At 46.6% G+C, this 44,676-nt stretch carries 35 protein-coding genes and 3 pseudogenes; 14 read left to right on the forward strand and 24 right to left on the reverse strand.

What is annotated here, in order from left to right:
* From LPW36_RS11770 to emrB, 4 genes are all read left to right on the forward strand, one after another.
* A partial coding sequence (locus LPW36_RS11770) for an IS1 family transposase (protein WP_230608631.1) occupies positions 1–108 on the forward strand: 108 nt, incomplete at its 5' end.
* A gap of 103 nt (positions 109–211) precedes the next feature.
* On the forward strand, positions 212–718 hold the full coding sequence (gene mprA, locus LPW36_RS11775; RefSeq protein ID WP_230609838.1) for a transcriptional repressor MprA: 507 nt from the start codon (positions 212–214) through the stop codon (positions 716–718).
* A gap of 171 nt (positions 719–889) precedes the next feature.
* Positions 890–2,056 carry a multidrug efflux MFS transporter periplasmic adaptor subunit EmrA gene (gene emrA / locus LPW36_RS11780; protein WP_230609839.1) on the forward strand — a complete coding sequence of 389 codons (1,167 nt, stop codon included), beginning with the start codon at positions 890–892 and terminating at the stop codon, positions 2,054–2,056.
* Between the two features lie 8 nt (positions 2,057–2,064).
* Positions 2,065–3,618 (forward strand): multidrug efflux MFS transporter permease subunit EmrB, encoded by a 1,554-nt coding sequence (gene emrB, locus LPW36_RS11785; protein ID WP_230609840.1) that lies wholly within the window; start codon positions 2,065–2,067, stop codon positions 3,616–3,618.
* Between the two features lie 295 nt (positions 3,619–3,913).
* On the opposite strand, the pseudogene LPW36_RS11790 reads toward emrB, so the two are convergent.
* Positions 3,914–4,103: pseudogene (locus tag LPW36_RS11790) on the reverse strand (glycerate kinase); the annotation flags it as partial.
* A gap of 339 nt (positions 4,104–4,442) precedes the next feature.
* Positions 4,443–5,942 carry a dGTPase gene (dgt, locus tag LPW36_RS11795; RefSeq protein WP_230609887.1) on the reverse strand — a complete coding sequence of 500 codons (1,500 nt, stop codon included), beginning with the start codon at positions 5,940–5,942 and terminating at the stop codon, positions 4,443–4,445.
* A 259-nt stretch (positions 5,943–6,201) separates the two neighbouring features.
* On the opposite strand from dgt, the gene mtnN reads away from it, so the two are divergent.
* From mtnN to LPW36_RS11810, 3 genes are all read left to right on the forward strand, one after another.
* Positions 6,202–6,903, forward strand: a complete 702-nt coding sequence (gene mtnN / locus LPW36_RS11800; protein WP_230609841.1) for a 5'-methylthioadenosine/S-adenosylhomocysteine nucleosidase — start codon at positions 6,202–6,204, stop codon at positions 6,901–6,903.
* A complete protein-coding gene (gene btuF, locus LPW36_RS11805) occupies positions 6,903–7,757 on the forward strand; it encodes a vitamin B12 ABC transporter substrate-binding protein BtuF (RefSeq protein ID WP_230609842.1) in 855 nt (284 codons plus the stop codon). Before mtnN ends, btuF begins: the two co-directional genes overlap by 1 nt.
* A 100-nt stretch (positions 7,758–7,857) precedes the next feature.
* Positions 7,858–8,472, forward strand: coding sequence for a TRIC cation channel family protein (locus LPW36_RS11810; protein WP_230609843.1), 615 nt, complete (start codon positions 7,858–7,860; stop codon positions 8,470–8,472).
* A 384-nt stretch (positions 8,473–8,856) separates the two neighbouring features.
* Here the strand turns inward: LPW36_RS11810 and erpA are convergent, their stop codons facing one another.
* Positions 8,857–9,201 carry an iron-sulfur cluster insertion protein ErpA gene (erpA, locus tag LPW36_RS11815; RefSeq protein ID WP_230609844.1) on the reverse strand — a complete coding sequence of 115 codons (345 nt, stop codon included), beginning with the start codon at positions 9,199–9,201 and terminating at the stop codon, positions 8,857–8,859.
* Between the two features lie 389 nt (positions 9,202–9,590).
* On the opposite strand from erpA, the gene hemL reads away from it, so the two are divergent.
* Complete coding sequence (gene hemL / locus LPW36_RS11820) at positions 9,591–10,877, forward strand: glutamate-1-semialdehyde 2,1-aminomutase (RefSeq protein ID WP_230609845.1); 1,287 nt, start codon at positions 9,591–9,593, stop codon at positions 10,875–10,877.
* A 29-nt stretch (positions 10,878–10,906) separates the two neighbouring features.
* On the opposite strand, the gene LPW36_RS11825 is transcribed toward hemL, so the two are convergent.
* From LPW36_RS11825 to LPW36_RS11850, 6 genes are all read right to left on the reverse strand, one after another.
* Positions 10,907–11,908 carry a YdhT family protein gene (locus LPW36_RS11825; protein WP_230609846.1) on the reverse strand — a complete coding sequence of 334 codons (1,002 nt, stop codon included), beginning with the start codon at positions 11,906–11,908 and terminating at the stop codon, positions 10,907–10,909.
* Positions 11,908–12,693, reverse strand: coding sequence for a thiosulfate reductase cytochrome B subunit (gene phsC / locus LPW36_RS11830; protein WP_230609847.1), 786 nt, complete (start codon positions 12,691–12,693; stop codon positions 11,908–11,910). Before phsC ends, LPW36_RS11825 begins: the two co-directional genes overlap by 1 nt.
* Positions 12,690–13,358 (reverse strand): 4Fe-4S dicluster domain-containing protein, encoded by a 669-nt coding sequence (locus LPW36_RS11835; RefSeq protein ID WP_230609848.1) that lies wholly within the window; start codon positions 13,356–13,358, stop codon positions 12,690–12,692. Before LPW36_RS11835 ends, phsC begins: the two co-directional genes overlap by 4 nt.
* A 217-nt stretch (positions 13,359–13,575) precedes the next feature.
* The gene (locus tag LPW36_RS11840; RefSeq protein ID WP_230609849.1) at positions 13,576–14,280 is read right to left on the reverse strand and encodes a YdhW family putative oxidoreductase system protein; all 705 of its coding nucleotides are present in this window, start codon (positions 14,278–14,280) and stop codon (positions 13,576–13,578) included.
* A gap of 17 nt (positions 14,281–14,297) precedes the next feature.
* Entirely contained in the window at positions 14,298–16,397 is a 2,100-nt protein-coding gene (locus tag LPW36_RS11845) for an aldehyde ferredoxin oxidoreductase (protein ID WP_230609850.1), read from the reverse strand.
* Positions 16,398–16,451: 54 nt separating this feature from the next.
* Positions 16,452–17,081, reverse strand: a complete 630-nt coding sequence (locus LPW36_RS11850; protein WP_230609851.1) for a ferredoxin-like protein — start codon at positions 17,079–17,081, stop codon at positions 16,452–16,454.
* A gap of 629 nt (positions 17,082–17,710) precedes the next feature.
* Here LPW36_RS11850 and yddG point away from each other — a divergent pair.
* Positions 17,711–18,601 (forward strand): aromatic amino acid DMT transporter YddG, encoded by an 891-nt coding sequence (gene yddG, locus LPW36_RS11855; protein WP_230609852.1) that lies wholly within the window; start codon positions 17,711–17,713, stop codon positions 18,599–18,601.
* Here the strand turns inward: yddG and LPW36_RS11860 are convergent.
* From LPW36_RS11860 to LPW36_RS11885, 6 genes and pseudogenes are all read right to left on the reverse strand, one after another.
* A complete protein-coding gene (locus LPW36_RS11860) occupies positions 18,598–18,960 on the reverse strand; it encodes a YacL family protein (protein WP_230609853.1) in 363 nt (120 codons plus the stop codon). The two genes, yddG and LPW36_RS11860, sit on opposite strands and share 4 nt — an antisense overlap.
* 263 nt (positions 18,961–19,223) lie before the next feature.
* A complete protein-coding gene (locus LPW36_RS11865) occupies positions 19,224–20,336 on the reverse strand; it encodes an anaerobic sulfatase maturase (RefSeq protein ID WP_338085985.1) in 1,113 nt (370 codons plus the stop codon).
* Positions 20,337–20,350: 14 nt separating this feature from the next.
* Positions 20,351–20,716, reverse strand: coding sequence for a DUF202 domain-containing protein (locus LPW36_RS11870; RefSeq protein ID WP_230609855.1), 366 nt, complete (start codon positions 20,714–20,716; stop codon positions 20,351–20,353).
* Positions 20,706–21,053, reverse strand: coding sequence for a YidH family protein (locus LPW36_RS11875; RefSeq protein WP_230609856.1), 348 nt, complete (start codon positions 21,051–21,053; stop codon positions 20,706–20,708). The genes LPW36_RS11870 and LPW36_RS11875 overlap by 11 nt, the downstream gene beginning before the upstream one ends.
* A gap of 15 nt (positions 21,054–21,068) precedes the next feature.
* On the reverse strand, positions 21,069–22,568 hold the full coding sequence (locus LPW36_RS11880; protein ID WP_230609858.1) for a sulfatase-like hydrolase/transferase: 1,500 nt from the start codon (positions 22,566–22,568) through the stop codon (positions 21,069–21,071).
* Positions 22,568–24,280, reverse strand: a pseudogene (locus tag LPW36_RS11885) (solute:sodium symporter family transporter). Before LPW36_RS11885 ends, LPW36_RS11880 begins: the two are co-directional and overlap by 1 nt.
* A 178-nt stretch (positions 24,281–24,458) precedes the next feature.
* Here LPW36_RS11885 and LPW36_RS11890 point away from each other — a divergent pair.
* Complete coding sequence (locus LPW36_RS11890; RefSeq protein WP_230609860.1) at positions 24,459–25,340, forward strand: helix-turn-helix transcriptional regulator; 882 nt, start codon at positions 24,459–24,461, stop codon at positions 25,338–25,340.
* Between the two features lie 186 nt (positions 25,341–25,526).
* Here LPW36_RS11890 and acnB read toward each other — a convergent pair whose 3' ends face one another.
* The gene (gene acnB, locus LPW36_RS11895) at positions 25,527–28,127 is read right to left on the reverse strand and encodes a bifunctional aconitate hydratase 2/2-methylisocitrate dehydratase (RefSeq protein WP_230609862.1); all 2,601 of its coding nucleotides are present in this window, start codon (positions 28,125–28,127) and stop codon (positions 25,527–25,529) included.
* Between the two features lie 351 nt (positions 28,128–28,478).
* On the opposite strand from acnB, the gene LPW36_RS11900 reads away from it, so the two are divergent.
* On the forward strand, positions 28,479–28,763 hold the full coding sequence (locus LPW36_RS11900; protein ID WP_230609864.1) for a hypothetical protein: 285 nt from the start codon (positions 28,479–28,481) through the stop codon (positions 28,761–28,763).
* Positions 28,764–28,975: 212 nt separating this feature from the next.
* On the opposite strand, the gene LPW36_RS11905 is transcribed toward LPW36_RS11900, so the two are convergent.
* The 7 genes from LPW36_RS11905 to pdhR all read right to left on the reverse strand — a co-directional run bounded on the left by LPW36_RS11905 (position 28,976) and on the right by pdhR (position 41,017).
* Positions 28,976–31,654 carry a beta-N-acetylhexosaminidase gene (locus LPW36_RS11905; RefSeq protein WP_230609866.1) on the reverse strand — a complete coding sequence of 893 codons (2,679 nt, stop codon included), beginning with the start codon at positions 31,652–31,654 and terminating at the stop codon, positions 28,976–28,978.
* 49 nt (positions 31,655–31,703) lie between these two features.
* On the reverse strand, positions 31,704–32,006 hold the full coding sequence (chiQ, locus tag LPW36_RS11910; RefSeq protein WP_230609871.1) for a ChiQ/YbfN family lipoprotein: 303 nt from the start codon (positions 32,004–32,006) through the stop codon (positions 31,704–31,706).
* A 55-nt stretch (positions 32,007–32,061) separates the two neighbouring features.
* On the reverse strand, positions 32,062–33,456 hold the full coding sequence (gene chiP, locus LPW36_RS11915; RefSeq protein WP_230609873.1) for a chitoporin ChiP: 1,395 nt from the start codon (positions 33,454–33,456) through the stop codon (positions 32,062–32,064).
* 510 nt (positions 33,457–33,966) lie between these two features.
* Positions 33,967–35,394, reverse strand: coding sequence for a dihydrolipoyl dehydrogenase (gene lpdA / locus LPW36_RS11920; RefSeq protein ID WP_230609875.1), 1,428 nt, complete (start codon positions 35,392–35,394; stop codon positions 33,967–33,969).
* 182 nt (positions 35,395–35,576) lie between these two features.
* Positions 35,577–37,451 carry a pyruvate dehydrogenase complex dihydrolipoyllysine-residue acetyltransferase gene (gene aceF, locus LPW36_RS11925; protein ID WP_230609877.1) on the reverse strand — a complete coding sequence of 625 codons (1,875 nt, stop codon included), beginning with the start codon at positions 37,449–37,451 and terminating at the stop codon, positions 35,577–35,579.
* Between the two features lie 14 nt (positions 37,452–37,465).
* Positions 37,466–40,132: a pyruvate dehydrogenase (acetyl-transferring), homodimeric type gene (aceE, locus tag LPW36_RS11930; protein ID WP_230609879.1), complete on the reverse strand. Its 2,667-nt coding sequence runs from the start codon at positions 40,130–40,132 to the stop codon at positions 37,466–37,468.
* A 120-nt stretch (positions 40,133–40,252) separates the two neighbouring features.
* Positions 40,253–41,017, reverse strand: a complete 765-nt coding sequence (gene pdhR / locus LPW36_RS11935; protein WP_230609881.1) for a pyruvate dehydrogenase complex transcriptional repressor PdhR — start codon at positions 41,015–41,017, stop codon at positions 40,253–40,255.
* 862 nt (positions 41,018–41,879) lie between these two features.
* On the opposite strand from pdhR, the gene LPW36_RS11940 reads away from it, so the two are divergent.
* On the forward strand, positions 41,880–43,220 hold the full coding sequence (locus LPW36_RS11940) for an amino acid permease (RefSeq protein WP_230609883.1): 1,341 nt from the start codon (positions 41,880–41,882) through the stop codon (positions 43,218–43,220).
* A 319-nt stretch (positions 43,221–43,539) separates the two neighbouring features.
* Here the strand turns inward: LPW36_RS11940 and ampD are convergent, their stop codons facing one another.
* Positions 43,540–44,088 (reverse strand): 1,6-anhydro-N-acetylmuramyl-L-alanine amidase AmpD, encoded by a 549-nt coding sequence (gene ampD / locus LPW36_RS11945; protein WP_230609885.1) that lies wholly within the window; start codon positions 44,086–44,088, stop codon positions 43,540–43,542.
* A gap of 247 nt (positions 44,089–44,335) precedes the next feature.
* Here ampD and LPW36_RS11950 point away from each other — a divergent pair.
* Both LPW36_RS11950 and LPW36_RS11955 read left to right on the forward strand, forming a co-directional pair.
* Positions 44,336–44,560 (forward strand): annotated as a pseudogene (locus tag LPW36_RS11950) (prepilin-type N-terminal cleavage/methylation domain-containing protein); the annotation flags it as partial.
* A 41-nt stretch (positions 44,561–44,601) separates the two neighbouring features.
* The coding region (locus LPW36_RS11955) for an IS1 family transposase (RefSeq protein WP_338085967.1) at positions 44,602–44,676 on the forward strand (75 nt) is incomplete at its 3' end.

The raw sequence follows: 44,676 nt of genomic DNA on the forward strand, positions 1-44,676 counted from the left end.
CGAACCCATCTTAAACGGTTGACCCGCAAGACTATCTGCTTCTCAAAGTCAGAAGAAATGCACGATAAGATCATCGGATGGTATCTGACGATCAATCATTACCACTAAATCTGCGTCACGACCTAAACACCACGTTACAATATTTAAAATATTTACTTATGGGTATTACCAACGTTATTATTATGCAACGCTAATGAGGAGAATGTAGCACATGGAAAGTTCATTTTCGCCTACTGAAAGTATTTTAAGCCTGTACGCAACAACACTTGAAGAATTTCCACGCCAGGAAATTCAGTTAACCCGTCTTAGCATGCATACCCACTCAAAGTTACTTGAATATCGTAATAAAAATTTCAAGGCGCAGGGAATAAATGAAACGCTGTTTATGGCGTTAGTTATATTAAATGCACAAAAAGACAAGTCAATTCAACCATCAGAGTTAAGCCTGGCCCTCGGTTCGTCCAGAACCAATGCGACACGCATTGCTGACGATCTGGAGAAAAAGGGATGGATCGTTCGTAAAGAAAGTGGCAAGGATCGTCGCTGCCTGCATCTGTTCCTGACCCCGGCAGGACAGGATTTCATTAATGGTATGTTCCCACAGCAGCATGCAAATTTAATCAAGATTTGGGATGTCTTCTCAGAGGAAGAACGTACTCAACTTGAACAGTTAAATCGCAAACTGCTTACCCGCCTGGAAACTATCGACCACACCTGATTGTTAATGCTGTAATTTAGCCAAATATGCGATCCCGTCGTATACTGCTAAATTACAGCAGTTTATCGCTGCCTTATTGCACAAAATACCCATAAACTATAGCGCTGGATTTCAGGGTAACTGAATGCCTTTCTGTGTCATTCAGAGCAAACTTATTTGAGGTAGAACCGAATGTCCGCGGAAACGCTCTCCCCGCAACCAAGAAGTAATAAACAAACGCGCAAGCTGGCCATGATAATAGCATCCGTGCTGTTCATCCTTATTGGCGCGGGCTATGCCATCTACTGGTTTGTTGCGTTACGTCATCATCAGGCAACCGATGATGCTTATGTGGCCGGTAATCAGATTCAGGTTATGGCTCAAATAGCCGGTAACGTGACCACTATCCATGTGGATAATACTGACCGGGTAAAACAGGGAGATGTTCTGTTAACGCTGGATCCAACGGATGCACAACAAGCCTTTGAGCGTGCTCAAACCGCACTGGCAAACAGCGTGCGCCAAACTCATCAATTAATTATCAATAACCGCCAGTTGCAGGCCAATATTGAGCTGAAAAAAACGGCTCTAAACCAGGCAACGGCAGATCTGGTTCGCAGAGAAACGTTGGGTAAAGCTGCTGCAATCGGTAAAGAAGAGCTACAACACGCCAGAGACGCAGCCGTTAGCGCTCGTGCTGAACTGGAAGTGGCATTACAACAATATCAGGCCAACAATGCGCTGGTGCTTAATACTCCACTTGAACTGCACCCTTCCGTGCAGCATGCATCATCCCAACTTCGTGATGCCTGGTTAACGTTACAGCGCACTAAAGTTGTGTCGCCTATCGATGGCTATGTTTCACGCCGTAGCGTTCAGGTTGGTGCGCAAGTCGCCGTGGGTAATCCACTCATGGTGATAGTTCCCGCCGATCAGGTTTGGGTTGATGCTAACTTTAAAGAGACGCAACTGGCCAATATGCGCATTGGTCAACCGGTCCGTATCACCAGTGATTTCTATGGTGACGATGTGGAATATACCGGCACCGTCGCCGGGCTGGACATGGGGACTGGTAGTGCCTTCTCGCTACTGCCGGCACAAAATGCGACCGGTAACTGGATTAAAGTCGTTCAGCGCCTGCCAGTACGTATTGAACTTGACCCACAGCAGGTTGCACAGCATCCGTTGCGTATCGGCCTGTCAATGGAAGTTACGGTAGATACGGCCGTTCAAAATGGACTGGTGCTGGCCGAAAAACCACGTCAGGGAGTCGCCTATGAGACCAATGCGCTCACATATGACCTGACACCGGTAAATATGCTGATTACTGATATCATCCATGCCAACGCCGGCAACTGATGCCAAAAATGAATAAAGCACCGCTCAAGCCCCTTCAAGGGGCTCAATTAGGTTGGATCACGCTGGCTCTGGCACTGGCTACATTTATGCAGGTGCTGGATTCCACTATTGCCAACGTGGCAATCCCAACCATTTCCGGCGATCTGGGCTCATCCCTCTCTCAGGGAACATGGGTTATCACTTCGTTTGGTGTCGCTAACGCTATCTCCATCCCGTTAACCGGCTGGTTTGCCAAACGCGTTGGTGAAGTGCGTCTGTTTATGGCTTCCATTACGCTATTCGTGGTGGCTTCATGGCTGTGTGGGATGTCACACAGCCTGGAGATGCTTATCTTTTCCCGGGTTATTCAGGGGTTGGTAGCCGGGCCAATTATGCCGCTATCCCAAAGCCTGCTGTTGAATAACTATCCTCCGCTGAAGCGCAGTATGGCTTTAGCTTTATGGTCAATGACGGTAACGGTGGCGCCCATTTTTGGGCCAATACTGGGCGGCTGGATCAGCGATAACTACCACTGGGGATGGATTTTTTATATTAACGTTCCGGTCGGTATTGCTGTGGTTATTATTACCTGGGGCATCTTAAAAGATCGGGAAACACCCACTGAAATCCGCCCTATTGATACCGTTGGGCTGGTGTTGCTGGTGGTGGGGATTGGCTGCTTCCAGATGCTGCTTGACCGGGGCAAAGAGCTGGACTGGTTCCATTCAACTGAAATTATCGTTTTATCGGTAATTGCCGTAGTCGCGATCACCTTCCTGATTATTTGGGAGTTAACGGACGATCACCCGATTGTGGATTTATCACTATTTAAGTCGAGAAACTTCACTATAGGGTGTCTGTGTATCAGCCTGGCATTTATGCTGTATATCGGCTCAATTGTGTTACAGCCACAGTTATTGCAGGTGGTGTATGGTTATACCGCTACCTGGGCAGGACTGGCCGCTGCGCCAATAGGGCTAATTCCATTACTATTAGCGCCGATTATCGGTAAATATGGTCCTAAAATCGATTTACGTCGATTAGTTACCTTTAGCTTTATTGTGTATGCCGGTTGTTTCTACTGGCGGGCCTATACTTTTGAACCGGCAATGGATTTTGCCGCCGTTGCCTGGCCTCAGTTTGTGCAGGGTTTTGCCATTGCCTGTTTCTTTATGCCGCTGACGACAATTACGCTTTCCGATGTAGAGTCATCAAAAATTGCAGCAGCATCCAGCTTGTCTAACTTTTTACGAACATTGGCAGGCTCCGTAGGCACATCTATTACCACTACCTCCTGGACTCAAAGGGAGGCATTGCACCATACCCGATTAACCGAAGCCATTAACCCTTATAATCCGCTGTCGCAGCATACTTATGAATCTATGGGTAAAATGGGGATGTCGCCGGGGCAGATTAGCGCCTATCTCAACAATCAGATAACCAATCAGGGGCTGATTATTTCTGCCAATGAGATTTTCTGGCTGTTTGGCGGGATCTTCCTGTTGCTGTTAGTATTTGTCTGGTTTGCTAAACCACCGTTTATTATTGGTGGCGGAGCGGCACATCGAAGTGCGGAACACTAAATAAAAACAAACCTGTTGTTTATAACTATATTATCTGAATAGAAAAACAACCTGATGTCGTTCGCTACACAGGTTGTTATTTATTAGACGTGTTATTGGTTAGATTTAATATTGCGTAAATTTTGTCCACTAATAATGTAGTGTAAAAATTAGTAATTATGCAAGTGGCCGAGCAGGGGGCGTTAAGGGCGAACGCCCCCTGCACCCTTACGCCTTCGCACCCGAATCCAGACCGTGTTGATAAACAATATCCATATTGCTACTCAGGCTACCGGCACATCATTCACATCCAACCCAAGACGCGCTGAATAATCTTTGCATAATGCAGCAGATTCGCGCCCAGCTGTTCGATCATCGCGGGCGTTGCCCCTTTTTGTGGGCCAAATATCGCTGATGCCCCCTGAGGGCCGGTTAATAGATTGTTTAGCACCCAATGCCTGAACCATCCCTGCTCCACCGTCATTAGTTGCACTGCGGCCATACCCACCAGTTGACCATGTTGGCGTAAAACGTCACCCCGTCAGGCCAATCACCCCGACGATATCCTGAGCGAGTTTGGCATCAAGGTGATCAAAAGACATGGCGGTATCCCTGAAGTAGTTCCGACCCTCAAGACTAATTGTTGTTTTTATTCAGGGCATTGTGCAAATGTGCAGATGTGTATTCTATTTATTCAAATTGCGGAAACAGTCACAATTATGAGAAGGGAAAATAGCGATTTGTATAGGAAAAATATCAATTTGATAACAATAACGGTATATCTCCCTGAAACAGGGAGAAGATAAAGGGAGATCTTGTAGGGAGCAGCATATTCGACAACGGAGCTACTCTGCCGCCATTAATTTACGATATTCATCATAAGCATAGAGATCGGTCATGCCGCTGATATAATCCTGAATCAATCGGGCACGATAATAGAATTCGCGAATCTCTAACTGAGATTCAGGCAAATGCCCTAATTTAGCCATCGCTTCTTTATAGGCCATACAGTGTTTGGTGGAAAGTTTATGGAACAGTCGGGTTTCTATCAGATAGCCCCGGTGACCGTTCTCTTTAACCAAACGAGTAAAATCAGCCATGGGCATATCCAGCAACGGGCTGTAAATATCCAACAGACCATTAATCACCCGATAGCCCTGTAGCTCCAACTGCTCAACTTCTTCGTGACTGAAAACATATTTCAGCGCTACATTTTTATAAGCGCTCAATAACTTAAAGGCCTCGTCACCGTCTTCCAGTAGCGCCTGATTAAAGCGGCCGGCAAATATCGCTGGTAAATTCTGAATAAAGCGCTGGGCCGCTTTAGGTACCAGTTGACCCACGGTATATACCCGCAGGTACATAAAAAATTGATCTTCACGATGACGATAGCCGCTTCCCCGTTCCATTTTGCAGATGGCGCTACCGACGGTTTTATCAAATAAATCGCCCTCGGCTACCGTTCCCCAGGCACATTTCAGATGGTCATATAGCTGCTCAATAGTCAGAATGCTCTTCTCCACTGCATCTTCAAGATCGGCAATGCAGTAAGAAATATCGTCTGCCGCTTCCATAATATAAGTCAGCGGGTAGCGGCTGAACTCTTCCATGCCCAGCTTATAACGTAGCTCGGTAACAAACGCTTCTTCCGCCAGATAGTAGCCGGGTTTTTTCATCAAATAGCTGAACTCAGCGGGAACGCTGTCTGACCAGTAGGCAGGTTTGGTGTATTTCAGTATGCAGGCAACCTGAGAATAGGTCAGATTCAGTTTCAGCAGCGTATGCACCAGGCGAATCGCCTGCGCATTTCCTTCAAAGTTACTTAAGTCCTGACAGATGCGCAGTCGGAGTTGATTCAATTCTGGCTGATTGTCTTCCAGCCGCAGGCAATTATAGTGGCATAGCTTACCGGCCCCGGCGTTAAGACGTTTACCAAACCAGTTATTAATTGCGGCTTCACCAAAATGGCCAAAAGGAGGATTACCCACATCATGCATCAGGCAGGCCATTTCAACGATGCTTTCAAAAGCCTCCAGGGTTTTATCCAGCCCTAATTGCTCAATACGTCCCTCTTTTTTCAACTGGTAAAAGATATCTTTGGCAATATGGCGACCGACCTGTTGTACCTCCATGGAATGAGTTAAACGGCTGCGCACCGCTGCGTTGCGCTCCAGTGGAAATACCTGTGTCTTTTGTTGTAACCGGCGAATAGCCGCAGAATTGATAATACGCCCGCGATCGCTTTCAAACTGGCGGGTAATTTCGTATTCCCCTAAGGGGACTGGCGATGATGAACTAAAAGGACGCTGAACTGTTATTCTCTTGCCAAAATCAATCCCGGACATAGCCTCTTCCCATTCTGCTGGTGGCAGCGCTGCGTTCTTCCCCCGAAGCCCTGCCTTTTCGATTCTATCCTGATGAAAACCAAAGTGGTTCTGTTTCATCGCGATATGACATTTTCAGCCATAATCATACATTATCCGCTCACGGATTAAAGATTAATCAAAAGCCGCTAAAAATCTCTGCATCTGAAGCGACTCATTTCCCTCATTAGCATGATAGACTACGCGCCAATTTATGCATCGAACTTAGCAGGAGATCGCGATGAAAATAGGTATTATTGGCGCCATGGAGCAGGAAGTTGCTCTGCTGCGTTCGCAAATCGAACAGTGTGAAACCATTAAACGCGCCGGTTGTGAAATTTACATCGGTCGTTTACATGGCGTAGAAGTGGCTTTATTAAAATCCGGTATCGGTAAAGTTGCCGCCGCACTGGGTACGACCCTGCTGTTAGAAACCTGTCAACCCGATGTGATAATTAATACCGGTTCTGCTGGTGGTCTGGCTTCAACCCTTAAAGTGGGCGATATCGTGGTGTCCGACGAAGTTCGCTATCACGATGCCGATGTTACCGCATTTGGTTATGAACCCGGCCAAATGGCGGGCTGCCCGGCCGCTTTCCCGGCAGACTCCAGACTGATTGCGCTGGCCGAACGCTGTATTCAACAGTGTGACCTGCATGCGGTTCGTGGCCTGATTTGCAGCGGCGATGCCTTTATTAACGGTGCCGAACCGCTGGCGCGTATTCGTGCCACCTTTCCTGCGGCCATTGCCGTTGAGATGGAGGCCGCAGCCATTGGCCACGTATGCTATCAGTTTGACACACCGTTTGTGGTGGTTCGCGCGATCTCTGACGTTGCCGATCAAAAATCTCATCTGAGCTTTGATGAATTTCTGGTAGTAGCTGCCCAACAGTCCTCTCTGATGGTTGGCGCTATGCTTAAGGCTCTGGCAGAACAACAATAATGGCAGTTCAGTCTTTCGTGCAAAAATACCTGACAACGCCGCTGTTAGTTCTGCTAACGGCGGTTGGCTTGTCTGTGGGTTCTCATCAGGTATATGCGGCTCCACAGCGGGTTATCAGTCTGGCACCTCATACTACCGAGCTGGCCTATGCCGCCGGGATGGGCGAAACCTTGATCGCAGCCAGCGATTATTCAGATTATCCTCCCGAGGCAAATAAACTGGAAAAAGTGGCTTCCTGGCAGGGTATAAATCTGGAACGCGTACTGGCACTAAAGCCCGACCTGATACTGGCCTGGCGCGGCGGTAACCCACAGAAGGTTTTGGATCAACTCTCCGGATTTGGTATTTCGCTATTCTATTCTGACCCGCAAACAATTCAGGAAATTGCAGATAATCTGAACCAACTGGCCGCCTATAGCTCTAAGCCTGAAATAGCCCATCAGGCCGCGGCTAAATTGCTGGCCGACAGGCTGGCGCTTGAAAAACGCTACCAGAGAAAAGGCGAACCGGTCAGAGTATTTCTACAATTTAGTAACCAACCGTTGTTTACTGCCTCAGGCAAAACCTTACAGAGCGAGGTTATTTCTCTGTGCGGTGGAAAAAATATATTTGCCGACAGCCCGGTTCCCTGGCCTCAGGTTAGTCGTGAGCAGGTACTTACCCGTAAACCACAGTTAATTGTTATTGCGGGTGAACAGGAAAAAATTAAAAACGTTCAAACATTCTGGCGCGGTCAGTTAGATATTCCTGTCGTTACCGTTCCGGAAGACTGGTTTAACCGCAGCGGACCAAGGATAATTCAGGCCGCTGAAGTCATATGCCAAAAGATGTCTGAAATATCATCTGTTCCCTGAATAATGCGGGTTGCATCAAGACGGTAAGTGAGTGGACAAGCCGGTAAAGAAGCAACTCAAAATATAAGGGAATACACCATAGGATTGGAGTACCTGTTACATGTTGGTTTATTGGCTGGATATTCTTGGAACCGCAGTTTTTGCTATTTCTGGCGTGCTATTAGCGGGAAAGTTACGCATGGACCCCTTTGGGGTTTTAGTGCTCGGAGTGGTAACCGCGGTAGGTGGCGGAACGATCCGCGATATGGCATTAGCCAATGGCCCGGTATTCTGGGTTAAAGATCCTACCGATTTAGTGGTCGCTTTGGTGACCTGTGTGTTTACTATTCTGCTGGTTCGTCATCCCCGTAGCCTGCCAAAGTGGATCTTACCGGTGCTGGATGCCATCGGCCTTGCGGTATTCGTTGGTATTGGCGTTAACAAAGCTTTCATTGCCGGAACCGGCCCGCTGGTGGCTACCTGCATGGGTGTATTAACCGGCGTTGGCGGCGGCATTATCCGTGATGTACTGGCCCGTGAAATCCCAATGATCCTACGTACCGAAGTCTACGCCACCGCCTGCATTATCGGCGGTTGTGTACACGCCACCGCCCACTACTACTTCAATCTGGGTCTGGAAGAGTCCGGTATGATAGGCATGGTCATCACCCTCACCATCCGCTTGGCCGCCATTCGCTGGGGCCTGAAACTCCCAACGTTTAGTTTGGAAAAGTAAGAAATATAATTATCAGGCAGGACAGAAATTGGCTTAGATTGACCCCCAAGCAGGCAGACAAGAATTATTTCAGATTGATAACAACGTATTGCGATTCAAATTTGTTTCTTAAAGTAGTCAATCGTTGGGAGGGACGGGCGTTGGGGTCGTAGCAGCTTTAGCTGCCGGACAAACAGGCAAAGCCTGTTTGAACAGCGCTTGCGCTGGCCCGCAGGGTGAAATACCAAAAGGTATTTCATAACTGCCCCTAGCCCGGCCAGGCCCAACGCACTCCGTTCTCAAGTACAGATGGTCTTCCGGCCGCGCTCAATATAAATATAAGCACATAGTCATTACGGCCGGAATATACTCTGAAGCTAACCTAAAATATCAAACAACTAATACTCAAACACTAAACGACGATCCACACCCACAGGTGCTCTTCGCATTAGGATTCTGAATAATAAAGCGAGAACCTTCCAAACCTTCAGTATAGTCAACCGCACCACCGATTAAATACTGCAGGCTCATGGGATCAACAACCAGAGAAACACCCTGCTTCTCAATAATCATATCGCCATCGTTGACCTTTTCATCAAAGGTGAAGCCATACTGGAAACCGCTGCAACCACCACCGGTAATATAAACACGCAGTTTTAATTCAGGATTGCTTTCATCAGCAATCAGCGCCTTTACTTTATTCGCTGCCGCATCGGTAAATTCGAGGGGCAAAGCAGTTGAATCACTCATCAATTGTCTCCGGCTTATCTGGTTCAGACCCGCTACAAGGGCAGGTTTAATAATCTTATAATTATCTTATAATTATCTAATAGTTGACTAAAACGTTCAAGTATTATACGCAGTCGTGCCTCATTCCACAATCAGTCAGCGAGAGGCATAACAAACACATAGCCCGTAAGCTACGCCTGATTACGCTATTTTACCACCACCGCCGATAACAAAATGTGTCAAATGACGCTTTATTTTTTTCCTGTGTTTACGGTTATTGTTCCCTGTTATGGCCGAACTATCGAAACGCTCTGACAAGACTGGTAAAGATTCTAAAGCTGATATTTATCCTCACTTCTTTTAGAATAAGCTGATATAACCTATTCCGATAACAAGGCAGGAGCCTCTTCATGAATAAATCAGAAAGTCTATATCTACAGGCCCAGCAGGTCATTCCCGGCGGAGTTAACTCACCAGTACGCGCATTTACCGGTGTGGGCGGTGTACCACTGTTTGTTGAACGTGCAGATGGTGCTTACCTGTATGATGCAGACGGTAAAGCCTATATCGACTATGTCGGTTCATGGGGTCCAATGATTCTTGGCCATAATAATGATGTGATTCGTGATGCTGTGATTGAGGCGGTACAACGTGGTTTAAGTTTTGGTGCGCCAACCGAAATGGAAGTAGAAATGGCAACGCTGGTGACGGAACTGGTTCCCTCCATGGATATGGTGCGAATGGTTAACTCCGGTACGGAAGCGACAATGAGCGCCATTCGTCTGGCCAGAGGTTTTACCGGCCGCGATAAAATCATCAAATTTGAAGGTTGCTACCACGGTCACGCCGACTGCCTGTTAGTAAAAGCGGGTTCAGGCGCACTAACTTTAGGTCAGCCAAATTCGCCGGGTGTACCGGCTGACTTTGCCAGACATACCCTGACCTGTACTTATAACGACCTCAATACAGTACGTGAGGCATTTGAACAACATCCTGACGCTATTGCCTGTATTATTGTTGAGCCGGTTGCCGGCAATATGAACTGTATTCCTCCGGCTGCCGACTTTCTGCCGGGTTTACGCCAACTGTGTGATCAGTACGGTGCACTGCTGATTATTGATGAAGTGATGACCGGTTTCCGCGTCGCTCTGGGTGGTGCTCAGGCTTACTATAATGTTACGCCAGATCTGACCTGCTTAGGTAAAATCATCGGGGGCGGTATGCCTGTGGGTGCATTTGGTGGTCGGCGCGATGTGATGGCAGCGCTGGCACCCACTGGCCCGGTTTATCAGGCGGGAACCCTGTCCGGCAACCCTATTGCTATGGCCGCAGGTTATGCTTGCCTGAGCCAGTTAACCGATGTGGGTGTTTACTCACAGCTGGCGGAAAGAACCGGGCAGCTCGCCAATGGTTTACTGAAAGCAGCGAAAAAACAAGGCATCCCACTGGTGATGAACTACGTTGGCGGTATGTTTGGTATTTTCTTCACCGATGCTGATAGCGTAACCTGCTATCAGGACGTGGTGAAATGTGATGTTGAACGCTTTAAGCGCTTCTTCCATTTGATGCTGCACGAAGGTGTCTATCTGGCTCCATCGGCATTTGAAGCGGGCTTTATGTCACTGGCTCACTCAGAAAAAGATATTCAACGTACAATTGATGCTGCTGAACGCTGCTTTGCGAAACTGGCTGCGTAAGTGGTTACTATCCGGTGATATCGCTGATATCACCGGGTTTCATTGCCCCATTCGACAAATTGATGCTGGTGATTCAGACAATATCTCACTCCGGCCTTAATGTTTCCTTCTCCTTCATAAGCCACAGCAAAACGAATGCGTTTTCCGTCAAAATAGGGAATGGAAGCGCAGCCCCCTTTTCCCAATACAACATAATCAACCGAACCCGCACAGGCTATCAGGGCATCTGGCCCCATTGCCACAATACGAACATCGTTCCCGGCGCTAACCACTCTGGCTTCTGCGCCAAAGCTGGAAATATGCGAGAGATCGCCAGCGCTGGCAACTTTAGAGCCATCCCCCACGCTGCTAATGCGGGCTCGCATTCCCGCGCTGCCTATTTTTACCCCTCGTCCGGAACTGCTGACTTTGGCAGAATTTCCCGCAGTGGCAATGCGTGCTCTTTCCCCTGAGCTACCAATCCGCACATCATGCCCGACACAGCCGACCCTTGCGCCGTATCCACAGCTGGCAACCTGAGAGGAATAACCGGCACTGCTAATCCAGCCATACTCACCGCAACTCCCAATCTGGCTGTTTACCCCGGCGCTGGCAATTCTTACGCTGCTACCAGTGCTGCCAATTCGGGCCTCATCGCCGCTATTGCTAATCTGGCTACTGTTATCGATATTCATTATGCTGAAATAGTCTGCACCACTCGCCTGTCGGCCAGCATATTGATTTGTGGAGACGGTTTTGAATTCGTGTGGTGCTGAAGATTGCTGTATGGCCATCGTCATCGGCCGGTGGCTTAACACATCGGCCAGCAGATCGGTGGCATCGGTTTCCTGTAGGGCAAAGTTCTCTTTTTCCAACCACAGAGAATAAGCATACTCCACCAGACTGGTGGCCCAGTCGACATAACCGTGCCGAATCAGAGCATTGTGAACATCAGCATAACGCCCGCCCTCAGGGAAGTTTCTGAGAAACCAGCGATAAATATTAGGGCCTGTGTGCCAGGCCCTGAGTTCTTTGCGGGTTATCAACATCATCAGTGACGGTGATAACCATCAATCATACACTTAAAGGTTTCCGTTGGTGTACGCCCGGTAGTGCACAGATACAGATGACCACAAATAAAGAAGAGACTAAACACTGCCAGTAAAAAATGCGCCTGAAGGATCCAGTATCGAATACCAAGCTGCTGTAGACCTAAAACCTCCGGATAGAAGGATATTAACCCGGAAATCAGCAGCAGAGGCACCAGCCCATACATAACCCCCACATAGGCAACCTGCTGTAGCGGATTAAACTTTGAGCTTTGAGTCGCCGGGAAAGGATGTTCCTCCCCCTTCATAATGCCAAACAGATAGAAATTTACCTGTCTCATCGCGCGCCCTAACCAGCCCTGAGGCTTGATCAGATAGTGATGACCATTGCCCCCCAGCGCATTAATCAGCACAAAGCCAATCCAACAGGCTAACAGTAAGAATCCACAAACTTCGTGTACAGCAACCAGGCTTTTAACCGCGGCTGGAGCAACCAGATTAAAATGATTAATCATACCGCTGCACAATAACAGGATGAATAACAGTGCGTTAGACCAATGCCAAAAGCGTACCGCTTTCGAGTAGAGATAAACTTTCTCGCCGTGGTCCTGCATTTGCCGGTTAGCCTGCCTGAAACGTAAAAAAGCATGCAGAGCCAACACCAGCAGCATACCTACCAGCGCTATTCCGGCAATCACCAGCCATACCGGCCAGAACTCCGGTGTAAACACAGGAATATAGAGACTTAGCTGGGACTGGAATTGTTCAGCATTTGGCATCGCGTTCATACATTATCCTTTTTAATCAGATGTTGACCGAAGCGGCGATAAAGGTGAGGGGCACCGGCACCTTTTAACTGGTACTCGTAATATTTATTATTTTTTAGCCAGTTCTGTACGACTTCGCTGTCTTCCCGACCAAAAATCAACGCATTCTGTGGACAAACGTTAACGCAAATAGGAGCAAAACCTTTTGCCAGCCGGGACTCGGCACAAAAATCGCACTTGTCCGCCACTTTCGTTACCGGATTGAGGTAACGAACCTGATAAGGACATGCGCCAATACAGTAGCTACAGCCAATACAGCGCGGCTTATCTACCCGCACAATTCCCCGGTCGTCACGCCAGGAAGCTCCCGTTGGGCAAACCTCAATACAGGGTGCATCTTCACAATGCTGGCAGGAGTGACGGAAAAAGTGATATTGGGTTTCGTTTTCATTATCCGAAACCGGAATATGGGCAATGGATAAGCGGCTTCCCTGGTCGGGAACATGATTCACTTTACGACATGCTCTGGCACACAGATTACAGCCGTTGCACAGGGTTTCATCATGAATCATGGCGTAACGGACCTGATTGGTTTTGTTTGATGCCGCAAGTAAACTTTGGCCCGGGCCGGAGAAAAATATAACCGTGCCCATACCGATGACAAATTTACGCCGAGTGTAGGTCATCTGCTAATCCCCTGATTCTGTTGACTGCAGTATTCCGGCATTATCCATAACGTTAACAATGCATTGCTCATCTCTCTTTCTCCGCCATTCTCTATTTCTAATGTGATGAAATAGCAAGGTACTGCCTGTGAATAATGACCTGAATCTTCTGTTTTTTAATTGTCATTACACCCTGTAATCCATATGCCGCAATGCGCCATTTAGCTCTTTTTATGCGTTATGGATTTTGAAACTGTTCAACTTCTAACCATTCACAGAGTCCATAAGCTTTTCCATAACTCATAAACCGTTCACTAAACAGGTATGCCTGCCCGTCAGATGAGGCTACCGGCCTGATATCGGCATAATCAGGATGGGTATCAATCGCCTTCAACGCCGCTTCAATCTGTTCTAATTCAAAGCAGTAAGGAGCCAGCATCAGCATTGCAACCTTATAAGGACGCGGATAGGTTTCGCACTCAAACCTCACCGCTTGTACAATGGTTTTACAGATATCCTTCTCAATCACCAATACGCACATATTGGCGTAATTCACCGAAATACTTTGAGTCGAATAGTAGTAATCATCCTGAGCGCCGGCACTGAGCATAATGTCGGCAAAAGCCTCGGTATGCTCAATTTCTTCCAGTACTTGCGTCAGGTCCTGCTCTGACATCGAGTAAGGTGGTGCCAGTAACATACTACGGGTCACCAGTGAGCCAACCATTGAACTCTGTCGGATGAAATCTGCCACCACCTCAGCAGGAGAATCTTGCTGTTCAGCCAATTGTTGCTGTACTGATTCAATATCCTGCTGAAGTGCGCCAGCTTCACCCTCCATCGCTGCTATCCAGCGCCTTTTGCTCCTGTCTACCGCCTCTACTGTCGTGCCATCAACGGCACTTTCATTAACAGAGGTGAAGTCTTCCGTTGATTCCCGCATATTTCCACCGTTCTGGTTTAAGGTAACAGGTTCAGTGAAGCCAAATCAGTGGCCACATCTTCCATCCCTAAACGATGCAACGTCTCTTTAGTCGGGCAGCCCAGTTTAGGATCCCAACCCATTTCGGTGTAGAACATGGTGAAGGCTTTATGCATATCTTCCCGATCCATTTTGTCGGTACCTTCGGTAAATACCGGAATTTGTGGATCCTTATCAAACACCCATGAACAGATTTGGTCGTGTTCATTACGCATATCCATGGTTTGCATCAGTTTGACGGTATAGGCCCGGTGCAGAGTAAAAATTCGCTCGGCGGCCAAATCCAGACTTTCCTGAGTAGTTTCATCACCGGTAATAGCCTGGAAAAACTTAGCTTCCAGCGCTAAATCACCCCGATAATTACGGCTCTTCAACGGAGAAACCGTCATTGGCCATACCCAGTTACATAAAGTCACTGCATTATGTAAACAGACTTTCAACAGGGTCCATTTGGCATACTTAATTTTGGCCTGATTTATTGGGGTATAGTTTTTGGTTTCGTCATAGGCATCTTCAGAGCCAAACAACTCTGCGGCCACTTCCCGTTGTAATTTGAACGGCAAACCAGAACCAATAAAGTTGATATGCGTGTGGGTCATGCAATCACGGTTAAACATACAGTTAGTGATAGCTCCCACCTGCGCTGAAGCTTCGTTCGCATGATGAACCGGAAAACCAAATGGAGACCAAAGCTTGTTTTTGGCGTAGGCCCAGTACTCTTCACCCAGATTCCAGCGCTCTGCAATGGCATAGGAACCATCCGCCAGATGGCTTAGCTCTCCGGTGCGGTGCGCAAGACGATGATAGAAGTCTTTAATGAAATTAGGGTCGCCATCTTCCAGTTGATCCCAACGAATTTCTGCATACTCTTCTGCCGGTAAAACGCGTTTGAAAACCCCTTTGGTATAGCAATAGGTGAAATCACGATGCAGCTGACCATAGTTACACCAGATACCATAGTCATCAAACAGATTAAGCCCTACCAGATTGCCAATAACGCTACCATCGCCTTTCTCCTCAAAGTCTTTAGGACCTTTTGGGAAAATGGTGGTATGAACAAAGTTAGCCACGCAGGTGTTACCACCGGTAGTTGGTACACCGAAATCTTTCACCCGAGGGATATTCAGTTGGGACATACAGCGAATCGGGCAAGAATGGCAGCCGCTCATTTTTACCGTGTATTTTTCTGCTGCCGGACCTAAATCGAACACTGACTTATAGGTACGAAAACCAACGGTGTTTTGGTTACCCGGCGGTATTTCACCGGTTTCAATTGGCCCACCTTCTGCGGCTCCCCAAAACAGCCCCTTACGTGCCGTCCAACGGGAGCTGGGAGATGAATATTCAGCCCATGCCTGAGGCGTACTTGGCACCACATGGTTATTATTAGCGCCAATCAGCTCGGTCATCATGTAATCATTAAGGCGCTTCATCTCCTGACGGTCAGCGACCCTGACGCCTTTGGTGCCTTCAACCGCAATGGCCTTCAAATTTTTGGAGCCCATAATTGCGCCAGTACCTGCACCGCCGCTGTGGTTACGGCTGTTAAGCATACAAGAGAGTGGAACCAGATTTTCCCCAGCCTGACCGATTGTCGCCACACAGGTTTCAGAACCGGTTATTCGACAGATCTCTTCGGTCGTTGCCCGGGTACCTTTACCCCACAGGAAATCAGCCTTTTCAATGGTGACCTTATCGTCTTTAATATTGATCCACACCGGAGACTTAGCTTTACCTTCAATAATAATTCCGTCATAGCCGGCAAACTTCATCTGTGCGGCAAAAAAACCGCCCATATGTGCATCAACCACCAAATTGCCTTTGGTAAAAGTAGAAAGGGAGGTGATATTAACCCTTGAGCTGCATGGAGCTCCGGATCCGGTAAGTGGACCAACGGCAAACACCAGTTTGTTCGCTTCATCAAAGGGCTTGGTTCCGGCCGGAACCTCGTCATACATGATTTTGTAACCAATCCCCATGCCACCAACAAATTTCTTATATTTGCTGGTGTCTTCCACGCTAATCTCTCCTGTAGAGAGGTTGATTCTTAAGATGTTACCCATCCAACCATTAGCCATGATGTTTTCCTTAGAACACATAAATCAAAAGGAGCTGTTTTCGGATGCTGCCGATTAAACAGTGATATCTTTCCACTCAATGATCTTTAATGCCCCGGTAGGACAGGCATTAGCGCATTCGCCACACAAAATACATTTTGATGATTTCTTGGTTTCTGTATTTACGGTGGCCATCATCCATGGACAGGCTGTGGTGCAGGCACTGCATCCAATACAACGTTTATGATCGACGGCAATACAGCCCTCTTTTTCGTTATAGGAGATAGCGCCAATAGGACAGACGTTCAGGCATTGAGGGTCTTTACACTGTCTGCAGGTATCCGCTGTGTAATTTAAATCACCAAACAGGCCGCCGCCGGAGCCGACGCCGTTATCACCAAAGAAGTAGTGGCGGTGTATTTTAATGCGGGAGAAAAAGGTACCAACGGAGCCGTCATTGAAGGTTGTGCAGGAAGTTTCGCAACGATGACAACCGGTACATCGTGCCCTTTGTGTTACCAGCACCCCTTTTGGCGTTGTTATTAAGCCAACCGTACCGTTATCAACATCCTCTTGTTTACAACCAAAAAGGGATAACAGAGAAGGAGCTATTGCCAATCCGGTAAGACCTTTACCTGAGATACGTAAAAACTCGAGTCGTGTTAAACCCATTGCTAACAATGGGCGTTCAGCATTATTAGGCATTTAATTCACATCCTCTTCCGTACTCGCTTAAATAACAACACTATTAAAATTATTTTTATAAAATAAGTAAATTTCATGATACCTCTAAGGGGGTACCTGTTTTTAATAATCACCTTCTTTGCAGCAATAATCCGTGATCGTTATCAATTAAAAAACAATAACCATAATAAAAATAAGGTTATTGATTTTCATTATCATCTGAATAAATCAAAAAAGAATGAGGAAAGATAGTTAATATACTTTTTAAATATATAAAAACGTTTCAGATCAGGAAAAATAAAAATAATACAATGATAAATAATGACATTTCTTAAACAACCAACAAACAACACAAGTAAGGCAAACGGGTGTTTATCAAACATGAGATTAGAGCAGCAATAATCAGAATTAATATATTCATCAGACATCAATGATGTGAAAATCATTTATTTATCTCAATCAATCGATATGAAGTTATATATAACGATCAATGAAAATTAATTCCTACAGAAAGAACCTCAAATAAACCGACTGGTTTAGTTAAAATAAATATAAAATTATCTGCTCCTCCTTAAATGTCAGACCTACTAAACAGATAAGATAATGGTAAACTCCATGCCCATTGCCTCTTTTTCACTATATCTAACCTTATGAACAAACTTGCCACTCTGTGTGGAATGATTGCGATCTTACTGTGGAGTATGAGCGTAGCCTTAACCCGTAGCATCGCTGAAGCCTTAGGCCCTTTTGGTGCCGGAGCGGCAATATATAGCGTGAGTGGGTTGCTGGTGTTGTGCGTCATTGGCCTGCCAAAAATCAGAGAGCAGCGCCCGGCCTATCTTTGGGGCTGTGGTGCCTTGTTTGTTATTTATATGGTTTGCTTTGCCCTGGCGATTGGTATGGCTGCTAATCGTGCCCAAGCCTTAGAAATTGGGTTAATCAATTACCTTTGGCCAAGCCTGACTCTGGCTTTTGCCCTTCCCTTATTAAAAGTAAAAGCCCGCTGGTGGTTATGGCCGGGAATATTATTGGCATTTTTCGGTGTGGTTTGGGTGGTGAGCGGCGGTACCCTTAGTTTTCAGCAGTTTATTACCCATGCCGGGCAAAATCCCGTTGCTTATCTACTGGCGGCAGTTGCAGCGTTGTCCTGGGCGCTCTACTCTAATCTGGTAAGAATCTACTGTCAGGGGAAAGGCGTTTTGCCCCTGTTTTTACTGGCTACATCGGTCTGCCTGTGGGGGATGACGTTTATTTTTTCCGGGCTTCCAACAGAGATGCCTTCTGCAACGACATTATTGGAATTACTACTGATGGGTGGAACCACTGCCGTGGCTTATCTTTGCTGGGATAAGGCCATGCGTCAGGGAAATATGACCTTAGTCGCAGCACTCTCCTACTTTACGCCGCTGTTCTCAATTCTGATTGCCAGTCTGTGGCTTAATACCTGGCCGGGTAATGGTTTTTGGTCCGGGCTGGTGATGGTTATTTTAGGTTCTCTGCTTTGCTGGTCTGCCAGCAGGAATAAAACCAGCAGCAATTAGCGCCCTGCAATAAAATCACGATAGCCTTTAAGTGCTTCAAGAAAATCTTCTACGCCGCAGCAGGAGAGGCTTTCCTCATCGTAATAAAACATCCCCTCTTCCATTTCATCACCTTCCAGCTCGATTTGGTTAGCGCGTACAATCACCTCTTCTCCGTCCAGCCACAATATGTATTCATGACCAATTTTTTGCCATTGACGTTCACTGCCTCGTACCTGTTGTATCGCCAGCTCGACTTCATCCAACAGGGCTAAGTTACCTTTCACCTCTTCATTTAACCAGTGGCCTATCGCTTCATGCCCCATAGAAAAAGTAGCAAAGACCTGACCAGTCACGTCGAGCCTGAGTTCATAGTCCATAATGTGCTCCTGTCGTGGTGTTCTTACCGTTAGTGTTATCGCGGGATAATCCCGCGGTTGATATCTCTATAATAGTCATGGAATGGATTAGTAAACCATGATCTTTTTTGATTTTAAGCAATCAGGCTGAAAGGTTAAAATGCAACAAAGTCAGAAATAGTGGCTGAAAAATTGATATGAATATCGTCTGGTTGCTAAGATGCGGTTATATGTATTGAAAAAGCACAATACACATCAGATCCGCAAGTAAAGGAGTGTATGACTTAATGAGTATCATTACCTAAGTTAAGCATCCTTGCCAATTCTGCCGGTGAGCGTTGTTGACGCAATAAATCCCGCATTATTTTCATATAAGGCGCAGATTTGCTAAAAAAACGCTGATATCCTGAACACAGCACACTTTCTTTCCCCATGGGGCGATGTTTTGGACAATCGCCATAACACAGAGGTAAAACAGAACAGTGCTGACAAGCAGTCGGTAAGCTATCTCGTTTATATTCTGCAAATACTTGCACCGTCTCAAAACTATTCATCTTAGAGAGCGTCACCTGATGCAGGTTCCCCACTAAATACTCAGGATAAACGTAGTGATCGCACTGATAAATATCACCATTCGCCTCTAATGCAAAGGCGTGGCCACAGGTTTCGCTGAATACACACATTTGTGCCGGATACCCACTCCATACACCAAGCAAGGAATCAAAAATTTGCACAAAAACTTTACCAATGTCCTCTCGCATCCAGCGTTCAAATACGCGGCAAAGAAACGCTCCCCATGCCTCTCCGGTTACCGAATCAATGCGTAATTGATTATGCTCATCCCATTCTACGAGGGGTATAAATTGAATAAATGGTGTGCCCAGCCGTTTTAAATAATCATAAAGTGCTTCCGGTTGCTGACAATTGTAAGCATTCACCACAACCAATAGATTGAATTCAATATGTCGCGCCTTTAATCGCTCGATCGTTTCAATCACCCGATAATGGGTCGGTTTACCAGATCGCGTCACGCGGTAATGGTCATGCACGATTGCCGGGCCATCCAGCGAGATCCCCACCAACCAGCCGTGCTGCTGCAAAAAATCACACCACTCATCATCAAGCAGTACACCATTCGTTTGCAGTGTATTTTGAATTCGTTTCCCTCTCGCATAACGTTGCTGAAATGCCTGTACACGATGGAAAAATCTCAACCCCGCCAGCGTGGGCTCTCCTCCTTGCCAGGCAAATTCGATCACCTCTTGCGATTGAGCAGCAATATGCTGACGCACGAACGCCTCCAAAGTGGCATCATCCATAAGCGGTTGACGTGGCTTCTCCAGATAGAAGCAGTAACGACACGCCAAATTACAGCGGGAACTGGCTGGTTTCGCCATCACATGACAGCCGCTCATGATGAAAAAACACCGGTAAGTTGCAATAACCGATAAAGATGCGACATAGCAAGCAGAACCGCCAGCGCACAGACCGCCAACGCTATCAGCATTTTCGCCATCATCGCTCGCGGTAAAGCAAAATCACTAATAGTAATATCCATCAAATTGCGCCGCCGTACATATCCCTGTATGACCAATGCAATCAGGCAAACAACCGCCAGCACTGGCAAAAGTAACTCACTGGCGCGATCCCATGTATAGCGTGCAACAAACGCTAAAAGTGCCCCATACCCCAGCAAGGTACGCAGCCAGGCTAACGATGTTCGTTCCGGTTGTAGCCCGGGATCGGCTATGCGGCGGGCTCGGCGACTATCCGGCATACAAAACCATAACGATAACCACCACCGCAACCAGTGCCATCATCAAACTAATTAACAACAACCCACGGGTGTAGGGTAAATCCTCCTTCAGACGCATCGCCCTCTCATTACTCAGCCAGCGTAAATAGCCACCGACCGCCAATGACCCGGCAAACAAACACAGCAGCACCGCCAGCGCTTCACGTACTACAGGGGTTGCCAGATTCGGCGCCAGTTGATCCAACCCAACCCCTGCCGCCAGAAATACCAGCGAGGTACGTATCCAGGCCAGAAAAGTTCGCTCATTCGCCAGTGAAAAACGGTAATCCGGCGCTTCGCCCACCCGGGATATTTTCATACTTTCCTCTATGCGTTAAAACTTCTGTTTTTTCTCTTCAACTTTGACGCCGCCAGTTGGCATCCCCGTATCATAGTCGCGTACTACCGGTGAATAATCATCTTTGGGGCGCGGACGGAACGAGCCCATCCAACGCGGTTGAGCCTGCGGTCGCCATGCCCGACATGACCACTGATAGGTCCGAAAAGGATCGCGTATAAGATCCATGTAATCCAGCAGTGCATCATGCATTGCATTGCGTTCTACCACATAACGCGGATCGTCAATCAGATTGTGCATTTCATTCACATCCTGATGGCGATCGTAAAGCTCATCACTGGTAAACAGATTAATCACCAGCTTGAATCGATCCGTTACCCAGCAACGCACCAGAATAAAACCACCAAAGCTATCATGTTCTATTTCGTAGCGATTGAACTCAACCATCACACCTCGACCATCAGATGCCTGGAGAATGTCTCCACCGGGTAAGATATCCGGCTGATGAATTCCAGCCAGTTTCATCATGGTCGGCAATACGTCAATATGACTCACCGGTATATCTACCTGAGCAGGCTGCGTCTGGCCGAGCGGTGGGCGGAAAATCAGCGGAATACGAGTGATATCGTCATACATCGCAGCCCCTTTACTGATCAATCGGTGTGCCCCCATCATTTCGCCGTGATCGGAGGTATAGATAACCCAGGTATTGCTGCGTTGCTCCGGAGTCAACGCCGCTACTACTCGGCCTATTTGATCGTCAACAAAGTCGTTACAGGCAAAATAAAGTGGATGATGATAATGACCATCTTCACCTACCGGTGAAGGCATTGCTTCCGCCCACAGACGATGATGTACCGGTTTGTCACTCAAATCATCCTGCGCCTTTTCCCCCAGGTCATAATAAAAATCCTGATACTTTTCCAGATATTCAGCAGGACAAGTAAAAGGATGATGCGGCTCATCATAGGATAAGACCATCAGGAAGGACTCCTGTGACCGTTCAGGGCGATGCAAAAAATCTATCGCCCGGTTGCTGATACGGTGTGCCCAGGTAAAAGTTTCATCAATATGATTTTCATACAGATCCTCTACGCTATTGAGCCCGTTACGCCACAAACCAATCTCTCGCTCGCTCAATTCAGCCAGATAGTTAGCGCCATCGTACCAAAACTCTGGGTCCCACTCCTCAGGGCAAACGCCGGTACCAAAGTAGTCGTGCCCATCAAGGTGCCATTTGCCTATATAACAGGTATGGTAACCCGCGTCATGGAAATAACGTCCCATGGTCGAGACATTCTTACCCGGTGCTACATTATTCGTCCAGGGACCAGACTGGTTAGAATATATACCGGTAAACAATCCTGCTCGTGCTGGCGTACAAACCGGCGCACAAGTATAGGCGGAATTAAAACGTACCCCCTCTACCGCCAATTGGTCTATATGTTGGGTGTTCAACGGCTTCCCGCTGTAACACCCCACCATATTGGTTGCCTGAGTATCGGTCATAATTAGCAAAAAATTCGGGCGTGTCATTATCTCTCCTCAACATCGGCAGCAAAAGTAGCGAATGCAGCCCGGCGCTCACGCCAACTGCTATAAATCAGATAAACAACAACGGCGGCGACAATCAGATAACACACGGCTGTCAGCAATCCGGTGGAATAACCACCAAACTGTGCTAATCCTGCATAAACACCGATCATCGCGAACAACACACCAAGGGCAGCAATTTTTGCATTACGCCAGGGTTTCATATCCACAGCAAAAGCATCATGAAAGCGGAACGGGGTCTCACGCGGTTTCAGAAAACCAATAGTCAGCATCAACATCACGTTAATGCAAAAGGTAAAAAACAGTACGTATAAGAAGTGAAAATCAAAATCCACCAGATAATTAATAACGATATAGCTGCAAATACCAAACAGCAGAGCGGCTTTGGCCGCCAGTGCTGGAATCCGTGGGAAGAAGAACCCCATAATGACGATAGTCACCAGCGGCACGTTATAAATTCCGTTCAGTTGCTTCATCTAGGAATAAAGCCCTTGCGGAGCATTAGCTATCCACGGTGCGACCAGTACCGAAATCAATGCCAGTATCAACCCAAACCGACGCCCTACTTTTACCAGTTTTTGTGAATCTGCCTTTGAATTAATCAAGCGGTGATAAATCCCAAGACTGAACAATGTACTGGTACTGTTAAGAAACCCGTTGAAAGTACTGATAATGGCACCAAACAGCACCGCACCGAAAAAGCCGACTAACGATGTCGGCAGCACGGAGTTCACCAATGTCGGGTATGCCATATCAGCCTTTGGCAGATCCTGGAACAGATGGAAAGCAATCAGGCCCGGCAACACCAGAATCAACGGATCCAACATTTTCAATACTGCGGTCAGCAACGCCCCCTTTTGCCCTTCCGCCAGGCTTTTTGATGCCAACGTACGCTGTACAATCCCTTGATTGGTACACCAATAAAACGTATTCACCAAAATCAATCCGGTTAACGCTGCCCCGATGGGCACCGGATCGCTGCTGGCACCGATAGAATTAAGCTTTTCTGCATGTACAGTCGTCAGTTGTTCAACACCTCGCAAAAAGCTGCCATCCCCCATCGCCATCAGGCCAAACACCGGCACCATCAAGCCCCCAATCACCAAACCGATACCATTAATAACATCGGCGATGGCAATCGCCTTTAGCCCACCCAGTACGGCATACATCATGCCGGAGAAGCCCAACAGGATAACCATCAGCCAAATAGCGTTATTCTGCGAAATACCCAATGCTTCACCGACGTGAAACAGACTGTTAAGCGCCAGCGCGCCAGAATAGAGCACAATCGGTAAAAAACAGATCCCTGTCGCGATCAGGAAACAGCAATCCACTACGATACGCGTGGTTTTGTCGTAGCGTTCTTCAATAAAATCAGGGATGGTGGCGATCCCGCGCTGCAGATATTTTGGCAAAAATATCAACGCCAGAAAGATCAGTGGAATTGCCGAAATGACTTCCCAGGCCATAACCGACATACCACTACGATACGCCTGACCACTCAACCCCACTAATTGCTCAGTGGAGAGATTGGTTAACATCAATGATGCAGCGATCACGGGGGCTTTTAACGAACGCCCTGCCAAAAAGTAACTTTGCTGCGATTGAGTATCCGCTTTACGCAACTTCCACCAGGTAATTAGCGCAACCAACAGCGTGAAAGCGAAAAAACTCACTATTTGTTGAATATTCATCTCATTGCCCTCTTTTATCATTATGCTCCGCAGCAATAGGGACACAGCGATCGTTAATCTGAGCGGAGTCAGGCGGTTTGAAATCTCAAAGTATGTGCGTTGCTTTCCCAGAGAGATAAAATTCTGTTACCGTTTCCTTTTCTGGGGTAGCTGCATCATTCTCCGCCGGAGAGAGTAAATGAATGGAAAAAGCATCATTTCACATGTAAAAAACGAAACTACTTACAATATTCCGCTAGTTCTTGATGAAAATGTGATCTCAAGCGGTATTACACTGATATCGCTGTGGCACACATTGGCGGATGAAAGCTACCGCGTTTTTTGGCCAAGAGATAAAAAGAAACCACTGATCGCCAGCTCATGGGTAGCGGTATATACGCTTCAGGGTTGTGGGAAAATGATCTTGAAAGACAATTCTGAAATAACGCTGAACGGCAATTGCGTCATATTTCTGAAGCCAACTGATATCGTTTCTTATCATTGTGAAGGGCTGGTGTGGGAGCAATACTGGATGGAATTCATTCCCACCGGCACGATGGAAATTCCTTTATTTCAGGCGGTGATTATTCATAACGGTGAGCTGTTTAATCAAGAATTAACCGATGTTGAAAGGCTTATCTCCAGTAAAGAATCGCTGGAAAATAATCTTGCGGTGGCCTTTCTCACCAAGATGATTTATCAGTGGATTTGTTTGATTGGGCAAAACGGCACCAAGCCACGGCAACTGCTTCAAATCGAAAAACTGCTCTCTATCTTGCACGCTAATTTGCAACAACGCTGGACTGTGGCGGACATGGCATTACATATGCAGTGTAGTGAACAATATTTACGGCGCCTGTTTCTACGGTACACGGGGAAATCACCGAAAGAGTATTATCTGGACGCTCGCCTGAATCTGGCGCAATCACTACTACAACAGGAACAATACAGCGTAAGTCAGGTTGCCGATATGCTGAATTTTTTCGACACATTCCATTTCAGCAAAGCGTTTAAACACAAATTTGGTTATGTTCCTTCGGCGCTAATCAGAAAATTACGGGCAAACGATACGAAAGCATAACAGAGGGTTTACCGACCGCTTTCGGTGCAGATATAAGCACAGTGTTTTTATGAACGGAATACTCGCAGGAGCTGATTTATTCGATTTGCCAACAATCTCTGTTACCTGTCAGCCAGATAGCCAATGGCGATCGCCGAAACGATCGCCATTAGTCGAGTAGCAGTGATAAAGAATGAATTACAATTCTTAAACCGCCGTTTGGAAAATTACGCCTTCGGCTTTTTTGGTGTACTCATTTAACTGGTCGAAGTTCAGATAGCGGTAAGTATCGTCCGCTGTTTTATCGACTTCAGCCATATAGCCCAGATACTCTTCCACCGTTGGCAGACGACCAAGTAGTGCAGCAACGGCTGCCAGTTCGGCGGAGGCCAGATAGACATTAGCGCCATTACCTAAGCGGTTCGGGAAGTTACGTGTGGATGTAGATACCACGGAAGCACCTTCATTTACCCGCGCCTGATTACCCATACACAGTGAACAGCCCGGCATTTCAATACGTGCACCGCTTTGTCCAAAGATGCTGTAATACCCCTCTTCGCTTAACTGAGTGGCATCCATCTTGGTTGGTGGTGTAACCCACAGGCGAGTTGGCAGTTTACCTTTCACTTTCTCCAGTAACTTACCGGCTGCGCGGAAGTGACCGATATTGGTCATACATGAACCGATAAATACTTCATCAATCTTATCGCCGGTAACCTCAGACAGCAGGCGGGCATCGTCCGGATCGTTTGGTGCACACAGGATAGGTTCTTTGATTTGGTTCAGATCGATTTCCAATACCGCAGCGTATTCTGCATCAGCATCGGCTTCCAGCAATTGAGGATCCGCTAACCAGTTCTCCATCGCTTCAATTCGACGGCCAATCGTGCGTTCATCGCCATAGCCTTCAGCAATCATCCACTTCAGCATAACGATGTTCGATCTCAGATACTCTTCCACCGGCTCTTTATTCAGCTTGATGGTACAGCCTGCTGCTGAACGTTCTGCAGAAGCATCCGCCAGCTCAAAGGCCTGTTCAGCTTTCAGATCCGGTAAACCTTCAATCTCCAGAATACGGCCAGAGAAGATATTCTTCTTACCCTGTTTCTCTACGGTCAGCATACCTTGCTTAATAGCATAGTAAGGAATGGCATGAACCAAATCACGCAGAGTAATACCCGGTTGCATTTTACCGGTAAAGCGCACCAGTACTGATTCCGGCATATCCAGAGGCATAACCCCTGTAGCAGCGGCAAACGCCACCAGACCAGAACCGGCAGGGAAAGAGATACCAATTGGGAATCGGGTATGGGAGTCAGCACCGGTACCAACGGTATCCGGCAGTAACATACGGTTTAACCATGAGTGAATAATACCGTCACCCGGACGCAGAGAGACGCCACCACGATTCATAATGAAATCCGGCAGTGAGTGATGCATCTGAACGTCCACCGGCTTAGGATAGGCAGCGGTGTGACAGAATGACTGCATCACTAAATCAGCAGAAAAACCAAGACAGGCTAAATCTTTTAGCTCATCGCGGGTCATACCGCCGGTAGTATCCTGAGATCCTACCGAAGTCATCTTAGGCTCACAGTACTCTTTAGGACGAACGCCCTTCACGCCACAAGCTTTACCCACAATTTTCTGAGCCAGCGTATAGCCTTTAGTGGAAGCGTCAGCTGACTGCGCCTGAACGAATACGTCGCTGCGAGGTAAACCCAATGATTCTCTGGCTTTGGTGGTTAAACCACGTCCGATAATTAATGGAATACGACCACCGGCACGGACTTCATCTAACAGCACATCGGTTTTCAGTGCAAAGGTTGCCAGCAGTTCATTGTTATCATGACGGCGGATTTCACCTTTTATCGGATAAATATCAATCACATCACCGGTATTCAATTTAGAGACGTCAACATCTTCAACCGGTAACGCACCCGCGTCTTCCATGGTGTTAAAGAATATTGGGGCAATCTTACCGCCCAGCACGACACCGCCACCCCGTTTGTTTGGTACAAATGGAATATCATCACCCATAAACCATAAAACAGAGTTAGTGGCTGATTTACGGGAAGAGCCAGTACCTACAACGTCACCCACATAAACCAGTGGGAAGCCTTTTTGTTTTAGCGCTTCCAGTTTTTTGATTGGTCCTACTTTCCCCGGTTCATCCGGCACAATACCGTCACGCGGGTTTTTCAGCATCGCTTGTGCATGCAGAGGAATATCCGGGCGAGACCAGGCATCCGGGGCTGGTGATAAATCATCGGTATTGGTTTCACCGCTGACTTTAAAAACGGTCATGGTTAGCTTATCGGCTAACGGAGGACGAGAAAGGAACCATTCTGCATCGGCCCATGACTTCATAATCTGTTGAGCGTATTTATTTCCTGCTTTGGCTTTTACTTCAACATCATAAAAATTATCAAACATTAACAGCGTATGGGATAAGCCTTTCACCGCAATCGGCGCCAGCTTCTCATTATCTAATGCATCAATCAGCGGCTGGATATTATATCCACCCTGCATAGTAGCCAGCAGTTCAATGGCCTTTTCTGATGAAATCAGCGGTGATGTTGTTTCACCTTTAACGATAGCAGCCAAAAAACCCGCTTTAACATAAGCGGCTTCGTCAACACCCGGCGGGACGCGATGAGTTAACAAATCGAGAAGAAAAGCCTCTTCTCCAACAGGTGGACTCTTTAATAACGCCACCAAACCGGCCATTTGCTCAGCATTCAACGGTTTTGGCACAATGCCTTCGGCACTACGCTCGGCAACGTGTTTACGGTATTCATCTAGCACGACGACTTCCCCCACTATCATTGTTATATTAAGCAGTGAACTTTATAGCGTTAAAGACCACAATTTTGTTAATCAGCGGTATATTCTCACTTCAGATAAATTGCACCAGCACACTCTTTTAGCCTAGTGATATACCTGTGATTTGTTAATCTAATCACATTAAGTCTATATGCACATTATGGTGTTTATAAAGCAAATTGTACCTTGCTTCAAACTACCCTAACCGGCCCCATCGAGTATAGTATTTTATTACATTTTTTTTACATTTTCGCAAAAAAAATAGCATTAGTTTTTCCGGGGCTAATCGGGTATATTTGTGATACATCATATCATTCAAGCAAGGATGCAGGAATGAACCTCAAAAAGGGGTTAAAGACCCACCATTACATACTGTTAGTTATCGCCACGACCATCATTTTACTGGTGGTTGCCCGCTTCTCTCTCTTCCATATCAATGCTGATACTTATCACCTTTCAGATGAAATTGAATCGCCGCTGCGTGAAGTGGAACCAGAAGTTGAATGGAATCCAATACTTTCTTCTCTGGAGTTTGGTCTGCATTATCTGCTCATCGTTTTAATCTCTATTGGTTCTCTGCTTTCGATGTTCTTTTTCTTTAGTTTTAAGGATGAATAAAACTAAGTAACTCAAGAAGATCGGGCTGATTAGAGCAACCGCCACCTGCCCTCAATTTTCCGGTTATTTTCTGCCTGTTCGGTTTGTTATAAATAAAAAAAACCTCTGGCACCTATAGCACCAGAGGTTCACCACCCCTATGAGAAAGTAGCCACTCAGTTCACGCTCTCCGCCGTGGCCAAAACAGAGAGCGTTATTAACAACAAAACGACTTAATTAACCTTTCCGGAACGACTAAAGCGTTTACCGTCATGGCTCTGGCTGCGAACAGAAACCTCACCTTTCACTTCTGGTTTCGCATTAGCGTCATAACGTTTCCAGCTCTTGCCGTTATCCGTAGTGTATTGGATGATAACCCCTGGCAGAGCAACGTTTGCTTCCAGTTTGCCATCAACCACTTTGGCACCCGGTACTGGTAAACGGTAAGCAACACCGGCTTTATCCAGTTTTGCCAGCTCACGTTGACCAACGATATTGGCAAAACGGATCCAGTCGTTATTTAATGCAGCTTTATCAACAAATGTTGTTTCGCCACCTTTAAACTCTTTACCCTTCTGGTAATCCATCTCCCATGCAGCACGGTGCCATGCGCGTTCTGCCAGCGGCATCATACGAGGATAAATCATATATTCCATCTGGTCGTCGGTGCGTACCACTTCGCTCCAGAGCTGTCCTGACATACCGTAAGCACCCGGCCAGTCTTTGTCGCTCTTAGCAGCAAAGGCATTACCATCACGATCGACGGATGTCTCTGCGTTTTGCGGCAGGTTGTTTGGCGCAAAGCTAAATAACTTACGCTCATCGGTAAAGCGTGTACCCCAGTAATAACCGCGCTCTTGTGGGTTGACTTCATATGGGAAGTCTAAATAGACGTAATCCGGGTTAGAGATAACCACTTCATAGCCTTTATTTGCCCAGTCGTTAGCCGAGTCAAATCCGCCCCAGTACAGGGTATCCCAGAAGTTAACCCCCACACGCTTGGTCGCAAAGGCTTTAGAATCTTTAGCGTCTTTCAGACCATCCTGCCATGCCTGCATTTTTTCAATGCCGTGAGCATTAACCAGCTTGCTGACTTCCAGTGCGAAGTGACTTGGCAGATGTTCGTAATCTTCAATTTTGCCCTCTTTGATCATCGTCTGACATACCTGAGACTTAGCCCAAGGTTTGTCTTCTTTGCTCTGATCGATAGTGCCTTTGAATGCTTCTTTCTTCTCTGCTTTCAGATCCTGATAGCCTGCACCTAAACGAATGTTTTTCGCTTCGTCACCACCAAAGTGCCAGGTACCGATTGGCTGACCGGCTTCTTTATGCATAGCGGCAACTTCGCCAATCACTTTATCCACAAAGCGCCTGGATGAATCCAGACATGGGTTCAGATAGCTCATGCGATTATAGAACTGAACAGAGGTGGTATTAGAGGTATCGGTTGGATCCAGCAGGCGATATTCGTTCGCTTCTTTCTCTTTACCCTCTTTCATCAGGCGATCGTGACGCGCTTCCATTGAAACAATCGCAGCACGAGCGTGAGCCGGCATATCAATTTCAGGGATCACTTCAATCTGGCGAGCGTTAGCGTATTTCACAATCTCGATATAGTCAGCGCGGGTAAAGTGACCGCTACCGTTATTGTTGCTATCCGGGCCCGAACCTAACTGAGGCAGCAGGCAGCTCTTCTCCGTCAGGTCGTGACAGCGCTTGCTGCCCACATCGGTCAACTCAGGAAGTCCCGGGATCTCGATACGCCAGCCTTCATCATCACTTAAGTGGAAGTGGAATTTATTCAGCTTATAAGTCGACATTTGGTCCAGCAGGCGCAGTACCGCCGCCTTGGTATGGAAGTTACGTCCCACATCCAGGAAGATAGCGCGATATTCAAAACGCGGTGCATCTTTAGCATCCAGCGTAGCAATTTTCTTGCTGCCGTCAGCAGGTAACAGGGAAAGAATAGATTGCAGACCATAGAACACACCGGCTCGATCGTAAGCGGTAATTTCCGCCCCCTTCTCGCCGATTTTCAGTTCATAAGCACCAGAAACTGCCATTGGGCCTTTAAATGCATCCGCAGAAATTGCCGCTTTTATCGGATATCCGGACGCATTAGCCGCAACGCCCAGCGCTTTAAAATGCTTCAGCACTACGTCAGCGGCGACTTGATCCAGATCTTTAGTCTCCAGAGAGATGCCCTTACTCAGGTCCACATCTTTCTCATGAACTTTCACTTCCATTGGCGTTGGAATGATTTGTCCACGCAGATCCGCAGCCGGCAGAAGTTTCACATCTGCGTTTTTATCAAAGCGGTTAGCGGTATTCATCAGGATGTTATGGTCGTCTTTAGTACGTTTCCATACATCGCCATAGTTTTCACCCGCCAACGGATCGCTGAATTTGATCAGATCTTCGGTATCCGTGCTGGTGATAACTTTTGCTTTAGCGCCTTCAGCAGCAGCATACCAACGCGGTATCGCGTCAGTTTTAAAGATTTGCCAGTATTCAGCGATAATTGGAATTTCTACGGCTTTATTTTCAGGGAAAGAGGTGAACTTGTCGGTTGGTTCTAACTTATGTAAGTCACCGGTTACCAGACTAATTTTGAACTGGTCGTTATCAACCCGCAGAATCTGACGAATGCTATGGAAATAGATCGCCCAATCTTTACCTTTAATTTCTGCTGAAGGGTTAGTTAGTGTTAGCGTCAGCTTAGTACAAGATGCCCAGTCGGCGCCCAGCGCACTACAATCTACGCCGTGTTCAGCAACCAGATTATCGACAATCTTGTAATTAACTTTAAGATGGCTCAATTGATCGACAGTTTTTTGGTCAGCATTAGCGCTACCAACAAAACTGCAGGTGGCGGCTAAGACTGCAAGGGTACTTAATTTGAACTTATTCATGCTTATCTTGCTCCATTTTTAATTAACCATTATTTGCGCGAATCTCTTGCTAGACCTTATCGCATTGTTTCTCATATGCCTGACCATTACCGGTTTTAGCTGCCTGCAGGCAACGCTGATAATCCAGTACGCGGACCGTCTCTTTTTCGGCAAACTCTTGATTCTTTTTATCTTTCTTCAAAACATCCAACACTGACTGGCAGGCCTGAAGTTTTTCAGGAGAGTTTTTAGAAGTATTAATACAGGCACTATAGGCATCTTTCAGCGTGACATCTTCCTGCACGGTTTCTGTTTGTGGAGCACAGGCGCCTAAAGCAACGGTCATCGCAATAACAAGTAGAACTTTTTTCATGGCGGATAATCCTGTAAAAAACCCCAGCCTGAAAATTCAGGCTGGGGTGAAAGCATTAGAAAATAGTGAATGGCGCAATAACCATAAACTTAACGTCGCGTTCATCCTGGAACATGTTACCGTAGCCGTTGCTCCAGCTTGGGTTATCAGAATGGTTGTCATACTGAGTGAAGTGCAGCTTAAACAAGGTACCCTTTGCACGACCTTCCTGAATGGTATATAGCGCATCCAGACTATAAGAACTCTCTTTAACACGCTGGCTCTGGTCATAATCATCGTTGGTGCTTGGTTTAGCATCCCATGCGTAAGCATAAGAACCACCTACCGCCCATCCCGCTAAATCCCACTTGCTCAGGTCATACATTACACCGGCAAATACGGCTTTTTCACCGTTGGCGTTGAAGTCTGAACGGTTATCCCACCAGATATCCAAACGACCGTTAGAAGAGGCATAAGTTGGCGTCATACGTTGCAGGAAGTAGCCCTGATTACCTTCAGCTTTAACCCAGGTTCCTTCCAGACGGAAATCAAACTGACCCGCTTTGTAGCCCATGGTCAACGCCTGAGTCCATGCCAAACCATCATAAATATCGTTGATACCGCCACCGGTCACTTTGTCGCGAGTACCGTAGAACTGATAGCTGGTGCTTAACGGACTACCCAACACATCAAATTTATAAGAACCTTTACCAAAGTACTGGTCGACATAACCCTGCGCCTGACCAAAAGCAGCCTCTAACACAAAGTCATTTTTGAAATCATATTTAGCACCGATAGAGTGCAGATAATCTACTTTGGTCTTTTTATCATTCTGATAGAAATTATCTGTTTCAATGTGCCATGGTGCTTTGTACTCGTTAGCCCACATATATGAGAAGCTCAACGCACCCGCTTTATCAAAATCAAAGTTAGCACCGGCTTCAGCCCCCTGATAGGTACCAGGCAATAAACTCCAGTGTGGAGCTAACAGCGTCTGACCACTAGGCTGGATGTATCCGCCTCGCGCCCAAACCGGACCATATTTAAATTTAGCCGCCGCTTTATACAGGCTGACTCCGCTTTTATCACCGGAGTAATCTTCTTCGTATGTGCGGTTTTTTGAGGAGAAAGCAATTTCGTTTGGATGTCCACTGTCGTGCGCTTCGGCCATTTCAATGGCGGTAAATGCGGCAACATCTAAACCAAACATATCGGCAGCATAGCCAGAAGAGAAATCCAGATTGGCGTTCCAGGTGGAGTGAGACAGGTTGGTTTCATAATGACCAGTGCTAACGTCTTTACGATCCCGCTCACGCTGCCAGTAATAAATACCACCGGTCAGGCTTGAGTCTTCAACAAAACCCTTGCCTTCTGCCACCGCTTCAGGAATAAAAAACTGCCCCGAAGCCAAAGTAGCTCCTGCGATAACATATGCTAAATACTTTCGTTTGAAACTATTTTTTTCGCTCATCCTCAAAGTCTCCAAGATATCACATCGTTAAATTTGCCCATCTCAGAATCCCGCTGAATGAGCATTTGTAATGTTTAGTAAGTTAAAGCATATTTTCGCGACGCGAATTATCAACGCATATTATAAGTAAATGTTAAAATCATGACGCGTGGCACAAAATGATAAAAAAGGCATAAATGGCGAAAAAAACGAACTAACTGAAATAATCCATTGTTATTAATGCAAAAATATTGACATTTAAAACACATTGAATACAAAAGTGGAAATGCGTGTTATCACAAAGATAATTATCAAGCCCAAATAACTAGTGAATTAATTAACATATTTTCTACAACGAAAAATGATGGTGTATCATTTTTAGCAAAAGATGCTTATAGCGCGGCTATCTGATAACAAGAAAAACAGAAAAAGGAGGAAATTAGAAAAATGGCAACAATGAATAATTCAGTAAATTTTCGATATAAAAAAACCGCCGAAGCGGTTTTTTTATATTACTAAGCCGTCAATTGATTACTTTTTCCTGGCTTTTGGATTAGGTAAGTCAGTTACTGTACCTTCATAAACTTCCGCCGCCAGACCAACTGACTCATGCAATGTTGGGTGTGCATGAATTGTTAATGCAATATCTTCAGCATCACAACCCATCTCAATCGCTAAACCAATTTCACCTAACAGTTCACCGCCGTTGGTACCAACAATGGCACCACCGATAATACGGTGAGAGTCTTTATCGAAAATCAGTTTGGTCATACCGTCTGCACAGTCGGAAGCAATCGCACGGCCAGAGGCCGCCCAAGGGAAAGTGGACACTTCATAGTTAATCCCTTTCTCTTTTGCTTCTTTCTCTGTCAGACCAACCCATGCCACTTCTGGCTCAGTATAGGCAATGGATGGAATCACTTTCGGATCGAAGTAGTGTTTCTTACCAGAAATAACTTCTGCGGCCACATGGCCTTCATGAACACCTTTGTGTGCCAGCATTGGCTGACCAACAATATCACCGATAGCAAAAATGTGAGGAACGTTGGTACGCATTTGCTTATCAACGTGGATAAAGCCGCGATCGTCAACCTCAATACCTGCTTTACCCGCTTCCAGCAGTTTTCCATTTGGTACACGGCCAATGGCAACCAGAACAGCATCGTAACACTGTGGTTCGGCAGGTGCTTTTTTACCTTCCATCGTCACATAGATACCGTCTTCTTTGGCTTCTACTGCGGTTACCTTGGTTTCCAGCATCAGGTTAAACTGCTTGCTGATACGCTTGGTGAACACTTTAACCACATCTTTATCTGCGGCAGGAATCACTTGATCAAACATTTCGACTACGTCGATCTGAGAACCCAGAGCATGGTACACCGTACCCATTTCCAGGCCGATAATACCACCGCCCATAACCAGTAAACGCTTAGGTACAGATTTCAGTGCTAATGCATCCGTTGAGTCCCACACCCGAGGGTCTTCATGAGGAATGAATGGCAACTGGATAGGACGAGAACCCGCAGCAATAATAGCGTTGTCAAAATTAATGTTAGTTACTACGCCATTCTCACCTTCAACCGCAATGGTATTCGGGCCAACAAACTTACCATAACCATTAACCACCTGAACTTTACGCATCTTGGCCATACCCGCCAGACCGCCAGTCAGTTGATCGATAACTTTTTCTTTCCAAACTCTAACTTTATCGATATCGGTTTTTGGCTCACCAAAAACAATACCGTGCACGGCAAGTGCTTTCGCTTCTTCAATGACTTTAGCAACGTGAAGCAGCGCTTTTGAAGGGATACAACCTACGTTTAAACATACGCCACCCAGAGTGGAATAACGTTCAACGATAATAGTGTCCAGACCTAAATCCGCGCAGCGGAAAGCAGCTGAATAACCTGCGGGACCTGCTCCAAGTACCACAACCTGAGTTTTAATATCAGTACTCATCTATGACCTCTTAAATTTTTTCCCGGCCGACCGGCGTTGGTTCTGTTTCATCATAGCGTGCATTGCCGGAACCTGTGTGACCACATTAGTTTACAGAAACATAACAATTCTGCAAACAAGAGTTCCCAATAATTCCGTACAAAAACAAGAATTAAAAAGCCGGCCAATGGCCGGCCCTCAAATTACATCACTAAACGGCGGATGTCAGACATCGCATCGTTAATGAAACTGATGAAACGCGCACCATCAGCACCGTCGATCACACGGTGATCGTAGGAGAGAGACAGTGGCAGCATCAGACGTGGTGCAAACTCTTTACCGTTCCAAACTGGCTTCATGGACGATTTGGATACGCCTAAGATAGCCACTTCTGGTGCGTTAACGATTGGTGTAAACGCAGTACCACCGATACCACCCAGGCTGGAAATAGTGAAGCAACCACCCTGCATATCGGACGCTGTCAGCTTACCGGCACGCGCTTTTTTGGAGATTTCAGCCAGTTCACGAGACAGTTCAACGATACCTTTCTTATTCACATCGCGGAATACCGGAACCACCAAGCCATTTGGTGTATCCACCGCCACACCAATGTTGATATATTTCTTCAGCGTCAGCTTCTGGCCATCTTCAGACAATGAGCTGTTAAAACGAGGCATTTCTTCCAGCGCTTTTGCTACTGCCTTCATGATAAACACCAGCGGAGTGATTTTCACATCCAGCTTTTTCTTCTCGGCTTCAACGTTTTGCTGCTTACGGAAAGCTTCAACATCAGTAATATCGGTTTCATCAAACTGTGTAACATGAGGGATCATCACCCAGTTACGATGGAGGTTAGCACCAGAGATTTTCTGGATACGACCCAGTTCAACTTCTTCAATATCACCAAACTTGCTGAAATCAACTTTAGGCCAAGGCAACAGACCTGGCAGAGAGCCGCCAGAAGCAGCAACCGCACCAGATTCAACGCGTTTAACCGCATCTTTCACATAGGCCTGAACGTCTTCTTTCAGGATACGGCCCTTACGACCCGTACCTTTCACTTTCGCCAGGTTAACGCCAAACTCACGAGCCAGACGACGGATAACCGGAGTGGCGTGAATATAAGCATCGTTTACCACAAACTCATTGTTGCCGGAAGCCGCCGGTGCCGCTGGTTTAGCCGCTGCAACCGCAGGAACAGACGCCGCAGCCGCCGGAGCTGGCGTACTTGCCGCAACAGGCGCAGCGCCTGCCACTTCAAATACCATAATCAACGAACCAGTAGACACTTTGCTGCCTACCTGAACTTTGATCTCTTTAACCGTACCTGCAAACGGAGCCGGAACTTCCATTGAAGCTTTATCACCTTCAACGGTAATCAGTGACTGTTCAGTCGTAATTTTATCGCCGACTTTCACTAACACTTCAGTCACTTCAACTTCGTCACCGCCAATATCCGGAACCTGAACGTCTTTAGCTGAAACGCCACCGGTTGCCGCAGGAGCAGCCGCTGGTGCTGGTGCGCTTGCCGCAGCAGGCGCAGCGCCTGCCACTTCAAACACCATAATTAAGGTACCGGTAGACACTTTACTGCCCACCTGCACTTTAATCTCTTTAACCACACCCGCGAACGGAGCCGGGACTTCCATTGAGGCTTTATCGCCTTCAACGGTAATCAGTGATTGTTCAGCTTCAACTTTATCGCCCACTTTCACCAGTATTTCGGTAACTTCTACCTCATCACCGCCGATGTCAGGAACCTGAACATCTTTAGCCGCTGAAGCCGCAGGGGCACTGGCTGCCGGAGCAGCAGCCGGAGCTTCTGCTTTCGGCGCTGGTGCTACATCGGCACCATCAAAAATCATAATCAGCGTACCGGTAGACACTTTGCCGCCCACTTGTACTTTAATTTCTTTAACAACACCGCCCTGTGGTGAAGGAACTTCCATTGAAGCCTTATCACCTTCAACAGTGATCAGTGATTGTTCAACCTCAACGGTGTCGCCCACTTTCACCAGCAGTTCGGTTACTTCTACTTCGTCGGCACCGATGTCCGGCACTTTGATTTCAATAGTCATTTAATCTTTACCTCTTATGCCAGACGTGGGTTAACTTTGTCTGCATCGATACCAAATTTGGTAATCGCTTCAGCCACAACGCTGGCAGGTACATCGCCGCGTTTTGCCAGTTCACCCAGTGCAGCAACCACAACGTAAGAAGCATCAACTTCGAAGTGGTGACGCAGGTTTTCGCGGCTGTCTGAACGACCAAAGCCATCCGTACCCAGTACGCGGAACTCGCTGGCTGGAATAAAGTTACGAATTTGTTCAGCAAACAGCTTCATATAGTCAGTTGAGGCTACCGCTGGCGCTTCATTCATCACTTGAGCAACATAAGGCACGCGTGGCGTCTCTAACGGATGCAGCATGTTCCAACGCTCACAGTCCTGACCATCACGAGCCAGTTCGGTAAATGAAGTGACGCTATAAACATCAGAGCTGATGCCGTAGTCTTTAGCCAGAATCTGAGCCGCTTCACGTACATGAGGCAGGATAGAACCTGAACCCATCAGCTGAACTTTACCTTTACCATTGCCCGCTACGGTTTCCAGTTTATAGATACCTTTACGGATACCCTCTTCCACACCTGCCGGCATTGCTGGCATATGGTAGTTTTCGTTCAGGGTAGTGATGTAGTAGTAAACGTTCTCCTGATTGCCATACATACGCTGTAAACCGTCATGCATGATAACCGCCACTTCATAAGCGTAAGTTGGGTCATAAGAGATACAGTTAGGAATAGTCAGTGCCTGAATGTGGCTGTGACCATCTTCGTGTTGCAGACCTTCGCCATTCAGCGTAGTACGACCAGAAGTACCACCCACTAAGAAACCGCGTGCCTGCTGATCCCCTGCCATCCAGCACAGGTCACCAATACGTTGGAAACCAAACATGGAGTAGTAGATGTAGAATGGAATCATTGGGTAATCGTTGGTGCTGTAAGATGTTGCAGCAGCCAGCCAGGATGCACCCGCACCCAGTTCGTTAATACCTTCCTGCAGAATCTGACCTTTCTCATCTTCTTTATAGTAAGCCACTTGCTCACGGTCCTGAGGAACGTATTGCTGGCCTTTAGGACTATAAATACCGATTTGACGGAACAGACCTTCCATACCAAAGGTACGCGCTTCATCAGCCAGAATCGGTACTAAACGAGGACCAATAGAGGCATCTTTCAACATTACGTTCAGCGCACGAACAAAGGCAATGGTGGTAGAGATTTCTTTATTCTGCTCTTCCAACAGTTGGCTGAATTCACTTAAAGCAGGAATGGTCAGCGGCTGAGTAAACTCAGTTAAACGGCTTGGTACATAACCTTCTAACGCATTACGGCGTTCGTGCAGATATTTGTACTCTTCAGAATCTTTTTCCAGCGTCAGCAGAGGCAGTTTTTCAATATCGGCATCAGCAACAGGCACATTGAAACGATCGCGGAATTGGCGAACGCCTTCCATGTTCATTTTCTTAACCTGGTGAGCGATATTTTTACCTTCCGCGGTTTCACCCATACCATAGCCTTTAATGGTGTGAGCTAAGATAACGGTTGGTTTACCCTGAGTTTCCTGAGCTTTCTTCAGTGCGGCATACACTTTTCTTGGGTCATGACCACCACGGTTCAGCGCCCAGATTTCGTCGTCGGTCATATCTTTAACCAGCGCAGCGGTTTCCGGATATCTGCCGAAGAAGTGTTCACGAACGTAAGCACCGTTTCTGGACTTGAATGTCTGATAGTCACCATCTACGGTTTCATTCATTAACTGAATCAGTTTACCGGTGGTGTCTTTACGCAGCAGGTCATCCCAACGGTTGCCCCACATAACTTTAATTACGTCCCAGCCGGCGCCTTTAAAGATGCCTTCCAGTTCGTTAACAATTTTACCGTTGCCGGTAACCGGGCCATCAAGACGCTGTAGGTTACAGTTGATGATGAATACCAGATTATCCAGTTTGTCACGGGTCGCTACGGTAATCGCACCTTTAGATTCTGGCTCATCCATTTCGCCATCACCCAGGAAGGCATAAACGGTTTGTGCGGAAGTATCTTTCAGGCCACGGTTATGCAGATATTTCAGGAAACGAGCCTGATAAATGGCGCTGATTGGACCCAGACCCATAGATACGGTTGGGAACTGCCAGAACTCCGGCATCAGTTTAGGGTGAGGATAAGAAGAAAGACCTTTACCATGAACTTCCTGACGGAAGTTATTCATTTGCTCTTCAGTCAGACGGCCTTCAAGGAAAGCACGTGCATAAATCCCCGGAGAGATATGACCCTGGAAGAACACCAGATCGCCGCCATCTTTAGCGTTACGAGCACGGAAGAAGTGGTTAAAACACACATCATAAATGGTTGCTGAAGACTGGAATGATGCCATATGGCCGCCCAGTTCCAGATCTTTCTTGGAAGCGCGCAGTACAGTCATTACCGCATTCCAACGAATAATAGAACGGATACGACGTTCTAAATCAAGGTTACCTGGATAGGTGGGTTCTTCAGTCAGTGGAATGGTATTAATGTAATCACTGACGACCCCTTCACCTGAAGGTAAATTGACGCCGGCCTTACGTGCAGACGCCATAACCTGATCAATCAGATATTGAGCTCGCTCAACGCCTTCTTCACGGATGACCGATTCGATCGCCTGCAACCAATCGCGGGTTTCAATCGGATCCACGTCTTGATTTACAATTTCCGACATGGTTGTTTCCTTATTCTATCTTTCACGTTAGTTATTCAAAGCCTGTCCTAATAGCGTCTTACACCAGAGGGACGCAGACGTTATTAAGACAGGCTCGGTGTTGTGGTGAGCCGGGAAGCTCTAATCCTTATGCTGCTGTAACAACCGCAGCGATCGCTCGCGGCGAGTGTGTTCTCTGTCGAGGTCGAGCAGCACTTCCTCAATAAAGGCTAAATGCCGATGCGATGCTTCACGTGCTTTTTCTGGCTCACGCGCAACAATGGCTTCGAATATGCTAGCCCTGTGATTACTCACTCTTTCCAGCATTTCACGGCGGGAATAGAGTAAATCGAAATTCTGGCGGACATTCTGTTCTAACAGCGGCGTCATGCAGCGCAGCAGATGAAGCAGAACCACATTGTGGCTGGCTTCGGTTACCGCTGTCTGATATTGCATGACGGCTTCCGCTTCGTTTTGCTTATCACCGGAAGCCTGTGCAACTTCGATTTGCTGGTGATATTCACGAATACGCTGAAAGTCTTCATCGGTGCCGCGTAAAGCGGCGTAATAGGCCGCAATACCTTCTAAGGCATGCCGGGTTTCTAACAGGTCAAACTGGGATTCAGGATGATCGGCCAGCAGCTCGCTTAGAGGATCTCTTAAACTTTGCCACAGGTTGGTTTGTACAAAAGTACCGCCCCCCTGGCGACGTAATAAAAGCCCTTTTGCTTCCAAACGCTGAATGGCTTCTCTTAATGACGGGCGGGAAACATCGAATTGTTTAGCTAACTCTCGCTCAGGAAGAAGTTTCTCCCCGGGACGGAGGGTTCCTTCAAGAATCAGCGCTTCGAGCTGTTGCTCAATCACGTCGGATAACTTGGGTTGACGAACCTTGCTATAAACCATAATGCTTCTCAAAAACGCCCCGAAGTCAATTGGTAATACCAATATCAAAAGTGTGACGATAAAGTAACAAATTATTCACCTTGTGTCCATATGGCCTTTGACCTAAATCATAAAACCTTACCTATCACTGTGATTTACACAGGATATCATTGAATTTCATACCTCTACGGAGGTATGCGTGACTCAGCCTTCACACCAAAAATTTAACGTTTTTGAAACGAATAAAAAGTAAAACTGAAGCGGATCAGCAAATCAAAGTGTGAATAAAAAATCGATTACAAGGGAATTAAATTCAATTTATCTAAAGAGAGTAATAAAGAAGATTAATCAGACATGATCCAAAAAAATTATTAAAGATCTGTAAAATTGCCCAGTGAATGGCATTTATTAATAAAGGAAAAGGTCCTGTTAATCGCGATTTTGAGCACTAAAAGCTAACAACCACAATCGAATACCATAAAAGGCCAGAATCAATAAAAACACCTTTACATGACAGCTGTTGCTAAAAAGAGCGGTGAAATAGCCCTTTTACCACAGCAATCCCATCGCTCAATCAGCAATTCAGACAGAAAAATAAAACACAATAAATTGAAAAACAGAAAGTTTTACAGTTATCGTTTTCAATTTATTACACAAGAAGAAAGAGAATAAAGCGTTGAAGCAAGAAAATTAATGCAAACATTTTTGTTTACCACTATTCTTGCCGCACTGATAGACGGTATCTAAAAACTTTTTATTGGTGGCTGTAAATATTTTAATACAGAAAGGTAGTTATCGGTATCGCTGATACTGAAAAGCTGTCCTGAAAATCCAATAAGAATAAACCGCTAAATGCAAAAAAGCCTGTGAGGAAAGAATAATAATGAGTGATCAGCTCAAACGCGGTCTTAAAAATCGCCATATTCAGTTAATTGCCTTAGGCGGTGCCGTAGGCACTGGCCTGTTTTTAGGTAGTGCCCAGACCATTAATATGGCGGGACCATCCGTTATATTGGGTTACGCCATTGGCGGCATTATTGCTTTTCTGATTATGCGCCAGTTAGGTGAAATGATTACTGAAGAGCCGGTAGCAGGAACTTTCAGCCATTTCTCTTATAAATATTGGGGGCCGTTTGCAGGTTTCCTGTCTGGCTGGAACTACTGGATGCTGTTCGTACTGGTTAGCATGGCAGAATTAACCGCCGTGGGTATTTATGTTCAGTACTGGTGGCCAGATATCCCTACCTGGGCTTCCGCAGCGTTCTTCTTTGTCTTAATCAATTTGGTTAACCTTGCCAACGTTAAGATCTACGGCGAGATGGAGTTTTGGTTTGCCATTATTAAGATTGCCGCCATTATCGGTATGATTGTGTTTGGCGCCTGGTTGTTAATGAGTGGTACCGGTGGCCCTGAGGCGGGAGTGCATAATCTCTGGTCCCAGGGTGGGTTTATGCCCTTTGATTTTGAAGGACTGGTGATGGCTACCGCTATTATCATGTTCTCTTTTGGCGGCCTGGAACTGATTGGTATTACCGCTGCTGAAGCCGATAACCCGGAGAAAACCATTCCAAGAGCCATCAATCAGGTACTTTATCGTATTCTGATCTTCTATATTGGTTCACTGACCGTTCTGCTTTCGCTCTATCCATGGACCAAAGTGGTGGAAGGCGGTAGCCCGTTCGTAATGATTTTTCACGATTTGAATAGTACGGTGGTTGCAACCGCGCTGAATATTGTCGTTCTGACCGCTGCACTGTCGGTATATAACAGCTGTGTATACAGCAACAGCCGTATGCTTTACGGTCTGGCCTTACAGAAAAACGCTCCTCAGGCACTGGCAAGAACCAACAGCCGTGGCGTACCGGTTAACGCCATCGTGTTTTCCAGTACCGTCGCCGCTATCGGTATTATCGTTAACTATTTAATTCCTAAAGAAGCTATCAGTATTCTGATGTCGCTGGTGGTTTCCAGTATTGTGATTAACTGGGCGATGATTAGTCTGTCGCATCTGAAATTCCGCGCCGCTAAAGATCGTGAAGGTGTGACGCCGAAGTTTAAGGCAATTCTCTATCCGTTCAGTAACTATCTGTGTTTGCTGTTTTTGGCGGGTGTATTGGTCATTATGTATATGACGCCGGGAATTCGCATTTCAGTACAGTTGATTCCGGTTTGGCTCATTATTTTAGGAATTGGCTATTTCATTACCAGAAAAACGGTGAAGTAAGGATTGCTGTTGCTGTTTTTTGATAAGGGATCCCTGCTAAGTTGGCGGGGATTTTTGTGTCTGGGAGATTGGGAGAGTGTGGTTGGCTTTAGTAAATTTAAGGACAGTTTGAAACACCCAGCGAATCAGCCTCAATGGGTATTCCGACCGTAAAAAGTATATCTATAAATCATCATTGTGCCCGGTCGGTAAACCATCAATACATAAGCTCGGAGTGCGTCGGGTCTGGTCCCCTCTGGGGCCTCTCCCTCCGGTAATCATTGCTAACACCCAAAAGACCAAGGCTACGATATAAAGACTTGGGGCCTTTAGTTCAAATTTACTTATTCGTTTTAATCTGCTTTTTATAACGTTGCCAGTCGAAGTGTGGGCCGGGGTCGGTTTTACGGTCGGGGGCGATATCGCTGTGCCCGGTGATTCTTTCCGGTACGATGTTGTAATGCTGGATCAGCTGTTGGGTTAGCTGTTGCAGGCTTTGGTATTGTGCCGGAGTGAAATCCGTAGTGTCAGTTCCTTCCAGTTCAATACCGATAGAGAAATCATTACAGCGTTCCCGCCCTTCAAACAGCGATACTCCGGCATGCCAGGCTCGTTTATCAAAGGGAACATACTGGACGATCTGACCGTCACGTCGAATAAGGCAATGGGCAGAGACTCTCAGATGTTGAATCTCAGCAAAATAAGGGTGTTCTTCCGGGTTTAAAGTACCGGTAAACAGCTGGTCAATATAGGGGCCACCGAACTCACCGGGGGGCAGACTAATATTGTGGATCACCAATAACGACGGGATCTCCCCTTCCGGTCTTTCATCAAAATGGGGGGATGGCACACGCTTAACGCCAACTATCCATCCTTGCTCTAACTTCATTTAATGCCTCAGTTAACCCTGCTGTTATCAGTTGATTATAAATAGACTGATTACTTCTGCGTACTGATTTCTCTTCGCACTAAACGTTTATCTGGCTAAATATACAAAACATCTCCCATTGTTTGATGCAATAAATAGGTTATCACTACATTGTCTGGAGACGTTTTCCGAAACGCCAGACTGACCATTTTCTTCCTTTGTTCCCTGAATATGATGTCATCACTTTTAATTATTCAGGAGTGAAAATATGAATCAACAGGCTGGTTTTACCCTATTTGAACTGATGATCGCCATTGCGATTATTGCCATTCTCACCGCCATTGGATTACCTGCTTACCAGGGTTATATACAAAAAGCGGCTCTCACCGATATGTTACAGGCTATGGCGCCTTACAAAACCGCCGTGGAACTCTGTGCGCTGGAAAGCGGTGAGCTTGGTCAGTGTAATAACGGGAACGCCGGGGTCGTGACGCATATTTAGTGTTGTGGTATTCTTCGCCCTTTGGATGATTGATGGCAAAGATTGATGTAGTTTGTCCCCGCTGTTCTGAAACGAGTGATGTGATCCGAAACGGTCATTCCACCTCC

Origin of the sequence: Limnobaculum eriocheiris (assembly GCF_021010575.1) — a bacterium.
Lineage (GTDB): Bacteria > Pseudomonadota > Gammaproteobacteria > Enterobacterales > Enterobacteriaceae > Limnobaculum > Limnobaculum eriocheiris.

What these genes read in the sequence shown, in the direction of transcription:
- mprA (WP_230609838.1), top strand. Translation starts at nt 212, where the DNA reads ATGGAAAGTTCATTTTCGCCTACTGAAAGTATTTTAAGCCTGTACGCA.
- emrA (WP_230609839.1), top strand. Translation starts at nt 890, where the DNA reads ATGTCCGCGGAAACGCTCTCCCCGCAACCAAGAAGTAATAAACAAACG.
- emrB (WP_230609840.1), top strand. Translation starts at nt 2,065, where the DNA reads ATGAATAAAGCACCGCTCAAGCCCCTTCAAGGGGCTCAATTAGGTTGG.
- dgt (WP_230609887.1), bottom strand. Translation starts at nt 5,942, where the DNA reads ATGTCCGGGATTGATTTTGGCAAGAGAATAACAGTTCAGCGTCCTTTT.
- mtnN (WP_230609841.1), top strand. Translation starts at nt 6,202, where the DNA reads ATGAAAATAGGTATTATTGGCGCCATGGAGCAGGAAGTTGCTCTGCTG.
- btuF (WP_230609842.1), top strand. Translation starts at nt 6,903, where the DNA reads ATGGCAGTTCAGTCTTTCGTGCAAAAATACCTGACAACGCCGCTGTTA.
- LPW36_RS11810 (WP_230609843.1), top strand. Translation starts at nt 7,858, where the DNA reads ATGTTGGTTTATTGGCTGGATATTCTTGGAACCGCAGTTTTTGCTATT.
- erpA (WP_230609844.1), bottom strand. Translation starts at nt 9,201, where the DNA reads ATGAGTGATTCAACTGCTTTGCCCCTCGAATTTACCGATGCGGCAGCG.
- hemL (WP_230609845.1), top strand. Translation starts at nt 9,591, where the DNA reads ATGAATAAATCAGAAAGTCTATATCTACAGGCCCAGCAGGTCATTCCC.
- LPW36_RS11825 (WP_230609846.1), bottom strand. Translation starts at nt 11,908, where the DNA reads ATGATGTTGATAACCCGCAAAGAACTCAGGGCCTGGCACACAGGCCCT.
- phsC (WP_230609847.1), bottom strand. Translation starts at nt 12,693, where the DNA reads ATGAACGCGATGCCAAATGCTGAACAATTCCAGTCCCAGCTAAGTCTC.
- LPW36_RS11835 (WP_230609848.1), bottom strand. Translation starts at nt 13,358, where the DNA reads ATGACCTACACTCGGCGTAAATTTGTCATCGGTATGGGCACGGTTATA.
- LPW36_RS11840 (WP_230609849.1), bottom strand. Translation starts at nt 14,280, where the DNA reads ATGCGGGAATCAACGGAAGACTTCACCTCTGTTAATGAAAGTGCCGTT.
- LPW36_RS11845 (WP_230609850.1), bottom strand. Translation starts at nt 16,397, where the DNA reads ATGGCTAATGGTTGGATGGGTAACATCTTAAGAATCAACCTCTCTACA.
- LPW36_RS11850 (WP_230609851.1), bottom strand. Translation starts at nt 17,081, where the DNA reads ATGCCTAATAATGCTGAACGCCCATTGTTAGCAATGGGTTTAACACGA.
- yddG (WP_230609852.1), top strand. Translation starts at nt 17,711, where the DNA reads ATGAACAAACTTGCCACTCTGTGTGGAATGATTGCGATCTTACTGTGG.
- LPW36_RS11860 (WP_230609853.1), bottom strand. Translation starts at nt 18,960, where the DNA reads ATGGACTATGAACTCAGGCTCGACGTGACTGGTCAGGTCTTTGCTACT.
- LPW36_RS11865 (WP_338085985.1), bottom strand. Translation starts at nt 20,336, where the DNA reads ATGGCGAAACCAGCCAGTTCCCGCTGTAATTTGGCGTGTCGTTACTGC.
- LPW36_RS11870 (WP_230609855.1), bottom strand. Translation starts at nt 20,716, where the DNA reads ATGCCGGATAGTCGCCGAGCCCGCCGCATAGCCGATCCCGGGCTACAA.
- LPW36_RS11875 (WP_230609856.1), bottom strand. Translation starts at nt 21,053, where the DNA reads ATGAAAATATCCCGGGTGGGCGAAGCGCCGGATTACCGTTTTTCACTG.
- LPW36_RS11880 (WP_230609858.1), bottom strand. Translation starts at nt 22,568, where the DNA reads ATGACACGCCCGAATTTTTTGCTAATTATGACCGATACTCAGGCAACC.
- LPW36_RS11890 (WP_230609860.1), top strand. Translation starts at nt 24,459, where the DNA reads ATGAATGGAAAAAGCATCATTTCACATGTAAAAAACGAAACTACTTAC.
- LPW36_RS11900 (WP_230609864.1), top strand. Translation starts at nt 28,479, where the DNA reads ATGAACCTCAAAAAGGGGTTAAAGACCCACCATTACATACTGTTAGTT.
- LPW36_RS11905 (WP_230609866.1), bottom strand. Translation starts at nt 31,654, where the DNA reads ATGAATAAGTTCAAATTAAGTACCCTTGCAGTCTTAGCCGCCACCTGC.
- chiQ (WP_230609871.1), bottom strand. Translation starts at nt 32,006, where the DNA reads ATGAAAAAAGTTCTACTTGTTATTGCGATGACCGTTGCTTTAGGCGCC.
- chiP (WP_230609873.1), bottom strand. Translation starts at nt 33,456, where the DNA reads ATGAGCGAAAAAAATAGTTTCAAACGAAAGTATTTAGCATATGTTATC.
- lpdA (WP_230609875.1), bottom strand. Translation starts at nt 35,394, where the DNA reads ATGAGTACTGATATTAAAACTCAGGTTGTGGTACTTGGAGCAGGTCCC.
- aceF (WP_230609877.1), bottom strand. Translation starts at nt 37,451, where the DNA reads ATGACTATTGAAATCAAAGTGCCGGACATCGGTGCCGACGAAGTAGAA.
- aceE (WP_230609879.1), bottom strand. Translation starts at nt 40,132, where the DNA reads ATGTCGGAAATTGTAAATCAAGACGTGGATCCGATTGAAACCCGCGAT.
- pdhR (WP_230609881.1), bottom strand. Translation starts at nt 41,017, where the DNA reads ATGGTTTATAGCAAGGTTCGTCAACCCAAGTTATCCGACGTGATTGAG.
- LPW36_RS11940 (WP_230609883.1), top strand. Translation starts at nt 41,880, where the DNA reads ATGAGTGATCAGCTCAAACGCGGTCTTAAAAATCGCCATATTCAGTTA.
- ampD (WP_230609885.1), bottom strand. Translation starts at nt 44,088, where the DNA reads ATGAAGTTAGAGCAAGGATGGATAGTTGGCGTTAAGCGTGTGCCATCC.